This is a genomic window from Burkholderia latens (genome assembly GCF_902499045.1).
GTDB classification, from domain to species: Bacteria; Pseudomonadota; Gammaproteobacteria; order Burkholderiales; family Burkholderiaceae; genus Burkholderia; species Burkholderia latens.
Map to the genome: position 1 here is coordinate 173015 of NZ_CABVPL010000005.1, position 57671 is coordinate 230685.

The window sequence follows — 57671 nt, forward strand, 5'->3', positions numbered from 1 at the left end:
CGACCGTGCTCGTCACGCTCGGGCCGTGTCCGGGGTTCGATCTCTGGGAGAAAGTCTCGAGCATTGTCGACGACGTCGCATCGCTCGCCCATCTCGTGCAGGTCAATCCGGCGCGGCACGCGCCGGGCGGAGCACCGAACGCACCGGGCGAGTTGGCGGCGGCCGGCCCAGTCGGCGCGGCAATGCGGGCGGGCGACGGCCGGCCGCGCATCGCGCTTCACGACTTCGACACGGCGATCGCGCGCGAGCCGGGCACGGCGCTCGAGCGGCCCCGTCGGTTCGCGCCAGGCGACATGTCGTCGTTCTTCTGTACCGGCGGCACGACGGGGCTGCCGAAGATCGCAATGCGCAGTCACGGCAACGAAGTGGCGAACGCGTGGAGCGCCGCGCGATTTCTCGGCAACAGCATCGGCCCCGGCAAAACCATTTTCTGCGGGCTGCCGCTCTTTCACGTGAATGCGGCGATGGTAACGGGGCTGCTGCCGTTCTCGCGCGGCGCGCACGTCGTGCTGGGTACGCCGCAAGGCTACCGCGGGGAAGGCGTCGTCGGCCGTTTCTGGGAGATCGTCGCGCATCATCACATCAATTTCTTCAGTGCCGTGCCCACGTTGTACGCGGCGCTGCTCGACGTGCCCGTCGGCGATCATGCGATCGACTCGCTCGAATACGGCTTGTGCGGCGCGGCGCCAATGCCGGTCGAAGTATTGCGCGCGTTTCAGGAAAAGACCGGCATCCGCATTCTCGAAGGCTACGGCCTCACCGAGGCCACCTGCGTAAGCAGCGTCAATCCGCCACTCGGCGAGCGCCGCGCCGGATCGATCGGGCTGAGTTTGCCGCTGCAGGCAATGAAGGCCGTCGTGCTGGACGCCGCAGGCCGCTATCTGCGCGACTGCACCGCCGACGAGGAAGGCTTGATCGTCGTCGCCGGGCCAAACGTATTCGCCGGTTATACCGATGCGACGCTGAACCAGCACCTGTGGATCGATCTCGGCGACGGCAGACGCTGGCTCGACACCGGCGACCTCGGCCGCCAGGATGCCGACGGCTACTTCTGGCTGACGGGCCGCAGGAAGGACCTGATCATCCGAGGCGGCCACAACATCGATCCGGCGACCATCGAGCAGCCGCTGCATCGGCATCCGGCGGTGCAGCTCGCCGCAGCGATCGGCCGCCCCGACGCACACGCGGGTGAACTGCCGGTGGCCTACGTCCAGCTCAAGCACGGTGCACGGGCCTCCGAGCAGGAGCTGGAGGCGTTCGCGCGGCAACACATCGCCGAGCGCGCCGCGCAGCCAAGGCAGATTCGCATCGTCGATACGATTCCGCTCACCGGCGTCGGCAAGATCTTCAAGCCCGAACTCAAGCGCCGCGAAACCGGCGACGCATTGAGCGCCGCGCTCGCGGAAGGCGGCGTTGCCGGCGCATCGGTCGACGTCAGGACCGGCGGCTCGGGCGGCATGACGGTGGCGGTGACGCTGCGCGACGCGCAATTCGAGGCCGCGGCGCACGCCGTACTCGGGCGTTATCCGTTCACTTTCACGGTCGACGTCGAGCCGCGGGCGGACTGACGCGCACGGGGCATGCCGGCCCTGCAGGCCGGCAGCCGCCGGATCGCCCTTGTCCGTGCGCGCGAAAAATACATCGTTGTACGAATTATTCAGATGAAACACGAGTCGATGTGCCGGCCATCCGCGCCTCGGTATGGGCGCGGCCCGGCTGTCGATCGCGAAACCTGTCCATCGGACAAACAGGAGGAGACATGTGGAACGGCAAACGTACGACCCGCGCACTCGGGATGGCGGTCGGTATCGGCATCGGAATCGCGTCGTTCGTCGACGACGCACACGCGCAGGCGGCGGGCAGCGTGTCGCTCGGCGTCGGATGGCTGCACATCATGCCGCAAAGCAGCTCCGGCGAGCTGTTCGTACAGAGCGTGGCCGGCGCGCCCGTGAATCGCGCACTGCCCGACACGGGCGGCCACGTGGGGACGTCCGATGCGCTCAGCCTCATGGCGGAATACCAGTTCACCGATCACGTGGGGATAGCGTTCCTGGCCGGCACGCCGTTCACCAGCGACATGATCGGCGACCGGTCGATGGCCCGCTTCGGCGTGATCGGTCAGGCGAAGCCGCTCGCACCGGTGCTCGCGCTGCGGTATCACTTTCTCGCCGCCGACGCCCGGTTCCGGCCGTTCGTCGGCCTGGGCGTGAATTACACGTGGTACACCGACACGCACATCACCAACAAGCAGTTTCTCGACGGCTCGTGCGGCCCGGGCTGCACGACCCGATCGTCGCTGAGTGCGTCATGGAATCCGGCGTTCGAAGCCGGCTTCAATTTCGCGGTGAGCAAGCATCTCGGCGTCAACGTGTCGGCGATGTACATCCCGATGTCGACCACCCTGACCACCGACGCGAGAAGTGCGGCGGGAACACATGACGTGACGACACTGCGCCTGCATACGAATCCGCTCGTCACGCATCTGGATCTCGTCTATTCGTTCTAGCCAGCGCGGTTCACCGGCTGTTTCGCGCGGCGCGACGGTGCGCCGCGCCAGTCACGACCACCGCATGGACGACACACACGGCATGAAGCCCGCCCGCCTTACCCGGCCCCCAACGCCGGCTCGACACGCGCGAGCGTCTCATCGCCGCCGCGCGCGACTGCTTCATCGCGCGAGGCTTCACCGATACGACCGTCGAGCATATCGTCCAGCGTGCAGGCTACACGCGCGGCGTGTTCTATGCGAACTTCGGGCACAAGCGCGAACTGCTGATCGAAATCCTGCACCGCGACCGCCCGCAACTGCTGGCCACGATGCGGCCGGGCGCGCACGAGCTGTGGAGTTGCCGCGCCGCCCACGACGCGGACATTGCAGCCAAATGGAAAAGTTTCCCGCTGTGGGTCGAAGTGCACCTGCACCCGCTGCGCGATGCCGCGTTACGCGAGATCGTCGACGGGCTGCACGCGCAGCCGGTGCCGCGGGCAACGGCAAGCGGCGCGCCGGACGCCCCGCAGCAGCACATGCCGTCGTCGGGCGAATGGGCGGCACGGCTCGGCATCGCGCTGCTGGCTGCCGGTGCGCAGCACCGCGACGAGCCGGCGCAGGACACGGCGCTCGCCGCGCCGTCAACGCGGGCACCTGGGCTGTGAATCCAGCCGTGCCCGGTTCATTCTGCCCGGTGTTGACGTCGTCGCTCGAGCGCACGTGCGTGATGGTGCCGGCCTGAAAACCGTACAGCTTCACGGAAGCGCCGCCCTCGAATTGCGCGGCAGCCCAGCATCACTCCGTTTCGCCGTGCATCGTCGCGGCGACGGCATTGCGCAGCACGTCCGCGAGCTTCTGGTTCTCGTCGATGCGGGCCTGCTCGATTGCAACGTCCTTGTCGTTGCCGGTGCGCCGCGCCCATTCCTGGCGCTCCCGCGCGAAGATCATGCGTTCGTGAACGGCCCGGATCGCCGCCCATATCGCGTCTTCCGCTTTCCGGGCTTCCGCGTCGTCCAGCGAAAGCGACGAAAACGCGTGGCCGGTGTGGCACCGATATCGCAAAGGATGATCGTCGCGCATCCGCCACAGCACGCCGTTGCAACTCGGGCACGTGAGCGCGGTACGTTCGCCGACCGCATCGAGAAGCTGGGGCATCGCGAGGCCGCGCTCGGCAATCCGGGCCTCGCCGTCCAGGTCACGCAACTCCGCCATTTTCGCCTTCTCCTTCACTCGAGCGCCGTGGACCGCTGCATGAACGATCCGCGGCAGTTCGTCGGCCCGCGCGATTGCATCGGCCCCCGCCGCGGCAAGCGCGCTGCGCGGCATCGACGGCGCCTCGCACTCGTCCGGGTCCTGAACGATCCCGTAGCCGTTGCGCGCGCGGATCGCGGCCAGCCCGGCCGAGCCGTCATCGAGATCGCCGCTGAGCACCACGCCGACCGCCCCTGAGCCGTATTCCCGTGCCACCGACCGGAATAGCGGATCGGCAGCCGGGCGCGTGTAATTTTCGGCGGCGGTGTCGAGCAGGCCGAACCGGCCGGCACGCAAGACAAGGTGCCGATCCGGCGGCGCAACGTAAATCTGCCCGGCTTCCGGCAGTTCGCCATGGACGGCCTCGCTTGCATTCAGCGTGCCCCATTGTGTCAGCAGCTCCGGCAGCATCGTCCGATGCCGACCAATGTGCTGAACGATGCAAATCGGCACCGGCAGGTCCGCGCCCAACCCTGCCACCAATGTCCGGAGTACCGGCAGGCCGCCGCGGGACGACGCGATGACGACGATATCTCGATGGTCCATGGCACCTCCTTTACGAACAAGGTCGCAAGGTTGGTGCCCGCCGCTCCGTTCAGGCCCCCGCCTCCGTCACCGCGCGCCGCCCAATGCCGCAAGCAGCAAACCGAAATCGAGCGGCTTCGCGAGATGCGTGTCGAAGCCGGCGTCGGCAGCGGCCTGCACGTCGTCGTGGCGATTACGGCCGGTCAGCGCAACCGACTTGACGCCGGCCCAGCGCGGTTCGGCCTTGATCCGCCGAATCAGCTCGTAACCGTCCATGTCGGGAAGCCCGATGTCGGACACGACGGCGTCCACCGGCGCATCCGGCAGCAACTTCAACGCCGCGGCGCCGCTTTCCGCGGCCACGACTTCCGCCCCCGCCAGCTCCAGCAGCATTCGCAGCGACAGCGCCGTCTCCGAATCGTCCTCGACGAGCAGCACGCGCAGGCCGGCGATACTCCCGTCCGCGACGTCGCCGCCGCCCGACACCGCCCGCTCGTCGGCCACGGCGGGCAGCCATACGGTCATCGTCGTGCCGCGGCCCGGACCGTCCGACGCCGCCTCGATCCGGCCGCCGTGCATGTCGACGAGTTGCCGCACCAGCGCGAGCCCGATCCCGAGACCGCCGCGGGTCCGGTCGCGCGGCGACTGCCGGAACATGTCGAACACGTGCGGGAGCGTGTCGCCGTCGATGCCCTGGCCGTCGTCAATCACGTCGACGCGCAGCATCCGCCCTTCATGCGCGAGCCGCACGACGATCTGCCCGTGCGCCTGCGTGAACTTAAGCGCGTTGGACATCAGGTTCCAGAAAATCTGCTCGCAGCGCACCGGATCGGCGAGCGCGATGGCCGGTTCGGCCGGCAGCTCCGTTTTCAGCGTCAGTCCGCGCGCATGCGCGTCGGCCTCGCACGTATCGGCAATCGTACGCAACACGGCCGTCAGGTCGACGCGCGACACGTCGAGCGCAAGCTTGCCGGTCTGGATCCGCGACAGGTCGAGCAGGTCGTCGATGATCTGCGCCTGCGCGCGCACGGCCTGCCGAATCGAATCGGCGGCTTCGCGCACGGCCGGGATGTCGCGCGTCTCGGGCAGGCGCGGCAGCATTTCGGATTTGACGCCGATCAGGTTCAACGGATGCCGCAACTCGTGCGACAGCACCGCGATGAACTCGTCCTTCAACTGGCTCGAGCTCAGCGCCTGCTCGCGTGCGGCCTGCTCGCGCGCGAGCGCTTCGCGGTTCGCATCCTCGGCCTGCTTGCGTTGCGTCAGGTCGCGCACGATTTTCGCGAACCCGTTGAACGACGTATCCGAAATCGGCGTGACCACGCCGCTGCAGAAGATGCGGCGCCCGTCCTTGGTGCGGTGCCAGCGTTCGTCGTCCGCGCGCCCTTCGCGGGTCGCGACGTCGCGCTCGCGCGCCGGCACGAGCGCCTGCCGGTCGTTCGGCTCGTAGATCAGCTCCACGTCCTGGCCGATCATCTCTTCTTCCGTATAGCCGAAGATGCGCTCCGCACCGGCGTTCCAGCTGACGATCGAGCCGCGACTGTCCTGGATGATGATCGCGTAGTCCTTGGTCGACTGCGCGACGAGCCGCAGCCGCTGCTCGCCGGCGCGCGCCGCCTCTTCCGCGTGATGCCGGTCCGTGATGTCGATCAGCGTGATCACGGCGCCGTCGATGTGGTCGTCCGCGGTGCGATAAGGCAGCAGGCGCATCAGATACCACCGGCCGGCCTCGCTTTCGATCTCGCGTTCGATCAGGCGCAACGACTGGAACGACTGCCGGACATCGTCCGCGAGCGTCGGATAGCGCAGCGCGTGCGTGATGTGGAACAGCGAGCGTCCGAGGTCCGTATCGATCAGGTTGAAGATTGCCGTCGCATTCGGCGTGAACCGCTTGACGCGGATTTCCTTGTCGACGAACACGGTCGCGATTTCGCTCGACGCGATGATGTTGTGCAGGTCGTCGTTCGCCTTCGCCGTGTCCTCGATCCGCGCCTGCATTTCGGCGTTGGCTGTGGTCAGCTCCTCGTTGACCGACTGCAGCTCTTCCTTGCTGCTCTCCAGTTCCTCGCTCGTGGAGCGCAGTTCCTCGTTGATCGCCTGCAGTTCCTCGTTCGACGCCTTCAGCTCCTCGACCGACGTCTCGTACTGCTCGATGATCGTCGCCAGCTGCTCGCGGCTGTGCTGCAGCTCCTGTTCGAGCTGCGCGAGAACCGGATCCTGTCCGGTCGCCTCCGCCTGATCCTCCTCGGTCATGCGGCCGGCCACCTCGTCGAACACGATCAGCAGGAATTCCGCGTTTGCGACCTTGTCGTGAAACGGCCTGACCGTCATGTTGATCCACGACACGCGTTCCTCGTGCGTCCACTTGACGCGACGCGCCTCGACGCTCGTTCCCGTCTGCAGCGCGCGGAAAATGGCCGTGCGCAGATCCAGCCGCAGGTCGGGCAGCACCAGCGTCATGATGTTGCTCGACAGCTCGCCGCCGACATGTCGCAGGAATCGGCCTGCGTTGTCCGACAAATGAACGACGTTCGATTCCTTGTCGATGATGACGCTCGGCGGCGAATACGTTTCCAGCGCGCGCTGGTGAAGCTCCGAATAGGAGAAGTTGCGCTGCGCGGGGCTGGCCGGTATCCGCATCGGCGGTTGCGGCGCGGCGCGCTCGTCCGTGCCGCCGGTTTCGACCTGGAACAGCGGCGGGAAACCCGTGGCCGGCTTCACGCGGTGCGTGACGACGCGCGCCTGGTAGACCCGGCGCTTCTTGTCGACGACCGTAAACAGATCGTCAGCCGCGTCGGCCGATTCCGCGGTGCCGAGGAACAGGTAGCCGTTCGGGCGCAGCGCGAAATGGAACAGTTCGAGGATTTGCCGCTGCACCGCGCGCTCCAGATAAATCAGCACGTTGCGGCATGAAATCAGGTCGAGATGCGAGAACGGCGGGTCGCGCAGCAAGCTGTGCGCGGCGAACAGAATGCGCTCGCGCACGGCCTTCGTGATCACGTAGTGCGCGCCCTCGCGCGTGAAGTAGCGTTGCAGCAGCGGCGCGGGAACGTCGCTTGCGATCGACAACGGGTACGAGCCCGTGCGCGCCCGGACGATCGCCGCTTCGTCGATATCGGTCGCGAATACCTGGATCGCCTGGCTCGACATCGCCGCCTCGCGCGCCCGCGCCAGCAACAGCGAAATCGAGTACGCCTCTTCGCCGGTCGCGCATCCGGCCACCCACACACGCACCTGCTCCTCCGCGGATTCCGGCGCGAACAACCGGGCGATCACTTCGCGTTCGAGGAAGTCGAAGGCCTCGCGATCGCGGAAGAACTGCGTGACGCCGATCAGCATGTCGGCCAGCAACGCGTTCGCTTCGTCCGGCGCGGTGCGCAGGAAATCGCGGTACGACAGCAGGTCGCGCTGGCCGTTCACCTGCATGCGCCGCTCGATGCGACGCAGTACCGTCGCGCGCTTGTAGAGCCGGAAGTCGTGACCGGTGCGGACCCGCAGATGCATCAGGATGTCCGACAGCGCTCGTTCGGGATCGTTGGCGCCCGGCCGGTCCATGTTCTGATGCATGTGCGCCAGTTCGAGGCTCTGCTGTTCGATACGCCGCGCGTTCGCCCACAGGTCCAGCAGCTTCTGCGGCATGTCGGCGGCCGGCAGCACGATATCGACGTGAGCGGTCGAGATCGCGTGCTGCGGCATCTCCGCGTATTCGGCGTCGTCCGGCGTCTGCGCGAGCGTGATGCCGCCTGCCTCCTTGATGCGGCTCAGGCCGGCCGCGCCGTCCGAACCGGTGCCGGACAACACGACGCCGATCGCCCGCACATCATGGGCGTCTGCCAGCGTCCGGAAAAAGTGGTCGATCGCGACCGGCGCACCCGCGTGCGATTCTTGCGCGCTGCAGCGCAGGCAGCTGTCGGACATCTCGAGCTGCATGCCGGGCGCGATCACGTAGATATGGTTTTTCTCGATCGGCACCGTGCCCATCACCTGCTGTACCGGCATGCCGGTTACACGCTGCAGGACGGCGTCCATGTGGCTGACCTGCTCCGGCGCGAGATGCACAATGACGACGAACGCCATGTCCATGTCGGTCGGCGCGCTCTCGAAGAAGGTCTGCAAGGCCGTCGTGCCGCCCGCGGATGCGCCGATGCCCACGACCGGAAACTGCAGATCGCTCTTCAACGTGGTGGACGAGGGAGGCCGCTCCTGCTGCGTAGGCTCTTGCCGTGCCATTGATTTTCTCCTGAGTGTCTGGCGGGACGTCGTCTGTCGGGCGCCGGGCGGTGGCGCGTCGCAGCGGCCGGCGGCGCGTCCGTCGCGAGCCGGGCCGGTTCTTGGTCGTGCACTGTATCAAGGGTGACGGCCGTTCGGCGTGGCCGGTCGCATCCGTCATTTCGCGGGCATCTCGCGAACGGCGCCACGTCGGCACCGTCGCTGAAGCCGCGGTGGCTCGATCGTCCCTCCCTGGATACAGCCGGCTCGAGATCCCGCTCGCGATACCGTTCCTGTGCGCTGGTGCGCATTGTACGCGGTGGCAGGCAGCAATCCGAGCGATGCACGCCGTTCTTCTGTTGTACTCCGGCGCGCGCCCGGATGCATACCGGAAACACGTGGGGACATACCGGGCGCCCGCCATCTTCGCGCCCTTCCCGACTCGCCAACCATCACGATTCCATCGAAGCAATCGATGACCGGCGACAGATAGACTTTACCGGCCGAAATCTGGAACTCGGTGATGTCTGTGAGCCACTTTTCATTCGGCGCTGCAGCCCGGAAGTCCCGGTTGACAAGGTTCTCTGGAGCCGGACCTATTTCTCCGGCGTAGGGCCGTATCGACGTCGCCTCGTTGTAGCTGCGCTTAGCTGTTCCTGCTTCATCGCATGCAGCGTCTGCGCGTCGTCCCCGAGGATCCAGCGGAACACGTCGAAGTCGTGGATCAGCATGTCCTTGAAGATACCGCCCGAACTGCGGATATAGTCGACGGGCGGTGCGCCGGGGTCGCGGCTCGTGACGATCAGCATTTCCGGCGTCCCGATGTCGCCGCGCTCGACGCGCGCCTTCAGCTCGGCGAAGGTCGGATCGAAGCGGCGCTGGAAGCCGATCATGCAGGTCACGCCGCGGCGGCGCACGACCTCCGCGCATTCGCGTGAGCGCTCGACGGTCAGGTCGACCGGCTTCTCGCAGAACACGGCCTTGCCCGCGTTCGCCGCCGCGACGATCAGGTCCGCGTGCGTATCGGTGCTCGAAGCGATCACGACCGCCTTGACGGCCGCGTCGCCGAGCGCGCGCTCGATATCGGCGACTTGCGCACCGTGCACGTTCGCGAGCGCGTCGGCAGACGGCGCATGGCGGTCAATCACGTACTTGAGTTTCGCGCCGGGGTGCCGCGCGAGATTCGCCGCGTGGATCTTCCCGATTCTTCCCGCACCAAACAAAGCAAATTCGATCATGCCGTTCTCCTTGATTCCGTGGTGTTCCGACTGCGGGGCACGCACCTTTCGCACCGACAATCCGTGCCGCCGCGACGACGCTCAGCGACCCGCCAGTTCCCCGCGCACGTAGTCGATGCTCGCGCGCAACCGGTCCTCGATGTCGCCGGCTTCGGCGATTTCGCTCGCGAACGGCTCGAACGACAACGCGCCGCGGTAGCCGCGCGCGAGCAGTTCGCGCAGTTGCCGGACGTTGCCGAGCCGGTCCGCGCCGCCGACCAGCACGCGGTGGCCGTCGCGCATCCGCTCGATTGGCAGGTCGGCTTCCTCGACGCCCGAGAGGTGCACGAGGCCCGTCAGGTTCGGGAAGAAGATGTCCTCGCCGGCGAGGTGATGATGGAACGTGTCGTGCACGAGCCGGAACACCGGCTCGCCTGCGGCCGCGTAGATGCCCTTCACCGCGTCCGACTTGCGGCGCAGCGCGCACTCTTCGAAGCCGAGCGGCTCGATGAAGCCGAGCAGGCCGCGGGCTTCGAGGATCGGCTTCAGCGCCTTCAGTGCGGTCACGAGATCCGCATGGCGGGCGTCCGCGCTGCGCGTGTCGCCGCGGCTGTTGGTCGGGCACAGCACCAGCGCGCGTGCGCCGCATTGCGACGCGTAGTCGGCCAGCACGGTCGCCTCGTCCGCGCGCTCGGCGTTCCACTGCTCGAAGCGCTGCAGCGCGTTGATCGTCAGGATCGTCACGCCGCCGGCTTCGGCCGTCGCGCGGACGGCGGCGGCCGGCGTGCCGTCGGCGATCTCGACGCCGTCGAGATCGTTGCGGATCTCGATCGTACCGACGCCGAGACGCCGGCACAGCGCGACGTAGCGGTCGAGCGGCAAGCGCGGCGCGCTCATCCGGTTCAGCGAAAAGTGGAAGGCTTGCGTCATCGTTCTGTCCTTGGGGCTTGGGTGGGGCGGGTCCGAATCAGGTGCCGGCGCGCGCGGCGAGTGCTTGCCACGTGTCGCGCAGCCAGTGCGCGCACGCGACGTTGTTGTCGAAGATCGAGTAGCGTGCGCCGCCGCCGTAGTCGGGAAACGGGATGAACTCGCAACTGATCTGCTCGAGTCGTGCCGGGTGCGCATGAGCGGGAGCGCGAACCTGCGTCTGCGCTAGCAGCAACTGGCGCAGTGCGGCTTTCCACGTGTCGAGCGCATCCGCGCGCCATTGGCCGTGATAGGCGCCCGGTGCGGGTGCGACGAACGGGTACTGGATGCCGCGGCCGGGCCGGCCGTCCGCGCGGCGCAGCCAGCGGTTGACGGGGTTGTCCGGGCTCACGCTGCGCGCATGCGCATGCCGGACCCAGCCGCGCGCGATCCAGTCGGCGTAGATCGCGGCGGGTGAAGCGGGGTCGAGCATCGCGCGGCCACCGTCGGCCGATTCGCGCAGGCCCGACGCGTCGAGTTCGGCGCGGTTGCCGATCTTGAACAGCAGGTGCGCATGATCGAGCGTGATCCGGAACGGCGCGCCGGCCTGCTCGACATGCCGCGCGACCCGCGCCACGCGCGCGAAATCCTCGCTCCACATGTCGACGTGCACTTCGAGGCTCGGCAGGCAGCCGACCGGATCGCCGCATTCATAGGCGCGCAGGTAGAAATCGGCGACCTCGCGATCGGACAGCGGATGGCCGTCCGCGTGATGCGCGAACAGCTGGCAGTTGAGCACCGTGCTGCCGAAGCGTGCGCCTGCCGCGACGATCTCGGCGACATGCGCTTCGTCGCGGCCCGCGCGCCAGATGCCGCCGATCACGCGAATCGGCAGCGCGTGGCGCTCGACCAGCGCGAAATACGGCGACAGGTCCTCGCCGCGCGCCGGGTTCTTTTCGATGTAATCGAACACGCCGGCGGCGGCGACCCGCCGGAAGCGCTCGGCGGGCGTGGGCGGCGGCAGCCCGTCGTGTTCGAGCACGCCGTCGAGGTTCACGCCGATGAGGATCGGTTCGGCCATCGTCTCCTGTCCGTTGTCGTTCGTGGATGGCTGATCAATGTACGGATGCGCGGCACGCGCCGCATGACAAACGTTGGCGAAAAATCGCCAACGCGACGGTCGATTTTTTCGCCGCGAGCACGCGGCCCGCCGCGCGGCGCGATTCACGGCCGCAGGTACGCGCTCGTCCTCACGTTCGCCGGACAGAACACGCGGAATTCGACCGGGTCGTCCGGCGGCGGCTGTTCGACGATGCCGCACGCATGCAGCACGTGCTGCAGCGCGGAAATCGCCTGCCCGTCCGGATCCTGATCGATCGCGAGATCCATCGCGCCGGCTTCGATGAAGGTACGGTGCTGGTCGATCATCTCGTGGCCGATCCACACCACGCGCCCGATCGCGCCGGCCTTGCGCAGCGCCGCTTCGATGCCGGCCGAACCGGCGCCGCTGTTGTAGATCGCGACCACGTCGTCGTGCGCCTGCAGCGCCTTCGACACCGCGCGGTAGCAGCGGTCGTCCTGGTCGAGCGTCTCGATCGGTTCATCGTCGCAGCGCACGGCGGCGAACGCGTCGGCGAGCTGGTCGCGGCAGCCGGCCATCCGGTCGGCGTGCGCGCGGTAGCCCATCCGCCCGCCAAGCAGCAGCACGCGGCCGGCGCGCGCGGCGAGGCGGCCGATGTAGTAGCCGGCCGTGCGCCCCGCGCGATAGTTGTCGATGCCGGCGAAGTGCGCGCGGTCGATGCCGCCGATGTCGGTGACCATCGTGACGACGGTCTCGCCCCGCGCGATCGCGCCGGCCAGCGCGTCGCGTATGCGGGCCGTGTCGTGCGCGGTGACGATCAGCGCCGCGCGCCGGTAAGCGGGCCGCTCGATCAGCGCGGCGGCGCGCGCGTCGTCTGCGGCGGGCAGGATCGTCCGGTGCACGACCACGCGCCGGTCGAGCATCTGCAGCGAGCGCTGCAGCGCCTGCTGCAATCGTCGGAAGAACGGCGCGTCGGTGTCCGGCAGCAGTACGTCGACATGGATCAGCCCGTGCCGCGTGTCGGGCAGCTGGCGCGGCACGCCGAGTTGCCGCGCGGCCGCCACCACGCGTTCGCGTGCCTGCGCCGAGACGCTGCCGCGCTCGTTCAGCACGCGGTCGACGGTCGTCGTGCTGACGCCGGCGAGCGCGGCGATTTCGTCGAAGCGCGCGGTGCGCTTGCGCCAGCGCGGCCCGGATTCACCTGCCATGGTCGTCTCCATCGTGAGGGTCGCCATCGATCGCGTGGCGTTGTCGCAAACGCTAAAGCGATGGCGAAATTTCGTCAACGTTTCGATTGAGGCGGGGCGGCCGCTCGCCTAATTTCGCTCTTGTGGCAAAGCGCGTCCCGCGCACAAGGCACTCCAGGAGACAGACGTGACCCATATCGACGACCCGGCACGCGAGCACACGGCGGCGCGCCGTCAGGCATACCGAATGATTGGCGGCGCCGGCGAGCGCGCGCACGCGGCCGGGCTCGTCAACGCCGCGTGGTACCGCTGCGCGGTGCCGCGGCCGCTGATGAAGCAGCTGATGCAGCGCGACGATGCGCGTGCGATTCGCGACACGCTGATCTGGTATGCGGCGATTGCGATCAGCGGCGCGCTCGCGTGGCTGGCGTGGCGCGCGCACTCGGCGTGGGCGGTCCCCGCATTCTTCGTGTACGGCACGCTGTACTGCAGTCCGGCCGATTCGCGCTGGCACGAATGCGGGCACGGCACCGCGTTCCGCACGCGCTGGATGAACGACGTGCTGTACCAGGTCGCGTCGTTCCAGGTGTTCCGCCGCGCGACCGCATGGCGCTGGAGCCATGCGCGCCATCACACCGATACGCTGGTCGTCGGGCGAGATCCTGAAATCGCCGCGCCGAAGCCGACCGACTGGCTGTCGCTCGCGCTGAACGTCGTCGCGCTGAAGCACGTGGCCGGCGAGCTGCGCAAGATGATCGCGGTGTTGTTCACCGGCCGGCTCGATGACGAGGAGCGCACCTATGTGCCCGAATCGGAATGGCCGAAGGTCGTGCGCGAGTCGCGCCTCCATCTCGCGATCTACGCGCTCGTGACGGGAACGGCGCTCTACTGGCACACGCTCCTGCCGCTGCTCTACATCGGGCTGCCGAGCGTCTACGGCGCGTGGCTGTACCTGTATTTCGGCCTCACGCAGCACGCGGGCATGCCAGAGAACGTGCTCGATCACCGGCGCAATTGCCGGACCGTGATGATGAATCCGGTGTTCCGCTTCCTGTACTGGAACATGAACTATCACGTCGAGCACCACATGTTCCCGATGGTGCCGTTCCATGCGTTGCCGAAGCTGCACGAAGCCGTGAAGGCCGACATGCCGCCGCCGTACCGCAGCACGCTGGCGGCCTATGCGGAGATCGTACCGGCGCTGGTCCGGCAGACGCGCGACCCGTCCGATTACGTCGTGCGGCCGGTGCCGGACGCCGCGCGCGCCTAGCATATATCGAATATCTCAACGAAGGAGACCTACCCCATGACGCAATGGATCGACACCGGCGCGCTCGACGACATCGACGACGAAGACGTCGCGCGCTTCGATCACGCCGGCCGCACGTATGCGATTTATCGGATCGACGGCGAGGTCTACGCGAGCGACGGCCTGTGCACGCACGAGCAGGTGCATCTCGCGGACGGGCTCGTGATGGATCACGTGATCGAGTGCCCGAAGCACAACGGCCGCTTCGACGTGCGCGACGGCCGGCCGCTGTCGGCGCCCGCGTGCGAGAAGCTGCGCACGTACCGCGCGAAGATCGAGGACGGCCGCATCCTGATCGAGGTATGACGCGATGACCAGCGACCGGGTGATGGCGATCGTCGGCGCGGGCCATGCCGGCGGCCGCGCGGCGCAGGTGCTGCGCGCGTCCGGCTGGCGCGGGCGCATCGTGCTGATCGGCGCGGAGCCGCATCCGCCGTACGAGCGGCCGCCGTTGTCGAAGGGCGTGCTGACGGGCGAGCGCAGCGCGGTGCAATGCCGGTTGCGCGACGCCGACGCATGGACGGTCGACCGCATCGAGCGCATCGTTGCGACCGTCGAGCGTATCGATCCGCACGCACGCGAAGTGCGCATGTCCGGCGGACACGTGTTCGGCTACGACGCGCTGCTGCTGGCCACCGGCGGCCGTGCGCGCCGTCTGGCCATTCCGGGCGCGGCGCTCGACGGCGTAGTCGCGTTGCGCACGCTCGACGATGCGGCGGTACTCGGCGCGCGGCTCGTGCCCGACGCGCGGATCGTGCTGATCGGCGGCGGTTTCATCGGCCTCGAAGTCGCGGCGTCGGCGCGTCGGCGCGGCTGCCGCGTGACCGTGCTCGACGCGGCACCGCGACTGCTGGGCCGCGCTGTGCCGGAAGCCATCGCGACGCGCGTGCATGCGCTGCACGATGCGCAGGGCGTGGCGATTCGCCTGAACCGAAAGCCGATGGCGATCGAGCGGACCTGGGGTGGTGCGCTGGCCGTCGTGCTCGACGACGGCGACACGCTGCTCGCCGACACGGTCGTGGCCGGCATCGGCATCGAACCGGCCGATGAACTGGCGCGCGATGCGGGCCTCGCGGTCGAGCGCGGCATCGTCGTGAATGCGCAGCTCGAGACGTCGGCGCGCGGCATCTACGCGGCCGGCGACGTCGCGGTGTTTCCGAGCGCGTTATCGGGTCAGCCGGTTCGACAGGAGACCTGGCACGGCGCCGAGACGCAAGCGCACGTCGCCGCCCGGAACATGCTCGGTGCGGGCGAAGCGTATCGCGACACGCCGTGGTTCTGGTCGGATCAATACGATGCGCAGTTGCAGGTGGCCGGGGAGCCGGCGCTCGGTACGCAGTCGGTCGCACGCAGCCTTGGCGACGATGCGGAAATCCATTTCCATTTCGATGCGCTCGCGCGGCTCGTCGCGGCGAGCGGCTTCGGGCGGGCGGCGGGATTCGTGAAGGAAATGCGCGTGGCGAGGATGCTGGTCGAACGCGGGATCGACGTGACGCCGACGGCGGTCGCGAACATCGACGTGAAGCTGAAATCGCTCGTAGCCACAGCAGGTAATCGGTAGCGGCGCCCAGGAGAAGATGGGCCGGTCATGCGCTGCGGCCGTTGCCTCGGATGAAGGCCATCGTGTACGGGCGCGGTACCGCCCGGCATCGAGCCGAGCAACTGCATCTCTGCGTAGCATTAATCGCTGTCGCGCTTGCCCGGGATCCGAAGACAATGAAAGTTGTCACCGTTTTGGAAGTAAAGGTATCACTTCGCCGGTTCGCAGCCATCCAAGAGCAGCGAACTCTTGTGAATCAGCGAACTCTTGTGAATTCGAGATTTGATAGCCGCGCATTAAGGTTGTCACCGAGCGCGGCGCCGCGAGGACCGGTGTCAACTCCCCTTGCGGTGCCGGCACTAGCGGCCAAGCGTTGTGCAGAATCTGAGTTTCAGCGGGCTACCGCAGCATAGTGATAAAGGTTCTTTGCTTTACGACTCGATAACAGACGGCCACCATCCTGCACGAAGCGGGATGATCGGCTCCTCAACTGATCGGCAGCCCGCGTCGTACTCAAAATGCGGTCACCCGAGCACTGTCATCCCGCCGTGTATCGCGGTGCGCGGCGCTCAACGATCGGGGCATGGCCGAACTCCTTCCGATACGCCTTGCTGAAAGTACACGCCGACGGAAATCCGCACCGCACCGACACATCGCCAACGGAATCGTTGCCGCGGCGCAGCAGGGCCCGTGCATGCCGAAGGCGAATGCTTCGGTAGTAGTCGCGCGGCGACATACTCAAATATTCCTTGAACACGCGCTGAAACTGCCGCTCTGACAGCCCGACCAGCCGCGCGATCTCGGGAAACGAAAGCGGCTCCTCGACGTTGGCTTCCATCAGCTTCACCGCTTCGACCAGGTCGTCGCGCGTCGACTCGAGACGCGCACACACCGGCATCGGCTGCGATTCGTTCACGCCGCGCAGCCGGCTGACGACGAGATGCTTCGACACGTCGACGACGAGACGCGGACCGAAGTCGCTCGACATCAGCGTGAGCATCATGTCCATCGGCGCGATGCCGCCCGTACACGTGATCCGGTCCCGATCGATCACGAACAGCTCGTCCGTGATCTCGACATCGGGAAACTCGGCACGCAGCGCGTACAGGTCGGCCCAGTGAGCTGCGCACCGGTACCGGTCGAGCAGGCCAGCGGTCAGCAGCGCGTATGCGCCGCTGCACAGCGCGCCCATCACGATCCGGCGCGTCGCAAGCGCGCTCAGCGCGTGCCGCGTGCGCGCGTCGACCATCTCGCGGATCCGCGTACCGCCGCACACGATCATCACGTCGGGCAGCGGACCCGACACGTCGAGCGCGTGCGTGGGCCGCATCGCGATGCCGTTGCTGGCTTCGACAGGGTTGCCGTCGATGGAGAACACCGTCCAGCGATAGTGTTCGGTACGGTCGACGTAGTTCGCGACGCGCAGCGCTTCGATCGCGTGCGTCAACGCGATCATCGAATACGACGGCAGCGTCAGAAAGCCGAAATGGCGCGCACGCGAAGCGAGGAAAGCCGGGGCATCGAACACGGTGGCAATACCGGAAGGACGACGGGTCGACCGATGTCGGGCTGGGCGCGCCGATCCGGATCGGGAGCGGCGCGTGTCGGGACGACGGACCGCTACAGATCGAGCACGAGATCCGACGTGGGACGGCTGCAGCACATCAGGCGCAGCCCCTTGTCGATTTCTCGCTGACGGATACCGCCGTTGTGCTGCATGTCGACCGTGCCGTCGAGCACTGCCGTCTTGCAGGTGCCGCAAATGCCCTGGCTGCACGACGACGGCAGCGCGACGCCGGCCTTGCGCGCGGCCGACAGCACCGTCTCCGCACCGCTCATCGAAAAGATCTTGCCCGACTTCGCAAGGCGCACCGTATACGTACGGACGCCCGCCTCCGCCGCCTGTTGCGGCGCGTCGGCCGCATCCGCGGCAGGCTCGACCGTCTCGGCGAAGTTGAAGCTTTCCTGGTGATAGCGGACGGGATCATGACCGCCCTGCGCGAGCAGTGCCTGCGCGGCATTCATGTAGCCAGCCGGGCCGCACGTGAAGACTTCGCGGTCGCGATAGTCGGGAACGTGCCGTTGCAGCAGCTCGAGGCTGAGCCGGCCGGTCGGCCCGCGCCAGTCCGGCTCGGATCCCGTCGTTTCGCAGATGTGGATCACCTTGAGACGATCGGCTTCCGCGCTCAAACGCTCGAGTTCGTCGCGAAACACGATGTCGGCGGGCGTTCTCGCGCTGTGCACGAAGACGATGTCGCGATTCAGCCCGAGGTCGATCGCCGCTCTCGTCATCGACATCAGCGGCGTCACGCCCGAGCCGGCGGACAGGTAAAGCACCTTCGCGGCCCGCCCGGAGGACGGCGTGAAAATGCCGGACGGCCCGAATGCACTCAGCTCGACACCGGGCTTCATGTTCGCATGCAGCCAGCTCGACATCACGCCGCCGGGCGTGCGCTTGACCGTGATCGACAATGTGTATGGCCGCGTCGGCGGCGACGATACCGTATAGCAGCGGCTGACCGGCACGCCGTCGACGTCGGCCGACACCGTGATGAACTGGCCGGGCTCGAAGCTAAAGGGATGCCCGTCCTTCGCGCTGAACACGAAGGTACGGACGTCGTGCGTCTCGTCACGCACCCGACAGCACACCAGTGTCTTTTGGTCGCTGCTGTCCCACCGGACGTCCGCTCGTTCCCAGGTAGCGGGGTCCGAGAAACGATCGGATGCCGCGGTGGCCGGATCGGCCACGCGAAAGTTCTCTCTGACTTTCATGACGATACTCAGATGCCGTGAGCCTTCAGGCGCGCGTCGTACCAACGTGCGAACTGTTCGAGCGCGCCTTCCGTATACGTAGAGTACGGGCCCGGCACATAGGCGGGGTCCTGCGTCCCGCTATGCGTGATCCCGACGAGGTCGGCGTCCTGCCGGGTCGTGGCGACCCACACTTCGGTCAACGTCTTGACGTCGTAGTCGACGCCTTCGACCGCATCCGCATGCACGAGCCACACCGTGCGTACGACCGTCTTGTCCGGCGCGATCGGCAGGATGTACGCGACGACCGCGTGGTCGCTCATTACGTGCGTCCACGAGTGATGGGTCCACATATGCACGTCGCCGAGATCGCGGCGCGGCAAATCGCCGAGTAGCTTCGTGCACGCGACCCTGGTATCCATCGTCTGCGATTCGCAGGCGCCGGCGATGACAAGCCGCTGGGTGCGGAAATTGGTCTGGACGCTCTCGTCGACCGATTCGAACGCCTCGCAGATATAGCCGTCGTCTTCCCATTCCTTCTTGCGCGCGGCATTGTGGGCGAGATACGCGTCGTAGTCGCGTAGCGATTCCTCGCTCTGGCCGTCCGGGCAGAAGCCGAAGTCGTGCGCAAGGAACGATTGCGTGAGCTCCGGGTGCGTACCCCCGCAGTGATAGCACTCGCGATTGTTCTCCATCACGAGCTTCCAGTTACCGTTCTCGACGATGGTCATCTCGTGCGCGATCTTCGTGCGCTGCATCTCGTGCGGCGCGAATCGCGGCGCCATCACCGTCTCGAGCTTCGAGAAATCCTCCGGCGCTTCGTCGGCAAGGCAGACGAAAACGTGCGCGCCGACCACCTTCACGTGCACCGGGATCAGGCTGCGGCACTTTGTGTCGAAATCCTTGCCCATGTGTGTCGCGTGCTTCAGGCTGCCGTCCAGGTCGTATGTCCACTGGTGATACGGGCAAACCAGCATGCCGACGGTGGCCTTCGTCGCGCTCTTCATCAGGCGCGCGCCGCGGTGGCGGCACACGTTGCGATACGCGCGGATGTTCTCGTCGTCGTCGCGCACGATCAGGATGGACGACTTGCCGATATCGACCGCGTAGACGTCGCCCGGCTCCGGCACGTCGGCCGTCACCGCGACGAAGATCCAGAGCTTCTCGAAGAACACTTCGACGTCCGTCTCGAACACATCCTGCCGGCCGAGAAGCCCGGCCGGCAGCCCGTGCCCGGGCTTGCGGCTGTCAAGCAGTTCACGGTGGGTCTTGAGCGGAACGGCAGACATCGTATACCTCCAATGGGGTTGATTTTCGCTATGCTTTTTTCAAGCTTTGAGCGAAGTATTGGAGGGGCGATTTCACCCGTCAACGCGCTATATTTTCTCGTTCGCATTACTTTATGTTATGCAAGAACGCGCACGCCGCCGGCCCCTTGGTTAACCCGAATCCACGCGGTGGAAACGTGCGATTCAGTACGAGCCCGCATCGCAACATCGGCCCCTTGACCAGTACAATTTGGAGACACACGATTCGCCTCGGCCGCACGAAGAACAGACTCAAATGACGAAAGGAACAAAAGGATACCGGCGGATCGTGCCGTCGCTGACTGCACTGGTCGAATTCGAAGCGGTCGCCCGCCTCGGCAGCTTCACCCACGCGGCGGCCGAACTCGGCGTGACCCAGGCGGCGGTCAGCCGGCAAGTGCGCTTCCTCGAGGAAACGCTCGATGTACGCCTCTTCCATCGTCTACACCGCTCGATCTCGCTGACGAACGAAGGCGAAATGCTCTATCTCGCCGTCGCCGAATCGATGCAGCGAATCGCCGGCGCATTCGACCGTCTGTCGACGGGCGCCGACCAGCAGGAGCTCGTGCTCGCGTCGACCGCATCGTTCGCGCAGTTCCGCCTGCTTCCGAGGCTGCCCAAGCTCAAGCACCTGAACCCGTCACTGAAGCTGCGGCTGACGACCCAGATGTTTACCGCGGATCTCCGCCAAGTGGAAGTCGACGTCGCGGTGCGCTATGGCGACGGAAAGTGGGCGGACGGAACCTCCATCCTGCTGTTCGACGAGGAAGTGTTTCCGGTGTGCTCGGCCGCCTTCATCGAGGAAAACGGCATGCCGGCATCCGTCGAGGCGCTCGGCGCGCTTCCGCTGATCGAATCCGACTCGACGTCTGAAGGCTGGATGGGCTGGGAAGCGTGGTTCCGCTCGGTCGGCCACCGTCCGGCCAAGCTGAACTACGCGCTGCGCTGCAGCCTCTACACGGATGCGGTACAGGCAGCCCGATACGGGCAGGGTGTCGCGCTTGGCTGGAGCCGACTCGTGCACGACCTGCTGGCGACCGGTGAACTGGTCCGGATGCCGGTCGGATCGTGCAAGACGAGCGATGCCTATTTCGTCATCGTGCCTCACGGCCGTTCGTTGACGCCCACGGTCACGCAGTTGATCGACTGGTTACGCGAGGAACTTCCGGTTCAGTGACGCGACGCGCCGGTTCGATCGCTGTCCCGATTCGAACGGTATCGGCATGATGCCGCCTGGTTCTCCTTTTCCCTTTCTCCTGTCGAACGCGACGACGTCGCGGCCATCGTCAAGCGCCGTCCTTCGCATGACCTAAAGTAATGCGATCGTGAAAATATAGCGCGTTGACCGGCCTTGTCGGCGTTTCGATACTGACGTCAAAGGACCCCGCTGGCGCCCGGAGTGGCAAACGCGGCGGTGCCACGAGTCCGGACGGATCCATAACGACGAACTGGAGGAGCAATGTCAGCGGTGAGCACGCTTCATGTGGCGACAACGATGCAAACGAGCGGTATCGCCGGCGTTCCGGACGATCTGATCGAGCGCGTGCGCGCGTACCGCATCGAGCGGGTCCGGAATGAGCTCGTTCGGCGGAATTGCCCGGCCATCGTTCTTTACGACCCGGTCAACATCCGCTATGCGACGGATACGTCCAACATGCAGGTCTGGACCGGGCGCAACCCGACGCGCTACGTGATCGTGTTTGCACACGGGCCGGTCATCGGTTTCGAGTTCCACAACTGCGATCACGTGTGGAACGACAGCACAATCGACGTCGAGCTGCGCAGTGCCACCTGCTGGAACTACTTCAGCTCGGGCCCGGAATCAACGCGCAAGGCCCGGCAATGGGCGCGCGAAGTCGCCGACCTGCTGCGTCAGCACGCGCCGTCGGAGATGCGCATCGCAGTCGACAGGCTCGACCCTGAAGGCGTTTGTGCGCTTCAGGAGGAAGGCGTCCGCGTGGCGGACGGACAAGCGTTGATGGAACACGCGCGCGCCGTGAAATCCGCGGACGAACTGCAATTGATCAAGACCGCCGTCGACGTGTGCGAGCAAGGCATCCGGCGCATGCACAACGTGTTGACGCCGGGAATGAGCGAACAGGATCTCTGGGCCCACCTGCACTACGAGAATATCCGGCTCGGCGGGGAATGGATCGAAACGCGACTGCTCGCGTCGGGGCCGCGCACCAATCCGTGGATGCAGGAATGCAGCGCGCGGACCATGAAGCAGGGCGAGCTGATCGCGTTCGATACCGATCTCGTCGGCCCGTTCGGCTATTGCGCGGACATTTCCCGAACCTGGACGGTCGGCCACGTTCGCCCGACCGATGCCCAACGCCGGCTCTATGCCGCCGCGTACGCCCAGTTGACGACCAACATGGACCTGCTGCGCCCGGGCATGGCGTTCAGCGAGTTCGCCGAGCGTAGCTGGAAAATGCCGCACGCGTATCAAAAGAACCGCTACAGCTGCGTCGCGCACGGGATCGGCATGGTGGACGAGTATCCGTCCGTCGCGCACTGCATGGATTGGGACAGCGCCGGCTACGACGGCACGTTCGAGAGCGGGATGACGTTGTGCATCGAAAGCTATATCGGCGCGGAAGGCGGCGACGAAGGCGTCAAGCTCGAGCAGCAGGTGCTGCTCACGGAAACCGGGTGTGTGCCATTGTCGACGTTCCCGTTCGAAACGGACTGGCTTTAAGCAACGGCTTCCGAGCCGCGCGACCGCGTCGAATTCGACGAGCGCGATCACGTACGGAGTCAGACGACGACAGCATTCGTACAGGTCGATGGAGCGGCCCGGACTGCGTGTTATCGACCGATCTCGACGCCGGCATCGAGCCAGCCGCGCATCATGATGGCGACCTCGTCGCGCAGCCACTGGCGGAACAGCCGGTACTCCGGGCGCGAGTGCACGTTCCGGTGCGTGATCAGGTAATGATGGCGATCACGAAACACCAGGACATCCTGAACCGGCCGCACTAGCACGCCCGCTTCGATCTGCCGGTGCACGAGATGGTGCCAGCCCAGCAGCGTGCCCTCGCCGGCCTCGGCCTGCGCGACCAGCAGTCGGTAGTCGTTGCTTTCCAGATACTTGTTCGCGGCCAGTGTATCGGTGCCGTCGCTCTGCTGGAACCAATTGCGCCACACGCGCCAGTCGACGTGCTCGCACACCTGCGCACGGCCGAGCATCGACAGGTTCAGCGTCGGGCTCGACAGCAGGTCCAGCGGCTTCAGCGACCGACCATGAAAATGCCGCTCCTGAAACGACGGGCTGCACACCGGATAGACGATGTCGTGGAACAGCGGCTCGGCTTCGAACTCGGGCTCGCGCGGCGGGTTCTTCGTGATGATCACGTCGGGCTCGATAAGTCCGTCGAGCTCCATGAAATGCTCGGTGACGATCACGTGCAGCTGGATATCCGGAAACCGCTCGCGAAACGCGGGCAGCCGCGACGACAGCCACAGCGCGGAAAACGTGTGCGACACGCAGACCATCAGCGCGTGCTTGTCGGTCCGACGCACGGCCTCCGCCGCCTCGGCGATATTCATGATCGACAGATACGACGCGTTGTACAGGATACGCCCGGCATCCGTCAGTGCGATATGCCGGCCGGTGCGCTCGAACAGCGCGACGTCGAGCGAATCCTCGAGCTCCTTGATTTGCCGGCTGATCGCGGCCTGCGTCACGCACAGAACCTCGGCTGCCTGAGTGAAGCTCTCGTAGCGCGCCGCCGTCACGAAGCATCGCAGCGCGCGAAGCGACGGCATCTGCGCGAGGAGTCGGTCGGCAAACAACTGCTTCTTCAACATGGCTTCCACTCTCAAAACGGAGGTCGGACGCTGCGCCGGCGAACCGGTCGACGGCAGTCCCTCCGGCTGCCCGCCGGCAGTCTCGTCGCAAACCTTGCGATTATCTGATCTTGCAGCTTGCGAGTCGGTCGGGCGGCTGGCAAGAGCGGCTCAGCCGCCGCAACGGCGCCCCGCTGACGCCATTTTCGATCGATTGTGCACCGCATCGCTATTATCGAAAGCGATGATGAGCAGTGCAAGGCGGACGTCGGCGCCGCCCCCAACCCCGCGTCGGGCCGCGCACGCCCGAGCGCTGCGTGCGTGTACCCGCCACTTAGTCGAGCTTGAGCCAGGTCGTTTTCAGTTCGCAGTATTGGTCGTGCGCGTAGACTGATTTGTCGCGGCCGCCGAACCCCGACTGCTTGAAGCCGCCGAACGGCGTCGACAGGTCGCCTTCGCCGAAGCAGTTCACCGTGACCGTCCCCGCGCGAATCCGCGCGGCGACCTTGTGCGCGCTGTTCACGTTGTCGGTCCACAGCGACGCGGCGAGCCCGTAGCACGTATCGTTCGCGATCCGCACCGCGTCGTCGACGTCATCGTACTCGATGAAGCACACGACCGGCCCGAACACCTCGTCGCGCGCGATGCTCATCTCGGGCGTCACCTGGTCGAAGATCGTCGGTTCGACGAACCAGCCGCCGGTTTCCGCGAGAATTGCGTTCCCGCCGCACACCACGTGCGCGCCTTCCGCCTTCGCCTTCTCGATATGGCCGAGAACCTTCTCGTAATGCTTCTGCTCGATCAGCGCCCCGAGCTTCACGTCTGGGTCGAGCGGATCGCCGGTCTTCCAGCCGGCGAGCACGCCCTGAACCTTGTCCAGCAGTTCCGCCTTGCGGCTCGACGGCACCAGAATCCGCGAGCCGGCGCTGCAGTTCTCGCCCATGTTCCAGAACGCGGCCGCGACCGCCTGTTCCGCCACCGCGTCGAGGTTCGCGACGTCCGGCAGGATCACCTGCGGATTCTTGCCGCCGCATTCGAGCACGACGCGCTTCAGGTTCGTATCGGCCGAGTAGTGCAGGAAGCGCTTGCCGGTTGCGGTCGAGCCGGTGAACGCGACGAGATCGACGTCAGGATGGCGGCCGATCGCCTCGCCGGCCTCGCCGCCGAACCCGGTGACGACGCTGAACACGCCCGGCGGCACGCCGGCTTCCAGCGCGAGATCGGCGATGCGCAGCGTCGACAGCGACGTCTGCTCGGCCGGCTTCACGACCACGCTATTGCCCACCGACAGCGCGGGGCCGATTTTCCATGCGAGCATCAGTGCCGGGAAATTCCACGGCAGCACGGCGCCGACGACGCCGATCGGCTCGCGCGTGATCATGCTGACGACACCGGCGCCGGACGGCGACAACGCGTCGTAGCGCTTGTCCGTCACTTCCGCATGCCAGCGGATGCACGCGGCCGACTCGGGAATGTCGAGCCCCAGGCATTCGCCGATCGGCTTGCCGGCTTCCAGCGCCTCGAGCAGTGCGAGTTCCTCCGCGTGCTCGTCGATCAGTTGCGCGACGCGCAGCAGCACCGCCTTGCGATGCGCGGGTGCGGCCTTCGACCAGACGCCCGACTCGAACGCTTCGCGCGCGGCCGCGACCGCGCGATCGACGTCGCGTTCGCTACAGCGCGCCACTTCGGCGAGCACCTTGCCCGACGCCGGGTTGAGCGTCGCGAACGTCTCGCCCGACGCCGCCGCACTGCGCTCGCCCGCGATGAACGCGCGGCCGTCGAGCGGCAACGCATTCGCCTTCTGCTTCCAATCCTGATGGGTCGTCATGTCGTTTCCTCAATAGTCAAAGCTCGGCACCGGCCGAGAATTCCTTCGCCCAGATCGTCGCCGACACGGCCAGGTCGACAAGCGGCCGAACCGGCAGCGGACGCGGATGCGGCTGCTTCAGCAACTGCTGCACGAGGCTGTTCGATTCGCCGAGCGCGTACTCGGCGATCAGCTTGCCGGACGACGAGCCGCGGCTCAGCCCGAGGCCGTTGCAGCCGATCGCCTCGTAGAGACCGTCGTCCCGCTTGCCGAACAGCGCGCCGTTGTTCGCGGACAGGCACAGCGGCCCGCCCCACGTATATTCGAGCTCGACGCCGCCGAGCATCGGGAAGCGGCGCTCGAACGAGCGCTGATGCAGATGTCGCGCCTTCGCGAGGTCAGCAGGCGACACCTTCACGTCCGGCCGGAACGCGAAATGGTTGCGCACGCAAATGCGATCGGTGATCAGGCGCCGCACCGTCGTGCCCATCGGATCGGCCGGAATCACCGCCCACGACCGCGTACCGCCGAGCTTCGCGACTTCGTCGGGATTCATCGGGCGCGTGAGCGACGCGAACGTATAGACCGGCAGCAATCCGTTCGAATGCGTGCCGAAGGTCGCCGCGTACGCGTTCGTGCACAGGATCACCTGCTTTGCGACGATCGTGCCGCCGGCGAAGTACAGGGCGCGTGCGTCGCCGCGCGGCTCGATCCGCGTGACCGGGCTGAGCTCGAACACCGTCACGTTGTCCGGCTGCGTTGCCGCGAGGCCGCGCATCAGCGCAGCCGGCTGCACCGTGCTGCAACCCGGCGTGAACAGTGCGCCCGTGTAGAAGTCGGTGCCGGTCACGGCCTGAATGGCCGGCTGGTCGAGCCATTCGAACGGTTCGCCGATGCGCGTCAGACCGTCCGCAAAATGTGCGAGTGCGGCGGCACCTTTCCTGTTGACCGATGCGTGGAATTTGCCGTCGTCGCGCCAGTCGCAATCGATGCCGAAGCGCCGCACGATGTCACGCACATAGTCGATGCCGTGCCGCTGGAACCGCACGTCGGCGCGGTCCTCGTCGATGCTGCGCGAGTAGCTTTCGCTGCTGATGTCGTGCGGCAGGTCGACGAAGAATCCGGAATTGCGCCCGGCCGTCGTGCGGCCGATCCGGTCGGCCTCCACGAGCGCGATCGACGCGCCGGGCGCGAGCTCCGCGAGCCGGCGCGCCGCGCACAGCCCGGTGATGCCGCCGCCGACGACGACCCAGTCGAACCGGCCGTCGGACGTGACGGTTTGGGCTTCCTGCGCCGGCGGCAGGCTCTCCCACCAGCCGTTCATTCCGTCCGGCGCAGGAAACCGCGCGAATTCCAGATTCGAACGCATGATGGCTTACCGGCTGTCGCGCAGCAGCGGCTTCACGAGCTTCGCGAACGCGTCACGCTCGTCGCCGGACAGCGCGCCGAGCGGTGCGCGTGCGACGCCGACCGGAAGGCCGGCCAGCTCGCAGCCGTAACGCACGTACTGAATGAACTTGCCGCTGCGCTCGAGCAGTTCGAGCACCGGCAGCAGTTGCGCCATGAGCTTGCGGCCGGTCGCGAAATCGCCGCGCGTCACGCAGGCGTCGAACAGGTCGGTGTGCGCTTCCGGCAGGAAGTTGGATGCGCCGCCGACCCAGCTGCGCGCGCCCCACGCGAAGAACTCGAGCGCCTGGTCGTCCATCCCGCAGCTCACCACGAGCCGGCCGCTGAAATGCGTCGACAGGTGATGCAGATGCGCGATGTCGCCGGTGCTCTCCTTCATCGCGACGAAATTCTTCCGCTCGAGCAGCGTCTCGAGAATCCCGTCGCCGATTTCGGTGCCGGTGCGGGCCGGGAAGTTGTACAGCATGATCGGCATGTCGAGCGCGTCGTCGATCGTGAGCAGGTGCGCGAGCAGTTCCTGCTGCGTCGGCTGCGCGTAATACGGCGCCGCCACCAGCAGCGCGTCCAGCCCCGCGCGTTTCGCTTCACGGCCGAGACGCAGCACTTCCTTCGTCGTCGTCGCGTTGATGCCCGCGGTCAGGAACGTCTTGCCGCCAGCCGCGGCCGCGACCGTATCGAACGTGCGCACGCGCTCGTCGAGGCTCAATGCATAGTATTCCCCCGTCGTGCCGCCGATGCCGAGGCCGGACACGCGGCCGGCGAGATCGGCCGCATGCCGGCCCAGCAGTGCGTGATCGATTTCGCCGTCCGCGTCGAACGGGGTGACCAGCGGTGTGTGTACGCCCTCGAAGCTCATTTTGATTCCTCATTCAAGTGGGTGCGCCAGGTTCCCGCCGTGTGGCAGGAAACCGGCCATTCGATAAAACATCGGCGCGCGCCGCGCGGGTTCCGCGCAGCCACGCCGTTCGATTCGTCATGCGGTTCGAACCGCGTGTCCGTCCGATCCGGTGCCGGCGATCAGGCAAACGCCTCCGCATGCGCGTAGATGGGAAACTGGTTGCATAGGTCGCGCACGCGGGTCCGGACCGCGCGCTCGACCGCCTCATCACCGTCCGGATTGCGCTCGAGCGCCGCCAGGACCGCGAGGATCATGTCGCCGATCTGCTCGAACTCCGCGGGGCCGAAGCCGCGCGTCGTGCCGGCCGGCGTGCCGAGCCGGATTCCGGACGTGACGGTCGGGTTTTCCGTATCGAACGGAATCCCGTTCTTGTTGCAGGTGATGCCGGCACGCTCCAGCGCCTTCTCGGCCTGCATGCCGGTGATGCGCCGCGCACGCAGGTCGACCAGCAGCAGGTGGTTGTCGGTGCCGCCGGTGACGAGCGTCAGGCCGCCGGCCGTCAGCACCTGCGCGAGCGTCTGCGCGTTGCGCAGCATCTGGTCGATATAGCGGGTGAACTCCGGGCGCAGTGCTTCCGCGAAGGCCACCGCCTTCCCGGCGACGACATGCATCAGCGGGCCGCCCTGCAGCCCGGGAAAGACCGCCGAATTGATCTGCTTCGCGATGTCGGCGTGGTTCGTCAGGATGAAGCCGCCGCGCGGACCGCGCAGCGTCTTGTGCGTGGTCGACGTCACGACGTCGGCGAACGGCACCGGGTTCTGATGCCGGCCTGCCGCGACGATGCCGGCGATGTGCGCCATGTCGACCATCAGCTTCGCATCGACGCTATCCGCGATCTCGCGGAACGCGGCGAAGTCCAGCGCGCGCGGATACGCGGAGTAGCCGGCGATGATCAGTTTCGGGCGATGGCGCTGCGCGAGCCGGCGCACGTCGTCGTAGTCGATGCGCAGCGTGTGCGGGCTCACGCCGTATTGCACCGCGTTGAACCACTTTCCCGACAGCGCGGGGCGCGCGCCGTGCGTCAGGTGGCCGCCCGCATCGAGCGACATCCCCATCACCGTGTCGCCCGGCTTGACGAGCGCGAGCATCACCGCGCCGTTGGCCTGCGCGCCCGAATGCGGCTGCACGTTCGCGTGGCTCGCGTCGAACAGTGCGCACGCGCGATCGATCGCGAGCGCCTCGATCCGGTCGACATGGTCGCAACCGCCGTAGTACCGGCGCGACGGATAACCTTCCGCGTACTTGTTCGTCAACACGGTGCCCTGTGCTTCCAGCACCGCCGCGGATGCGATGTTTTCGGACGCGATCAATTCGATCTGCGTCTGCTGGCGACGCAACTCCAATGCGATTTCCGATGCGATCACCGGATCCCGGCTCTGGAGCGTTTCGGCAAAAAATCGGGCGTTCTCGTTCACTTGTGACTCCGCGACGCGATTCGTTACGTGCTGCGTGGATTGCCTGTACCGCACATTGCAAGGCCGGCGCCGTCGTGACGGCCCCGGCCGCCGGCATCGGCCGGCACACGCGCCCGGCTGGCGCGGACGACGCGGATCGCGTCGTCCGCATGACCGGCGCGTGGCTTTACTGCTGCAGCCAGGCCTTCAGCTTGTCCGGATGGGCGTCGACAAACTTCTTCGCGGCGGTCGCGTAGTCGTTCGTGCTGTTGCCTTCCAATTCGATCGCCTCGACGTCGGCCAGCGTCAGCTTCAGGTGCTTGAAGAACACGTCGGCGCGCGGAAATTTGCCCGCGAACTTCTTCGACGCGAACGCGTGGATCTGCTCTTCACCGCCCAGCGTGCCCTTCGGGTCCTTCAGGTAACGCATCTGCCACTTCTGGAACAGCCAGTGCGGGCTCCAGACCGTCGCGACGATCCACTGCTTCGACTGGTATGCACGCGACACGCTGGCCAGCATCCCGGCCTCGCTCGATGCCTGGAGGTTGTAGCCGTCCAGGTTGTAGGCCTTGATCGTCTTCTCCGACGCCTGCATCAGGCCGCCACCCGGTTCGATGCCCTGGATCGTGCCGTTCAGCTTGCTCTTGACTTCCGGCTTGTTCAGATCGGCGACCGACGACAGCTCCGATTCCGGAACGTAGGCCGGCACGGCCCAGCCGTTCTTTCCGCCGGTGTAGATGACGCCGACGTCATCCAGGTCATTCTTGTACTTCGCGTAGTACGTGCCGTGGGTGACCGGCAGCCAGCCGCCGACCATGATGTCGAGATCGCCGCGCGCGACGCCCTGGTACTGGATGCCGATGTCGGCCTGCACGAACTGCACCGGCTGCTTGAGCTGCGTCTCGAGCACGTACTTCGCGACGTTGGCCACCGCGAGCACGTCCGCCCAGTTGGTGACCGCGATCTTGACCGGCTCGGCAGCCGACACCGCGCCCACACCTGCGCTGCAGGCAACCACCGTCGATACCGCGAGTTTCGCCAGAAGCGACTTGAACGTATGGGTATTCATCTAGTACTCCTTTTTAATCACGCGAGTCTTTCAAGGATGAGGAACGCCTTCGATCGGCGTTTCTGGTCTCCACGCACTGCTACACCGTTTCCGCCACGGCCCCGTGGCCGCGGCGCTTCATCGTCCTTCAGTCACCTCCGACCGCCGTATCCGTCACGTCCGTGCCGCGCCACTTGGGCCGGCCTTGCCGGCACGCGCGATCGGCTTCTTCACCTTCTTCTTCGCCTTCACGCCGAAGCTCTCGGTCAGGCGGTCCAGCACGATCGCGAGCAGCACGACGCCGAGCCCGCCTTCGAAGCCGATCCCGATGTCGAGACGCTGGATCCCGCTCAGCACGTATTCGCCGAGGCCGCCCGCGCCGATCATCGATGCGACCACCACCATCGACAGCGCCATCATGATCGTCTGGTTCACGCCGGCCATGATCGACGGCAACGCGTTCGGCAGCTGGATCTTCCACAGCAGCTGCCAGTCGGTGCTGCCGAACGAGCGGCCGGCTTCGATCAGTTCTTCGCGCACCTGCCGGATGCCGAGCGTCGTCAGCCGCACGACGGGCGGCATCGCGAACACGATCGTCGCGATCACCGCCGGCACGCGTCCGAGCCCGAACAGGATCACGGCCGGGATCAGGTACACGAACGCGGGCATGGTCTGCATGAAGTCGAGCAGCGAGCGCAGGATCATGCCGATCCGGTTGTTGCGCGCGCCCCAGATCCCGAGCGGCACACCGATCACGAGGCTGAAGAACGTCGCCGCGGTGACGAGCGCGAGGGTCGATACCGTCTGCGCCCACAGGCCCATGTAGTGGATGACGAGCAGCGCGCAGCCGACGAAGATCGAGAACACGACGCCGCGACGCCACAGTGCGAGGCCCACCAGGATCACGACCATCGCGATGAACGGCATGGCGGCGAGTCCGTCCTCGAGCAGCTTCACGACCGCGCCGAGCCCGGCCGAGAACGTGTCGAAGCCGCCACGGAAATGCAGAAACAGAAAGTTGACGAAATTCTCCGCGAACTTCCCGATCACCGACGAATTCATGCTGCCCTCCGTTGCATCATCTGCTTGAGTATCGTCCGGCAGGACACGACTCCCGCCAGTTGTCCCTCCGCGTCCGTCACCGGCACGTCGTGCTGCTGCGTCAGCGCGATCGACGCGAGCCGATGCAGGTCCGTATCGATCGACGCCGCGTTGAAGTCGTTCAGGAATGCGTCGCGGATCGGCTTCGTGCCGGACCGGTGCAGCGTGGCGGGCGTGACGCAGCCGAGGTAACGGCCGGATTCGTCGCACACGTAGCCGCATTCCGCACCGCTGTCGATCAGCTGGTTCAGGTAGCGGTCGGACGGCGTGCCCGCATCGCAGCGAAGCAGCCCGCGCTCGACTTGCGTCATCATGCTCGACGCCTTCAGGAAGCGCGACACGTCGACGTTGCGGAAGAAGTCCTGCACGTACGCGTCGGCCGGTGTCTGAATCAGTTCGGCCGGCGTGCCGACCTGGATCAGGCAGCCGTCCTTCATGATGCCGATGCGGCCGCCGATCTTCACGGCTTCCTCGATATCGTGGGAGATAAACACGATCGTGCGCTGCTCTTCCTTCTGCAGGCGCAGCAGCTCGTTCTGCATTTCGAAGCGGATCAGCGGATCGAGCGCGGAGAATGCCTCGTCCATCAGCAGCACCGACGGATTCACCGCCAGTGCGCGCGCGAGCCCCACGCGTTGCTGCATCCCGCCGGACAGTTCGCTCGGCAGCAGCTTCTCGTACGATCCGAGACCGACGCGCTCCAGCGCCGCCCGCGCGACCTCGTAGCGCTGCGCCTTCTTGATGCCCGCCACTTCGAGACCGTACGCGATGTTGTCCAGCACCGTGCGGTTCGGCAGCAGCGCGAACGACTGGAACACCATCGCCATCTTCTGGCGCCGGACGTCGCGCAGTTCCGGCGTCGACATCGGTGCAATGTCGCGGCCTTCAAGCACGACTTGCCCGGACGTCGGCTCGATCAGGCGGTTCAGCAGCCGGACGAGCGTCGATTTCCCGGAGCCCGACAGCCCCATGATCACGAAGATCTCGCCGGCGCGCACGCTCAGGCTCACGTCGTTGACCGCCACCATATTGCCGGTTTCCGCGAAGATCTCGTTGCGGCCGACGCCGCGCTTCATCATCTCGATCGCACGCCCGGGCTTCGGACCGAAGATCTTCGACAGGTGCTTGACGGTCAGGATGTCGGTTCCGGTCGCGATACTCGACCGGACGACCGACGGCGCACCGGCGGTGTGGATTGCTCCGGGGGGAAGTACGTCGCCCGGCGCAAACGTCAAATTTGGAGCCATTCTGTCATCCCGACTAACTGGTAAGGGAAGCCGCGAACTTCGTCTGAATCGTCATCGATCGCCCGTTTGTCTCGTGGGCTCGATGCCGCTCGTGCGTGGTTGACGGCGCTGATGCAGTGATTGCAGCGTATCAATCCAATTTCGTCGCTCCAGATACATTTTCTGTGCGCTTTTCCATACCTTTGGTAATACATCGAATACGGGCGAAAACGCGTGGTTGCGCCGAAATCGTGCGAATCACGTGAAAGGCAATGCCGGCGCGGCTGTGCGGGATTGTGCAGGGACGGCGGCCCAGCGGCGCGTGCAACGCGCGAAGCGTCCGCTAGGGGAAAATCCCGACGCGGGTACTTAAGGGAAACTACCGAGAAATCAGGTCGGCGACCGTGTGAACGGCCTTTGAGCCGGGCCGGGATCGAGCAGCAGCGGGCAAGCGCTACTTCGTGTCGCCGAAGCCTGGAAACCGACTCAATACTCACGGATCGATCACGGTCGCACACGCGTCCGTCGGCGCAGCAGCCATGTGCCCCACGACCGGCACGATCTTGATCCCGGCAGACGCGATACGACACGGTGCTGCAGCGAGGCCGCATCCGTCAAGGGCGATACAACCGGCAACGCAAACGGCTCGAACGAACCAGTTCATAGAAACTTCCAGGTAGCGATCCCGCACATCTTCCGGACAGGCCTCATTTGTAGACCTATGCCCGGAACATCATGCTAGCATACAAACCGTCTAGACGGTTTGTATGCTAGCATGATGTTCATGTCGAATCCGTACTCGTGACGACATGCACTGCCTTATCGATCTCTCAATGCGTAACCAACGCTCAAATGACCGTGCCGAGCGCGCAGCAGCCCGTACTCCCTTCTGTCACTTATCGAACCGCGACCATGCGCCACTCGACCACACCCACCGCAAATCCAAGATTTTCAATCGGCCCGTTACTTGTGATTGCAGCCCCGCTTGTTGCATCGCTCGTGAGCGTCCTCATCATCGTGACGGTATTTTCAACCGACGTTCCTTACCTGACGAACGGCTTCTAGCATGGGCCACAAATGAGAAATTCATACGCTATCCTGATCGTGTCATGCATGGCAATGACCGGTTGTGTTTCGACGACACATGCTCAGCTTCGCGGCCTCGACGATCTGAATCGATTCGGCGAGAAGCGCACCCTCTGCCGTCAAGCGCTATCGTCATCAGGCATGGAAGACGATATGGACCAGCGTATCCGCGACCTCGTCGGAAAATCGTACGAGTCCGCCAATCGCAAGCGCTGGCCAAAAGGATCGTCGGACGCCAGCACCTATCGCGAGATGGTGGAAGACACCGTCAATGATCTCAGGGATCCGGTACTCAAGCAGTTGACGGATAGCTGCGCAAGGAATTTCTCGATAGACGAACTCCGTAGCGTCAACGATTTCTATACGAGTCCGGCTGGACAGGCGTGGCTTAGCAAAGGTCGAACTACAATCATGCCGGAGATGGCCAGAGCCGTTTCCCGAATTCAACCCCGGATAGATGAAAACTGACGAAGCGTGGTCGCATGACGCGCATGTTACGGGCGGAGTCCATGCCCGCCGGACGGCACGCCGAAACGGCCCCGCAGGTCGCCGTGCCGGTGTCCAGTCCCGGTGAGGGCACGTGTCTTCGCCGACGCTCTGTTCCGCGCGGCGACGGGGCGATCAATGCGACGCGGGCAGGTGAACTCCATCGCCTGCAGTCGCATGCGCGTTCATTCAAAGAGGTTCTGGATGCCCGTCTGGAAGCCCAGCACGAGCGTCAGATAGAACAGCGACGCGAAGACACCGGCCATCGTACCGAAAATGTCCCGCGCAAGCGCGCCACGGATCATGTGAGCAGGAATCCCGATCGCCACATAGGCAACCAGGAACACGATCGAAACCATGAGCGGTGGTGGCGTCGTAAGAACGAGATAGGCGATTTCGCGCATACTCCCGGCTCCTTGTCGATGTCGGTCAGGTCATCCGCGATGTCTCGACATCGACCGGCGGCGTTGCGGCGAGCGTGACATCTTCGCCATCACCGGAGCTCGGTGACGAGCGCATCCGCGCCCTTGTCGATACCGGTCCGGGCCGCACTCAGCGAACCAAACGCGGCCGGCAGGTTCATGGCGTTCGGATACTGTTTTGTCACGTACGCAAGCAGCAGTTCGCCGCTCGTGCTGTCGTAGACTTCGACGGCGTATGACACCGAACCGCTGAACGCGCCCTTGCCGCTCCGAATTGCCTGCACGCCGTTATACAGATTGCCGGCGATATCGAAATGCATGGCTTGTCCGACAACCGCCGTGGTCTTCTCCGCGCCCGTGAGCGTGAGCCGCACGCGCAGCGTCGCAGGGGACGGCTTGGCAGCGGCCTGGAAGCGCTTCGAGAGTTTGTCGGCAAACACCTTCCCCATGTAAGTGGCAAGCGCCGCCTTGTCCTCGGCCTTCAAGTCGCCGAACTGATTGTCCTGACCGGCATACACGACGACCGGATCCACCATCACCTGCCGGTAGCGCGACCAGTCGACGCTTGGCGCATATCGGTACGGCACCTTTGCGGGGTCGCCGCCGCGGTTCGGTGCCAACTGAGATGAGGATGCAATGCCCGAATAGGCAGCGGGCTGCACACCGGCGCATGCGGCCAACGTCAACACCGTGACGCCTGCAAAAATAAGAGAGCTGAATTTGGTAGTGAGCATGTCGGATTCCGTGGGAGATGCCCCCGGCCGGCGCCGGAGGTGAAAGTGAGCTGATGCGGCAGTAGCGTAGCATCGCGCCCCGCGGATGTAAACCGTCTATCCGGTTTGTTTTATGAAAGAAGGTCGGGAAGGTACAATGTCACGCTTGGCAGCGGGATAGCTCGGTCGAGCTCATCTCGCCCTACCGCACCCTCACCGCGCACCAGCGCGACGCCATCGTGACAACTCAATGGACAATCAGACCCGCTCGGAAATTTCCCGCAAGAAGGCAATCGATGCAGCACTCAGCATCCTCACACGTGATGGTGTCGGTGGATTGACGTTCGACGCGCTCTCGCGTGAAAGCGGGATCAGCAAAGGAGGATTACTGCATCAGTTCCGTACCAAGCAGGGCGTGCTCTCGGCGCTTCTCGAATTCCAGCAGCAGCAATTCGAACAGTTTCACCGCGATTATCTTGTGAACGAAGGTGTGTCGAAGGCGGAACCGACCCTCGCTGCCCAGATCGCGATTTTCCGGGAAGCCATCAATCAACCGAATTCGGTCGCGCGCGCCGTACTGGCAGCAATCATCGAAAGCCCCGAATTGCTCGAGGGCCGGGAGAGCAGCGATGCCGACAAGTTGACGACAATGGAGAAGGAGTCAAGCGACTTCGAGCTCTCATTGCTTCGCTACTTCGCGGCGAGCGGCATAGCGTTCAACGTGCTGCTTGGTCTGATGCCTCTGACCGGCGCCATGCGAAACCGGCTTTTCGCCCGCCTGCTGGACGAGGAAAGCTGGCAAGCCAAGGCGGTCAAGCCGAAACGGAAGTGATCGGTCGTTCTCTCGACTTCGTGGTCTGAATCAGTACGTGAGGCAAAGCAGCGTGCGACCCGTCGGCGCACCGCGCCGACGGCGCATTGCGCTGGAGGATCCCGCTCGGGCCGATGCCGTCCGCGATTCGCGGGCTGCAGAATCCCGTCTGGGCACAGTCTGCTTCATGCGCGTCGTCCGGACCGGACGACGCGGCGACGTTGTATTGATTCTTCGATAGATCTGTGAGCTGGATCACCCCTCACTGCTTCATCAGCATAACGAAGCTCGATGCGCGAGCCCGTTGCGAAGAACGGCAAATCCCATCCAGTTCGTTTATCGATTGGCCGCGTCAGCCTTATGCAGGCTCCATCCCGTGTTCGCGCTTGATGTGCGCGACTTGCGGCGACGCCAGATACGCGAGGAACCGCGCCGCGGTGACGCGATCGTGCGCGACAGCGCAGACCGCGGCGGCGAACACCGTCACCGCCTGCACGGCCCCAGGCAGCGCACCGACGATTGAGACGCCCGGCACGTGCATCAGCTCGCTCATCTGCTGAAAGCCGAGCTCGACGTCGCCGGATGCGATCAACGCGCCGACCGGCACGCCCGGTGGGGCCTGCACGACACGCGGTGCGATCGCGTCGATGATGCCCCAGCGGGCGAACAGGCGCGTCAGGTGCGTGCCGCTCGGCCCGGTCGAATAGCCAATCCGGCCTGCGCCCAGGATCGCATCGCGCAACGCGGCTTCGGTACCGATGTCCGGCCGCCGCGCGCCGCTCGCGACCGCCACCGCGATGCCCGAGCGCGCAACGTCCACGCGACTGCCCGGCTCGACGTGACCGTCCGCCGCAAGCCGCTCGATCGCATCGGACGCGAGCACGACGACATCGAACGGCTCGCCGTCGCGCACGCGCCGCGCGGCGTCGACGCCGCCGACTGACGTGATCGCGACGCGCGCGCCTGTGTCGCGCTCGTAAGCGGCGGCAAGCCGCGCGAGCACCGGCCGCGTCGCCATCGACGAGATGCCCGTGACGGCCAGCGCCGCTTGCGGTGTCTGCATCATCGCGTCCCCCTGAATCAGTCGATGTAGCGCAGGCCGGCCTGACGCAGCGGCTCGCGCATGTCGTACATGTCGAGGCCGAGCACGCCGGACGCGAGCTTCGCGCGCTTCGCCGCTTCGTTGGCTTCGCGGGCCGCCGCCTTCTCGAGCACCTGCGCGGCGCGCGCGGCCGGCACCACGGCCACGCCATCGTCGTCCGCGACGATCACGTCGCCGGGGTAGACGAGCGCCCCTGCACATACGACGGGCACGTTCACCGAGCCGAGCGTCGCCTTGATCGTGCCTTTCGCCGAAATCGCCTTGCTCCAGACCGGGAACTGCATCGCGTCGAGCACCGCGACGTCGCGCACGCCGGCATCGATGATCAGCGCGTGCGCGCCGCGTGCCTTGAAGCTCGTCGCGAGCAAGTCGCCGAAATAGCCGTCCGTGCAATCCGCGGTGATGGCCGCGACGACCACATCGCCCGGCCGGATCTGTTCGGCCGCGACGTGCATCATCCAGTTGTCGCCCGGATGCAGCAGCACCGTGACGGCCGTGCCGGACGCCTGCGCACGCGGATAGATCGGCCGCATGTAGGGCTTCAGCAGCCCCGTGCGGCCCATCGCCTCGTGCACCGTCGCCGAGCCGAGCGCGCCGAGCCGCGCCGCCACATCCTGGTCCGCACGCTGGATCGTGCGGTACACCACACCGAGTTCAGTCATGATCAAAGCCCCTTCGCCTTCAGTTGCGCATCCAGGCGCGGATACACGCGCCGCGCATTGCCCTCGTAGATCTTGTGACGCGCTTGCTCATCGAGCGACGATGCGTCGATGTAGCGCTTCGTGTCGTCGTAGTAGTGACCGGTTTCCGGATCGATGCCGCGCACCGCGCCGATCATCTCGCTCGCGAACAGGAGGTTGTCGACCGGAATCACGCCGGTCAGCAGGTCGATGCCGGGTTGGTGATACACGCACGTATCGAAGAACACGTTGTTCAGCAGATGACCCTTCAGCGGCGGCTTCTTCAGTTCCTGCGCGAGCCCGCGGAACCGTCCCCAGTGATACGGCACCGCACCGCCGCCGTGCGGGATCACGAAGCGCAGTGTCGGGAAATCGCGGAACAGGTCGGAGGTCAGGCACTGCATGAACGCCGTGGTGTCGGCGTTCAGGTAGTGCGCGCCCGTCGTATGGAAGCATGCGTTGCAGCTCGTGCTCACGTGGATCATCGCGGGAATGTCGTACTCGACCATCTTCTCGTAGATCGGGTACCAGTAGCGGTCCGACAGCGGCGGGCTCGTCCAGTGGCCGCCGGACGGATCCGGATTCAGGTTGATCGCGACGTTGCCGTATTCCTCGACGCAGCGCACGAGTTCCGGAATGCAGGTCGCGACATCGACGCCCGGGCTTTGCGGCAGCATCGCGGCCGGCACGAAGTGATCGGGAAACAGTCGATGGACGCGATGGCACAGCTCGTTGCACACGGCAGCCCACGTGCTCGACACCGCGAAGTCGCCGATGTGATGCGCCATGAAGCTCGCGCGCGGGCTGAAGATCGTCAGGTCGAGGCCGCGTTCGCGCATCAGCCGCAACTGGTTATGTTCGATCGATTCGCGAAGTTCGTCGTCGCTGATGTTCAGCTCGGCCACCTTCGGTTGCTCCGACGGACTGCCGAGCGCCGCGATCTGGCGATCGCGCCACGCTTCGAGCGCCTTCGGCGCGGTTGTGTAGTGACCGTGGATATCGATGATCATTGATGCTCCTGCATTGGATGAAGTGTCCGGCACCCTGCCGACCGCCGCGCCGGACGGCGGTGTGCGACGTGCGTCAGTGCGCCGGGTTTTCGAGTTCCTGCGGTTCGGGCACGGCCGGACGCTGCGTCGTCATGATCGCGATGGCCGCCAGCGTGGCCGGCACCGCGAGCATCGACAGGATCGCGTCGAACTTCCAGCCGACGCCGAGCAGCGCACCACCGATGGCCGAGCCGAAGATGCTGCCGAAGCGGCCCATCCCGAGCATCCAGCTCACGCCTGTTGCGCGTGCCACGGTCGGATAGCGGCCCGGCGCATACGCATTCAGCCCGGTCTGCGCGCCGCTCATGCAGAAGCCGGCCGCGAACACCAGCAGCGCGAGCGACGACGACAACGCACCGGCCCAGGCGAGCACCGCAACGCACAGCCCGCCGCCGAGATACGCGGCGCCGATCACCGGCGCCGGCCGCACGCGATCCATCAGCCAGCCCACGCCGATCGCACCGATCGTGCCGCCGATCTGGAACATCGCGGTCACGTTCGCGGCCGTGCTGACGGATAACCCGGCATCCTTGATTAGCGTCGGCAGCCAGCCGGTCAACAGGTAGATCACGAGCAGCCCCATGAAGTACGTGATCCACAGCGACAGCGTCACGCGGCCATAGCCTTGCGAGAACAGCACGCCGATCGGCTTGCGTGTCGGCAGCGGCGGCTCGTTCGACACGAACGTCTCGTTGCCGGTGAACCGGGCGCCGCACACGCGGTTCAGCAGCGCGCCGATGCGTTGCGACGGCGCGCCGCGCACGGCGAGGAGCCGCGCCGATTCGGGCAGCAGCCACAACTGCAGTGGAATCAGCAGCAGCGGCAGCGCACCGCCGAACAGCAGCACCGTACGCCAGCCGTGCAGTGGAATCAGCCAGCCGGCGACGAAGCCGATCAGCGCCGAGCCGAGGTTGAAGCCCGTAAACATCACGGTGATCATCAGCGCCCGCATCCGCTGCGGCGCGTATTCGGACAGCAGCGTCGTCGTGTTGGGCATCGCCGCGCCCAGCCCGATGCCGGTCAGCAGCCGCAGCACCGCCATCTCGAACGGCGCCTGCGCGTGCGCGGTCACGATCGTGAACACGCCGAACAGGAACACCGACGCGATCAGCACGCGCTTGCGGCCGAACCGGTCGGCGCTCGGGCCGGCCAGCAGCGCGCCGATCACGAGCCCGATCGGTGCCGCGCTCATCACCAGCCCGAACTCGGGACGCGAGATCGCCCAGTCGCGAATCACCGACGGCGCGACGAATCCCATGATCGCGACGTCCATTCCGTCGGCGATCACGACGAGGCAGCACAGCACGACCAGCAACCACTGGTAGCGCGACACGGGCCGCTCGTCGATGAACGACTTGATGTCGATTGTCTTTCCACCTGCCATCATGAATCTCCTGTCTCCTTGGCGACGATCGGCCAATCGATTCGTCATCCTATTTATATGAGCCGTTTCGCTTCCGGCGTTCCGGTCGCGCAGGCGCGGCGATTCCGCGCGCGCCCTCGTCTTCGTTACGTGTTGCCCGGCTGGTCCGCGCCGTCCCAGCCGAGCGGCCCCGCGCTCTTGCCGGCCACCGAGTACAGCGCGCCCGGCGCGTTGCGCGTGCGCTGGAAGTCCTCCAGCGATTCGCCGCGCATCGCCGCATAGATATGCAGGTTCGATACGCCCGTCACCGCGCCGAGCTTCTCCAGCAGGAAGAAGATCACGCCGTAGCGCAGCAGGCCGAGCCAGTCGCGCCGGCGGAGCAGGTCGCGCTCCTCCGTGCTGAGGTCCGCGGCCGCGAAGCTCGCTTCGGGATCGCTCAGGAACCGCGCGCGATGGGCGGCCTCGATCATCCGGTGCAGATAGTCGTTGATCCGGTACGCGCGCACGGCCCGCTCGATCGTGAACGGATAGGTGCCGGGCAGTTGCTCGACGCCGGCGAGTTCGGCCGCGATCCGTTGCCGGTGGCGCTCTGTCGCCGCCTCGTCGACTTCAGTGTCCGCCGGCTCGTAGACGGCCGTCGCGATCCCCGTCATCGACGGCAGGTAGTAGCTGCGGTGGCGGCACACGACGCCCGCCGGCAAAGCGCCGCGCATCGTGAGCCACATCACGACCTCGGCGCCCTCGAAGCCGCCGAGCGTCGCGTATTCGCCGAGCGGCATGCCGGCCAGGCGCTCGGGGTCGCGCTCGAGCAGATCGAGGAAACGTGCGTCCCATTCGGGATTGTTGAAGCCCGAGCGCTCGCCGTGCACCTGGTGCGACAACCCGCCGGTCGCGACGATCGCGACGCGCAGGTCTTCCGGATAGCTTTCGATCGCGCGGCGCAGCGCCTGGCCGAGCCGGTAGAAGCGGCGTGCGGACGGCACTGGCAGCTGCAGCACGCCCATCTGCAGCGGCACCAGTTGCACCGGCCAGTCGGGGCGGTGCGGACACAGCACCGACAGCGGCGAGAAGCAGCCATGGTCGAGCGGCTTGTTCTGGAAGAACGACATGTCGAACTCGTCCGCCATCAGCGACTGGCCGATATGCGCGGCGAGCGCCGGATGGCCGGCGACCGGCGGGAGGTCGCGCGCGCCGCCGCCTTCGTCCGCCGGATGCCACTGCGGCCCGACGCCGAGCGAGAACGCCGAATAGTGATCGAAGAAGAACGACGTCACGTGATCGTTGTAGATGAACAGCAGCACGTCGGGACGCTTGTCGGCGAGCCACGCGGCCAGCGGCGCGAAGTTTTCGAAGATCGGCGCCCAAACCGGATCGTCGTGCTTGTTCTTGTCGAACGCGAACCCGATCGTGGGCGTGTGGGAGGCCGCGATGCCTCCGATAATCCGTGCCATGCCAATGCTCCTTCGTGATGCTCTGATGCGGTCCGGCCGCGCCGTCCGTTGCTGATTGAATGCGTGCTCGTTCGTTCGCTACGCGCGCCCGTGCCGCTGCGGCGCAAGGCTGCGCTTGACGACCAGGGCGAGCGGAACGGCGAATACGAAATGCGACATGAACCCGCCGATGATCACGTTCGGGTCGAAATAGTTCGGATGATTGCTCGACGCGATCATGATCAGCGCGTGCATCACGATCCACGCGACGATCGCGAAGAACAGCGCGACGAACGTCGCCTCGAAGCCGCGCAGGCGGAACCACGGCCAGATCGCCGCGAACACGATGCCCCACGACAGCGCGAACGCGAAATGGATCGCGGTGCCGATGAAGTATGCGCCCATGCCGAGCGCGTCCTGTGCGGCCCTGCCGAACACGAGCCCCGTCGCGTTGCGCGGGATGCCGGCAAGCGGCATCAGATGCTGCGCGCCGACCCACACGAGCGCCTCGTAGACCCAGATCAGCACCGCGCCCGCGAAGCCGCCGCGAATGCCCGCGCGTACCGTGGCGGAAAGCGGCGTGCCGTCTGCCGATGCGCCCGCCGATCCGCCTGCTCCGATGATGTGCTGTCGTCCCATTGCGCTGCCTCGCTCGTAGTTGCAGGTGCCGCGCCGCGCGCCAGCCCCCTTTCGTGATCGGGCGAACAATGAATCAGATGGGGGCCCGATGCGCCGGCAACCGCGTGCTTGCGGCTCCCGGGATTGAAATTACTCAGTCGCGGCCGGAGCAACACAGTCAGGGTAAACCCTTGCAATCCGATGAAACCGCATATCCGGCAAGCTCTTAACCGGCATGCGCACCGCGTCGCCGCTGGCCCGGAAGCCCGCCGGATATGGCGCTCGCGCGGCCGCGTCCGGCGGCGAGCGAGCCGCGGCCAGTCGCTCGTCGATTCACATCCGATAAATAAAACAGATGGACCGATAAGCAGGACGCAAGCTCCGCGGCCACCGTTCCGGTAAAGTCGTTCAACCCGCTGCGCCGCCGGCGCAGGCCGCACGGATGCACGCATGTCGTATGCTCGGCCGCCGCGACGCACACCGCCCGAACACCCATGGACAACACCGACCTTCCGAATCTCGCCTGCCTGTACGCGGTGCAGCGCGTTGCCGAAACGGGCAGCGTGAGCCGTGCCGCCGCGACGCTGTTTCGCGCGCAGTCGGCCGTCACGCGTGCGGTGCAGGAACTCGAAACGGCCGTCGGCGAAGCGCTGTTCGACCGCAAGCCGTCCGGCATGCTGGCGACGCCGGTCGGCCGTGCGGTGCTCAAGCGCGGAGAGCGCGTGATCGCCGAACTCGGCGCGCTCGCGAACTGGTGCGCGCTGCGCCAGTCGCGCCGCCGCGCATCGGCCGACGGGGGCCTGCCGGCTTACCTGCTCAACACGCGGCGGCTCCTGCTGTTCTCGACGCTCGCGCGGCACCGTCACATGCCGAGCGCCGCGCGTGCGCTCGGCGTCACGCAGCCGGCCGTCAGCAGCGCGATCCGGATTCTCGAGAGCGGCGCGGGTTTCGCGCTGTTCCATCGGCATCCGCGCGGCCTGCTGCTGACAGCCGACGGCGAGACGTTCCTGCTGCACGTGCGGCGCGCGCTGAACGAACTGCGGCACGTCGCCGACGACGTCGCGGCGCTGCACGGCAGCATCCAGGGTGTCGTGACCGTCGGCGCGCTGCCGCTCGGCCGCACGCTGATGCTGCCCGAAGCGATCGCGCGCGTCGTCACGCGGTTTCCGAAGGTGCACGTGATCACCGACGAAAGCGCGTACGAGGCGCTCGTCGCCGGCGTACGCGCGGGTGACATCGACTTCATCCTCGGCGCGCTGCGCGCGAGCGATCCGGCGAACGACCTCGAGAACGAACGGTTGATGTCCGAGAACCTCGTCGTGCTCGCGCGCCACAATCACCCGCTCGCCGGCGTGCGCAACCTCACGCTCGCGAGCCTCGTCGGTGCGCAATGGATCCTGCCGCGCAGCCACTCGCCCGCGCTCGGGCTGTTCGAATCGCTGTTCCGGCGCATGAAACTCAAGCCGCCGATGCCGACGGTCGAGAGCGCCGACCTTGCGATAATACGCGGCCTGCTGCTGCACACGGACATGCTCGCGGTGCTGTCCGCGCAGCAGTTGCACTACGAATGCGAAGCGGGGCTGCTGGTCGTGCTCGATGTGCCGCTGCGCGAAACGACTCGGGACATCGGGCTGATGACGCGCGCCGGCAGCCCGCCGTCGCCGGCCGCGCGCGCGTTGATCGACGCGATTCGTGTGGTGGCGACCGAGGTCGCACGCACGCCGCACGCTAAACGTGGACGGTGAACGTGTCTCCGCGCTCGCCGTAAAACACGCCGGCATCGCGCATGAATGGTTTCAGGAACGGGAGATCACAGGCAAATTGTTGGACGGTGGAGGTATCTCTACTGAGGTGGTTCGCTTCGCCGACGTGCCTGCCTTCGTCATTCTGAAAGCCTCGGCGCTAGACCTGCGGCGCGCTCGATCGATAGCTCTGTCACAGAAGATGCCGCGCCACTGCTCGTCCCACCAGGTCGGATCCGGTATTGCGCCGCGGGCGGGACCGGGCCCTGTGAGTCGCACTTGCCCCGTCCGCAGCGGCCGCCCCCGCTGGAGTACTACAAAATCAGTTAGAACGAGTCGCGAGTTCCATGGCGCGGGCAGACCTGTCCCGAAATGAAGGGGAACATGGCCCTTACCATGAGCGCATTGCGCCCCTCTTTCACTGCACAACCGCGCACGTCCTAACTCGCCCCCTGAAGTTGCTACGAAACAACTGTCAAACTTCGCGTCCAAACGCGCACCACACGTCGGTCGCGCTAGCTTGCAAACTCATCCGTCTATCAACGCGCATCACGCGCTCGGCGTGATGCACGACCGCCGTCAAACAACGCTCGTGTCCCTGTCCGATTCGACCGGCAAGCCAAACTCCGGATTCGCCGCGCCTCTCGACGAACCCTAAAAAGACACTAAAAATCACGGCGCGAACGAGTGCTCGGTAAACATGGGCGGCTCCCCCGCTCGAAGGCCCTTGCCAGCTGGAGCTTCGACGGATTCCGGCGCACCTCGACGCAACATCCCAAACTTCACGATTCATTTAACTTTCCGTGAGGACTTCGACACCGCCCGCTGCCTACTCTGTGCGCATGTTTTCAGGACCTGCTTCCAGGAGCCGACCATGCCAACCCGCAGACATCTGCTGTTCGCCGGCGCCACCGGCGTTGCCGCGCTCGCGGCGCTGTCGTCCACCGGCCGCCGCGCGTTCGTCGGCCGTGTATTCGCCGCGCCGCCCGCCACGCCCGGCCACGCTGACGCAGCGACGGCCGCCCCGTTCGAAATCACCCGCAGCGACGCCGAATGGCGCCGCCGCCTCACGCCCGCGCAGTACACCGTGCTGCGCAACGCCGGGACCGAGCCGCCGTACAGCAGCCCGCTGAACGGCGAGCACCGCCGCGGCACCTTCGCGTGCGCCGGCTGCGACCTCGCGCTGTTCTCGTCGGCCGCCAAGTTCGACAGCCACACCGGCTGGCCGAGCTTCTGGAAGCCGCTCGACCATGCGGTCGCGACCGCGGCCGATGCGTCGTACGGGATGATGCGCACCGAAGTGCACTGCCGCCGCTGCGGCGGCCACCTCGGCCACGTGTTCGACGACGGCCCGCCGCCCACCGGCCTGCGCTACTGCATGAACGGGCTCGCGCTCGCCTTCCACCCGGCCGCTGCCTGACGGGCGGCCGCTACCCTGAACGACCGGAGACTGCCCCATGCTGCTCATCGTCCTCGCCTATCTCGGCGGCGTGCTCACGATCCTGAGCCCGTGCATCTTGCCCGTGCTGCCGTTCGTGTTCGCGCGCGCCGACCAGCCGTTCATGCGTACCGGCCTGCCGCTGCTGATCGGCATGGCGCTCACGTTCGCCGTCGTCGCGACGCTCGCTGCCGTCGGCGGCGGCTGGGTCGCGCAGGCCAACCAGGCCGGCCGCTGGCTCGCCATCGTGCTGCTCGCGGTGTTCGGACTGACGCTGCTGCTGCCGCGCGTCGCCGAACACCTGACGCGCCCGCTCGTCGCCGCCGGCAACCGGCTCACCGGCTTCGCGCAGCGCGACGGCCGCGCGGCCGGCCCCGTGTCGTCGCTGCTGCTCGGTGTCGCCACGGGCCTGCTGTGGGCGCCGTGCGCGGGCCCGATCCTGGGGCTCGTGCTGACCGGTGCCGCGCTGCGCGGCGCGAGCGTCGGCACGACGCTGCTGCTCATTGCATATGCGGCCGGCGCGGCGACGTCGCTCGGCGTCGCACTGGTGATCGGCGGCAAGGTGTTCGCCGCGATGAAGCGCTCGCTCGGCGCCGGCGAATGGATCCGGCGCGCGATCGGCGCGGCGCTGCTGGCCGGCGTCGGCGCGATCGCGCTCGGCCTCGATACGGGCGCGCTCGCCCAACTGTCGACCGTCACGACAGGCGGCCTCGAGACGAAGCTCGTCGACCGGCTCGGCGGACGCGCGCACGGCACGCCGGCGGCCATGACCGCGACGAACGATGCGGCGACCGGCAACGGCGGTGCAGCGGCCGGCGTGGCGAACGGCGCGATGATGGCCGCGACGTCCGACGGCGCCCCGGCCGCCGGCAGCGCGATGATGCGCGCCGCCGACACGTCGCCGGCAATGCGCGCGCCGGGCGCGCTGCCCGTCGAAGGCACGCTGCCGTCGCTCGACGGCGCGGTGCAGTGGCTGAACTCGCCGCCGCTGACGGCGGCCGGCCTGCGCGGCAAGGTCGTGCTCGTCGATTTCTGGACGTATTCGTGCATCAACTGCCTGCGCACACTGCCGTACACCACCGCGTGGGCGCGCAAGTACGCGCCGTACGGGCTCGTCGTGATCGGCGTGCACGCGCCGGAGTTCGCGTTCGAGCGCGACATCGGCAACGTGAAGAAGGCCGTGCACGACCTCGGCATCGACTATCCGGTCGCGATCGACAACGGCTATGCGATCTGGCGCGCGTTCGGCAACGAATACTGGCCCGCGCACTACTTCGTCGACGCGCAAGGCCGGATCCGCCATCACCACTTCGGCGAAGGCGAATACGCGCAGTCGGAACGCGCGATCCAGTCGCTGCTCGCCGAAGCCGGCCATCCGGAAGCGCTGAACGTGCCGCTTGGCCTCTCAGGCACACCGCCGAAGGGCGCGCTCGCCGCAGCCGACAGCGCCGACGTGCGCTCGCCCGAAACCTATGTCGGCTATGCGCGCGCCGAAGACTTCGCATCGCCGGGCGGCGTCGTGCGCGACACCGCGCACCGGTACGACGCGCCCGCGCACCCCGACCTGAACGATTGGGGCCTCGCCGGCACGTGGCAAGTCGGCGCCGAGCGCGCGACGCTCGCGGCGCCGGCCGGCAGCATCGTCTATCGCTTCCATGCGCGCGACCTGCACCTCGTGCTCGGCCCCGGCGCGAACGGCAAGCCGGTGCGCTTTCGCGTGACGCTCGACGGCGCGGCGCCCGGTGCGGCACACGGAGCCGACGTCGACGCGCAAGGCTACGGCACCGTCACCGGCCAACGCCTGTATCAGCTGGTGCGGCAGCCGGGCGCGATCGCGGACCGCACGTTCTCGATCGAGTTTCTCGACCCCGGCGTCGATGCGTATGCGTTCACGTTCGGTTGAGCGTGTGTGACGCGCATGAGCACCGTATTCTGTCCCGCATTTAGAAGGAGCAATTCATGATCCCGACTTCCACTCGCGATTCCGCCCCGCGGCGACGGTCCGCGATGCTGCGCCGCATCGGCGCGATCGCCGTCGCGGCCGCCGCCTTGTTCGGCTACCAGCGCATCGTCAGCTCCGCGGAGCCGATGCGCACCGTGCCCGCGCCGGCGCTCGACGAAACACCGGGCTCGTCCCACGACGAAACCGCCGTGTTCGCCGGCGGCTGCTTCTGGGGCGTGCAGGGCGTGTTCGAACACGTGAAGGGCGTGAAGCAGGTCACGGCCGGCTATGCGGGCGGCGCGTCCGAAACCGCGCACTACGCGCTCGTCGGCACCGGGCTGACCGGCCACGCGGAATCGGTGCGCATCGTCTACGATCCGACGCAGATCACGTATGGCCGGCTGCTGCAGGTGTTCTTCTCGGTCGCGCACGATCCGACCGAGCTGAATCGCCAGGGTCCCGACGAAGGCTCGCAATACCGGTCCGCGATCTTCCCGACCACCGCGCAGCAGCGGGCCGTCGCGACCGCGTACATCGCGCAGCTCGGCGCCGCGCACACGTTCCCGGCGCCGGTCGTCACGCGCGTCGAGCCGTACAAGGGCTTCTATGCGGCCGAGGCGTATCACCAGAACTACCTCGAGCTGCATCCGGACGCGCCGTACATCGTATACAACGACCTGCCGAAGGTCGCCGGGCTGAAGCAGCGCTTCCCGGCGCTGTACCGCGCCGACGCGGTGCTGTGGCGCGACGCGCGGCTGTGACCGAACGGCCGGCGACGCGCGGCGGCCGGCGCGCGGCATGAGCGCGGCGCGTCACCCCGCGCCGCCGCCCGCGTTTGCGCTGCATCAACGAAACGCACGCCGCCGCGACCGGGCAAACCCGCATCGGCTCAGCTTCACGGGTCAACTTCGCGTAGACTTCTCCAGATCAGTCCCCGCCGCGCGTCGCGCGGCGCCTGGAACTCTTCAGCCAGCAGGAGGCGTCACGCATGCGCGCAGTGCCTTTGTCTGACAGCAGCACCCTCGAACAACCGTCCACCGGCGTGGTCGTGCGCGACCTGCGCCGCGTGCCCATTCATCCCGACCACTGGTATCCGCTCGCGTGGTCGCGCGAACTCAAGCGCGGCAAGACGCTCGGCGTGCGTTTCGCCGGCGATCCGATCGTGCTCGTGCGCACCGAATCCGGCGCCGTGTATGCGCTCGAAGATCGTTGCGCGCACCGCCAGGTGCCGCTGCATGCGGGTGTCGTGAGCGGCGAAACGCTGCGCTGCTGCTACCACGGCTGGACCTACGCGTGCGACAGCGGCCGCTGCGTCGACGTGCCGTATCTCGGCCGCGAGCGTCTGCCCAACGGCGTGCGCGCGTATCCGTGCCGCGAGGCGCACGGGCTGATCTTCGTGTTCCCCGGCGACGCGACGCTCGCGGACGAACGCCCGTTCCCGGCGCTCGCGTCGGCCGACGACCCCGCATTCAAGACGCGCCGCTTCGGCCGCGAGGTCAAGTGCCACTACTCGTTCATGCACGAAAACCTGATGGACATGAACCATCAGTTCCTGCACCGCAAGCAGATGGGACAGATGCGCGCGCGCTCGATCGGCCGCCGGCGCGGCGACGACTGGGTCGAGGTCGACTACACGTTCGCACGGATGGAAGGCAAGCAGCCGGTCGGCGAGGCGCTCGTGTTCGGTTCGAGCAAGAAGCCGGGCGACCAGGCCAACAAGAGCGTGATGACGGTACGCACCCAGTATCCGTATCAGACTTTGCAGATCCGCTCGAGCGAAGGCACGCTCGTGATGGATCTGTGGATCGTCTACGTGCCGCTCGACGCGCAGCAGCGCACCAACCGCACGTTCGGGCTGCTGTCGATCCACAAGCCGGGCATCCCGTTCGCGCTCGATCTCGCATGGCCGCTGCTCGTGTGGTTCACCGAGCGGATCTTCCGCGAGGATCGCTGGATCGTCGAACGCGAACAGGAAGCGCACGACCGGCAGGGCGCCGACTGGAACCACGAGGTGTTCCCGGTCATCAACGAACTGCGCGACCTGCTGCGCCAGTGCGGCGCGCGCACGGTGATCCCGATCCGCGAAGCGCACGCGAACGACGCGTGCTGAACGCCGCCGCGAGCGTGCCGCGGCGCGCCCGCCAGGCCGCCGGCCGCTGCGCTCAGCCGCTGCGCTCGACCGGATGCGGCTCGCGCAGCCGGTTCGCGATGCGCGCGGCCTCGTAGTAGCCGGCCGCTGGCGGCCGCTTCAGATAGCGGCCCGCGCCGCGCACCGCACGCAGCTCGCCGTCGGCCCACGCGAGCGCACCGCGCGTGAGCGTGTGCGTCGCGACGCCCTGCACCGTCATCCCTTCGAACACGTTGAAGTCGACCTGCTGGTGATGCGTCTTCACCGAGATCGTCTTCGTCGCGGCCGGGTCCCACACGACCAGGTCGGCATCGGCGCCGACCTGCACCGCGCCCTTGCGCGGATACAGGTTGAAGATCTGCGCGGCGTTCGTCGACGTGATCCGCACGAACTCGTTCGGCGTGATGCGGCCGTGATTGACGCCGTGATGCCACAGCACCGACATGCGGTCTTCCACACCGCCGCAGCCGTTCGGGATCTTCGTGAAGTCCTCGCGGCCCATCGCCTTCTGCGACGCGCAGAACACGCAGTGATCGGTCGCCGTCGTATGCAGCTGCCCGGCCTGCAGCCCGCGCCACAGCGCCTCGCGATGCTCGGCCGAGCGGAACGGCGGGCTCATCACGTGCGCGGCCGCACGCGTCCAGTCCGGGTCGCGATACACGGCCTCGTCGATCACCAGATGGCCGGGCAGCACCTCGCCGAACACGCGCAGCCCTTCGCTGCGCGCGCGCGTGATCGCATCGACCGCGTCCTTCGCCGACACGTGGACGATATACACCGGCACGCCGAGCACCTGCGCGATCCGGATCGCGCGGTTCGCGGCCTCGCCCTCGACTTCCGGCGGACGCGACAGCGGATGCGCCTCCGGCCCCGTCATCCCGCGCGCGAGCAGTGCCTTCTGCAGCTGGAACACGAGTTCGCCGTTCTCCGCGTGCACGGTCGGCAGCGCGCCGAGTTCGAGCGAGCGCGAGAAGCTGTTCACGAGCACCTCGTCGTCGGCCATGATCGCGTTCTTGTACGCCATGAAGTGCTTGAAGCTCGACACGCCGTGCTCGCGCACCAGCGTGCCCATGTCGCGATGCACGGATTCGTCCCACCACGTGACCGCCACGTGGAAGCCGTAGTCGGCTGCGGCCTTCTCCGCCCAGCCGCGCCATTGGTGGAACGCGTCCATCAGCGGCTGCCTGGGGCTCGGGATCACGAAGTCGATGATGCTCGTCGTGCCGCCCGACAGCCCGGCGGCCGTCCCCGAATAGAAATCGTCGCTCGCCGTCGTGCCCATGAACGGCAGTTCCATGTGCGTATGCGGATCGATGCCGCCCGGCATCACGTACTGGTCGTGCGCGTCGACCACCGTCGCGCCGGCCGGCGCGTCGATCGTCTCGGCGATCTGCAGGATCGTGCCGCCATCCTGCGGGTCCGCGCACAGCACGTCCGCGCGATAGGTGCGGTCCGCATCGACCACGGTGCCGCCGCGAATCAGGATTGCCATTGGGTTGCCTCCTCGTTGACTGTCGGGTGCCGCATCACGCGCATCACGCGCATCACGCGCGTTACGAGCGCATCTTCCATCACGCGCTCGCGATCTGCGCGCGCTGCGCGGCGCGCCACTTCATCCACGTGCCGTACACGCACGACGCCAGCACGAGGCCGACGAACCACGCGTACGTGTAAAGCGTGTTGAAGAACGCCGGCACGTTCGGAAAGGACGCCGGGAATGCGGTGTGCAGAAAGCCGGGCAGGTTCGGCAGCACGCCGATCGCGAGCGCGGCCAGCGCGGCCGGATTCCAGCCGCGCGCATAGCTGAAGCCGCCGCGCACGTCGAACAGCGCACGCGTATCGAGCCGCGTGCCGCGAATCAGGAAGTAGTCGACCATCATGATGCCCGCGACCGGCCCGAGCAGCGCCGAGTAGCCGACGAGCCACGTGAAGATGTAGCCGTCCGTCGTCGCGAGGATCTTCCACGGCATCATCACGATCGCGATCGTCGCGGTGATCAGCCCGCCCGTGCGATACGAGATCGCCTTCGGCCACAGGCTCGAAAAATCGTACGCGGGGCCGACGAGATTCGCCGCGAGGTTGCAGCACATCGTGTCGAGCGTGAGGATAACCAGCGCGATGCCGACGCCGATCCCGGTCATCCGGCTCGTCAGGTCGATCGGATCCCAGATCGCGTTGCCGTAGATCACGACGGTCGCCGACGTCACGACCACCGACACCACCGACAGCAGCGCCATCGGCACCGGCAGCCCGATCGACTGCCCGATCATCTGGTCGCGCTGCGAGTGCGCGAAGCGCGTGAAGTCGGGAATGTTCAGCGCGAGCGTCGCCCAGAAGCCGACCATCGCGGTCAGGCCCGGCCAGAACGTCGCCCAGAAGAGTCCGGCCTTCTTGCCGCCCGCGACGAACTGCGACGGCGCCGACAGCATCGACCCGACACCGCCCGCCTGCGACGTCGCCCACCACACGAGCGCGACGCACATCACGACCTTGATCGGCGCGGACCAGCTCTCGAGCCAGCGGATCGAATCGGTGCCGTGCAGGATGAAGTACAGCTGCAGCGCCCAGAACACGAGGAAACAGGCGAGCTGCCCGAACGAGATGCCGACGACGGGCAGCGCCGCGCCGTGCAGCGCGTTGCCGGTCAGGATGTTCAGCAGCGTGTAGATCGCGCTTCCGCCGAGCCAGGTCTGGATGCCGTACCAGCCGCACGCGACGATCGCGCGCAACAGCGCGGGCAGCTTCGCGCCTTGCGTACCGAACGACGCGCGCACGAGCACCGCGTACGGAATCCCGTGCTTCGCGCCCGCATGGCCGATCAGCAGCATCGGCACGAGCACGATCACGTTGCCGAGCAGCACCGTCATCACCGCCTGCCACGGCGACATGCCTTCCTGGATCAGTCCGGCCGCGAGCATGTACGACGCGATGTTCATCACCATCCCGACCCACAGCGCCGCGAAGTGATACCAGCGCCATGTGCGCTGCGCGGCCGTCGTCGGCGCGAGGTCGTCGTTGTACAGACTGCCGGCGGGCGCCGCGGCGGCGTCGGGATCGGCGGAAATCGCTGCGGGTTTCATCGAACGCTGCTCCTTGTAAACGTCGGCGCCGGCATCGCGCGACGCCGGCAGAACAGGGCACCGGCGGCGGCGCGGGCGACCCCGCGCCGCCGGCCGCCGGTCAGGCCGCCTTCGCGTGCTTCGCGGGTTGCGCGGGGCTGGCGCCCGCATCGGCACGCGCCGGGTTGTTCGGATGCGTGGTCCAGTTCGCGTAGTCGCCTGCATCGACCCGCTCCATCGTGATGCATTGCTCGACCGGACACACATGCATGCAAAGATTGCACCCGACGCATTCCGAATCGATCACTTCGAAATGCCGCACGCCGTCCTTCATCGCGGTGATCGCCTGGTGCGACGTGTCCTCGCACGCGATATGGCACAGCCCGCACTGAATGCAGCGGTCCTGGTCGATGCGCGCCTTGATGTCGTACTTGAGGTTCAGGTATTTCCAGTCGGTGACGTTCGGCACCGCGCGGCCGCGAATGTCGTCGAGCGTCGCGTAGCCCTTCTCGTCCATCCAGTTCGACAGCCCGTCGACGAGATCCGACACGATCCGGAATCCATAATGCATCGCGGCGGTGCATACCTGCACGCTGCCGGCGCCGAGCACCATGAATTCGGCCGCGTCGCGCCACGATGAAATTCCGCCGATCCCCGAGATCGGCAGGTTCGGCGTCTCCGGATCGCGCGCGATTTCCGCGACCATGTTCAGCGCGATCGGCTTCACCGCGGGGCCGCAATAGCCGCCGTGCGTGCCCTTGCCGTCGACGGTCGGCATCGGCGCCATCTGGTCGAGATCCACCGCGACGATCGAGTTGATCGTGTTGATCAGCGACACGCCGTCCGCGCCGCCGTTGTAGGCGGCACGCGAACCCATCCGGATGTCGCTGATGTTCGGCGTGAGCTTCACGAGGCACGGCAGCTTCGTCCCTTCCTTGACCCAGCGCGTGACCATCTCGACGTATTCCGGCACCTGGCCGACCGCCGCGCCCATCCCGCGCTCGCTCATTCCGTGCGGACAGCCGAAGTTCAGCTCGACCGCGTCGGCGCCCGTATCCTCGACGAGCGGCAGGATCCACTTCCAGTCACGCTCGTTGCACGGCACCATCAGCGATACGATCAGCGCGCGGTCGGGCCAGTCGCGCTTCACCTGCGCGATCTCTTTCAGGTTCACGTCGAGCGGGCGATCGGTGATCAGCTCGATGTTGTTCAGCCCCGCGATGCGCTGGCCGTTCCACTGCACCGCGCCATAGCGCGAACTCACGTTGACGACGTGCGGATCGAGCCCGAGCGTCTTCCACACGACGCCGCCCCAGCCGGCCTCGAATGCGCGGTTGACGTTGTACGCCTTGTCCGTCGGCGGCGCGGAGGCAAGCCAGAACGGATTCGGCGAAGTGATGCCTGCGATGGTGCAACGAAGGTCGGCCATGTTCGGCTCCGTAAGAATGGGGCGTTTATCGTGATGGCTGTGATCCGTGTGATCCGTGTGATCCGCGTGGCACGCGCGGCGCGTGCGTTGCGCGCGGTGCCTTCGCGTATCCCGCGTTCATGCGGCCTTGGCGTCGCGCTGCGCGAGTGCCGCGTCGATCGCGGCCGCCGCACGCTTGCCGTCCTGCACCGCCTGCACCGTCAGGTCGATACCGTCCGTCGCCGCACAATCGCCGCCGGCCCATACATCGGGCAACGCGGTGCGTCCGTCCGCATCGACCGCGATGCGCGTCCCGTCCACGGTCAGCAGCGAGGCGTCGATGCCGTCCGGCACCAGCGTCTGGCCGATCGCCTTCAGCACCATGTCCGCGTCGACGGTGAAGCGCTCGCCCGTCGCGGCCTCGAATTCGACGCCCGTCACGTGCCCGTCCGCGCCCACGATGCGCACCGGCTTCGCGTGCGTGAGCAGCGTGACACCGCTTTTTTGCGCGAACTCGCGTTCGGCCCAGGTCGCGCTCATCGCGTCGATGCCGCGCCGGTACACCATCGTCACGCGCTCCGCACCGAGCTTGCGGCTCTGCACGGACGCGTCGATCGCCGTATTGCCGCCGCCGATCACGACCACGCGCCGCCCGACCGGCACGTTCTCGAGCGCGTCGGCCTGGCGCACCTGTTCGATGAAGTCGACCGCGTTCATCACGCCGGCCAGCCGTTCGCCGTCGATCGCGAGCGTGCGCACGCCGGTCAGGCCCATCGCGAGAAACACTGCGTCGTGCCGCTCGCGCAGCGCGTCGAGCGTCACGTCGCGGCCGAGCGCGACGCCGGTTTCCACCGCGATACCGCCGACCGACAGCAGCCACTCGACTTCGCGCTGCGCGAAATCGTCGACCGTCTTGTACGCGGCGATCCCGTATTCGTTCAGGCCGCCCGCTTTCGCGCGCGCATCGAACAGCGTGACGCGATGCCCGGCCAGCGCGAGCCGGTGCGCGCATGCAAGGCCGGCCGGCCCGGCGCCCACCACGGCGACGTGCCGCCCCGTGTCGGGCGCGCGCGTGAAGCGCACCGCGCCGCTCGCCATCGCCCAGTCGGTCGCGTGCCGCTGCAACGCGCCGATCGCGACCGGCTGCGCGTCCTGGTGATTGCGCACGCACGCGCCTTCGCACAGGATTTCGGTCGGGCACACGCGCGCGCACATCCCGCCGAGCGGATTCGCGGACAAGATGTCGGTCGCCGCGCCCTTCAGGTTGCCGTTGCCGATCTTGCGGATGAAGCTCGGGATGTCGATCCGCGTCGGGCAGGCCTGCACGCACGGCGCGTCGTAGCAGTAGTGGCAGCGGCTCGCGGCGGCCGCGGCGGCCGTCGGATCGAGCAGCGGTGCGATATCGGCGAATTCGCACGACAGTTGCGTGGACGACAGGCGATGCGCGGCGATATCGCCGGTTGGCTGGGTAGTCATACGCGTTCCTTCGACGGGTGGAGACAAAGCCGTCCCCGCCGGCTGCTTTCGCACAGTCGGGGCGGTCGTGCTTAGGAATGCTGCGATCGGGCGACGCGGAGTCCGGTCGCCGCGCTATCGTCGTTGCGTCATGGAGCCGGTTCGCATGCGCGCGACAGCATCGCGTGCAGCAGCACGTTCGCGCCGGCCTCGATCCACGCAGGCGTCGCGTCCTCGATCTCGTTGTGGCTGATCCCGTCGACGCACGGTACGAACACCATCGACGTCGGCGCGACCTGCGCGAGATAGCACGCGTCGTGTCCCGCACCGGACACGATGTCGCGATGCGAGTAGCCGAAGCGATCGGCCGCGGAGCGCACGGCGGCGACGCAGGCCGGATCGAACGCAACGGGCTTGTAGTAGAAAATCTGCTCGAGCGCGGTCTCGAGCCCGATCTCGCCGGCGATGCGCGCAACGCCGTCGCGCAGCGCCGCGTCCATCTTCGCGAGCACGGCGTCGTCCGGATGGCGGAAATCGACGGTGAAGAACACACGGCCCGGAATTACGTTGCGCGAGTTCGGATGGACCTGCATCATCCCGACCGTCGCGCAACCGAACGGCGCGTGATCGAGGCCGATCCGGTTCACGAGATCGACGACGCGCGACGCGCCGAGCAGCGCGTCGCGGCGACGCGGCATCGGTGTCGGTCCTGCGTGCGCTTCCTGGCCGGTAAACGTGATCTCGTACCAGCGTTGCCCTTGCGCGTCGGTCACGACACCGATCGTCTTGCACTCCGCCTCGAGTATCGGCCCCTGCTCGATATGCAACTCGAACGCCGCATGCAGCTTGCGGCCGCCGCACGGCACGTCGCCCGCATATCCGATGCGCGCGAGCTCCTCGCCGATCGTCTTGCCGTCGACATCCTTGCGCGACAGTCCGTACTCGAGCGAAAACACGCCCGCGAACACGCCCGACGCGACCATCGCCGGCGCGAAGCGCGAGCCTTCCTCGTTGGTCCAGATCACGACTTCGACCGGATGCTCGGTCTCGATGCCTTGGTCGTTCAGAGTCCGAATCACTTCGAGGCCGCCGAGCACGCCATAGATGCCGTCGAAACGGCCGCCCGTCGGCTGCGAATCCGCATGCGAGCCGGTGACGACCGGCGCCGCATCGGCCACTCGGCCTTCGCGGCGCATGAACACGTTACCCATCGTATCGACCGTCACCGTGCAGCCGGCGGCCTTCGCCCAGCTGACGATCAGGTCTCGGCCGGCCTTGTCGAGATCGGTCAGCGCAAGACGGCATACGCCGCCCTTCGGCGTCGCGCCGATCTTCGCGACCTCCATCAGGCTGTCCCACAACCGCCGGCCGTCGACCTTGATCGACGTGTCGAATTCCGCCCGCTTCACTGTTTCCGATACCGCGTCCATACGTATCGCTCCTGTGGGGTCCGTCATGTCGTCATCCCGGTCGACGGCGGTGCGCGCGTAGCTGCCGTCGGGGCAAACTCGCACCTGCGCGGTGCGGACGTGCATCGTTCGCGTGATTCGTCCGATCGATCGGCGGAGCACTGGCGGTGCGTTCCGCCGCTCGCCGAATCCTGTCCGATTGGACAGGTTTTAGACGATCAAAATGCGCAGCGCAATGTCTTTCTTGCGCGAGCGGAGCGAGCGAGAAACGTGCCACCGCATCGCAGCATCGCGCACGCGTAGATGGATCCACGCGCGTGCGCTTGCTGCGAACCAGCGGCTAGAATGAAGCGCAACGCGGCATGCACGCCGCGCAAGGATAACGATGAGACATGACGAAGCGGCCGCCGAAACCACCGGCCACGACGAAGCGGGCACGCCTTTGCGGCGACGCAAGGCGCACATCCGCGCGTCCAACGAGGCGCATTTGCTCGCGTGCGCGGAAGCCGTATTCGCGGAACGCGGGCTCGACGGCGCAAGCACGGCCATGATCGCGGAACGTGCGGGCGTGCCGAAGGCGAACGTGCATTACTACTTCCCGACGAAGCTCGCGCTGTACCGCCGCGTGCTCGAGGACCTGTTCGAGGACTGGCATCGCGCGGCCGGCTCGTTCGAGTCAGGCGACGATCCGGTCGACGCGATCGGCAGCTACGTGCGCGCGAAGATGGATCTGTCGCGACGGCGCCCGCTCGGCTCGAAGGTGTGGGCCAACGAGATCATCCACGGTGCCGCCCACATGCACGACATCCTGTCCGAACGCGTAAAGCCGTGGTTCGATACGCGCGTGAAGGTGATCGAAGAGTGGATCGCGCGCGGGCTGCTCGCG

General features: G+C 66.7%; 46 protein-coding genes and 3 pseudogenes (2 of these 49 running past the window's edge). 17 read left to right on the forward strand and 32 right to left on the reverse strand.

The features are described 5' to 3' along the window. From BSE24067_RS05860 to BSE24067_RS05870, 4 genes and pseudogenes are all read left to right on the forward strand, one after another. Nucleotides 1-1568 carry the 3' portion of an acyl-CoA synthetase gene (locus BSE24067_RS05860; protein WP_151062876.1) on the forward strand. Its footprint begins 385 nt before the window's first position, so the window shows 1568 of its 1953 coding nt (coding positions 386-1953); its start codon lies off the left edge, out of view; its stop codon occupies nucleotides 1566-1568. A gap of 191 nt (nucleotides 1569-1759) precedes the next feature. Then, nucleotides 1760-2506 (forward strand): OmpW/AlkL family protein, encoded by a 747-nt coding sequence (locus BSE24067_RS05865; protein WP_151062875.1) that lies wholly within the window; start codon nucleotides 1760-1762, stop codon nucleotides 2504-2506. Between the two features lie 164 nt (nucleotides 2507-2670). After that, nucleotides 2671-2724 (forward strand): annotated as a pseudogene (locus tag BSE24067_RS32395) (TetR/AcrR family transcriptional regulator); the annotation flags it as partial. 12 nt (nucleotides 2725-2736) lie between these two features. Beyond that, nucleotides 2737-3153 carry a TetR/AcrR family transcriptional regulator gene (locus tag BSE24067_RS05870; RefSeq protein WP_244130536.1) on the forward strand — a complete coding sequence of 139 codons (417 nt, stop codon included), beginning with the start codon at nucleotides 2737-2739 and terminating at the stop codon, nucleotides 3151-3153. A gap of 130 nt (nucleotides 3154-3283) precedes the next feature. Here BSE24067_RS05870 and BSE24067_RS05875 read toward each other — a convergent pair whose 3' ends face one another. The 7 genes and pseudogenes from BSE24067_RS05875 to BSE24067_RS05905 form a co-directional block, all read right to left on the reverse strand. Then, nucleotides 3284-4285, reverse strand: a complete 1002-nt coding sequence (locus tag BSE24067_RS05875) for a chemotaxis protein CheB (RefSeq protein ID WP_151062874.1) — start codon at nucleotides 4283-4285, stop codon at nucleotides 3284-3286. A 66-nt stretch (nucleotides 4286-4351) separates the two neighbouring features. After that, a complete protein-coding gene (locus BSE24067_RS05880; protein ID WP_151062873.1) occupies nucleotides 4352-8494 on the reverse strand; it encodes a CheR family methyltransferase in 4143 nt (1380 codons plus the stop codon). A gap of 429 nt (nucleotides 8495-8923) precedes the next feature. Beyond that, nucleotides 8924-9138, reverse strand: a pseudogene (locus BSE24067_RS05885) (IS3 family transposase); the annotation flags it as partial. Next, a pseudogene (locus tag BSE24067_RS05890) lies at nucleotides 9139-9711 on the reverse strand (Gfo/Idh/MocA family oxidoreductase); the annotation flags it as partial. Between the two features lie 81 nt (nucleotides 9712-9792). After that, nucleotides 9793-10620 carry a TIM barrel protein gene (locus BSE24067_RS05895; protein ID WP_151062872.1) on the reverse strand — a complete coding sequence of 276 codons (828 nt, stop codon included), beginning with the start codon at nucleotides 10618-10620 and terminating at the stop codon, nucleotides 9793-9795. A gap of 37 nt (nucleotides 10621-10657) precedes the next feature. Beyond that, complete coding sequence (locus BSE24067_RS05900) at nucleotides 10658-11677, reverse strand: xylose isomerase (protein WP_151062871.1); 1020 nt, start codon at nucleotides 11675-11677, stop codon at nucleotides 10658-10660. 143 nt (nucleotides 11678-11820) lie between these two features. After that, a complete protein-coding gene (locus BSE24067_RS05905) occupies nucleotides 11821-12885 on the reverse strand; it encodes a LacI family DNA-binding transcriptional regulator (RefSeq protein ID WP_151062870.1) in 1065 nt (354 codons plus the stop codon). Between the two features lie 166 nt (nucleotides 12886-13051). Here BSE24067_RS05905 and BSE24067_RS05910 point away from each other — a divergent pair, with 166 nt between their 5' ends. Genes BSE24067_RS05910 through BSE24067_RS05920 form a run of 3 tightly spaced genes read left to right on the forward strand, consistent with a single transcriptional unit; the run spans nucleotide 13052 to nucleotide 15734 of the window. Beyond that, complete coding sequence (locus BSE24067_RS05910) at nucleotides 13052-14134, forward strand: fatty acid desaturase family protein (RefSeq protein ID WP_151062869.1); 1083 nt, start codon at nucleotides 13052-13054, stop codon at nucleotides 14132-14134. 36 nt (nucleotides 14135-14170) lie between these two features. Then, nucleotides 14171-14479 carry a non-heme iron oxygenase ferredoxin subunit gene (locus tag BSE24067_RS05915; protein ID WP_011546150.1) on the forward strand — a complete coding sequence of 103 codons (309 nt, stop codon included), beginning with the start codon at nucleotides 14171-14173 and terminating at the stop codon, nucleotides 14477-14479. A 4-nt stretch (nucleotides 14480-14483) separates the two neighbouring features. Then, nucleotides 14484-15734 (forward strand): NAD(P)/FAD-dependent oxidoreductase, encoded by a 1251-nt coding sequence (locus tag BSE24067_RS05920; RefSeq protein WP_151062868.1) that lies wholly within the window; start codon nucleotides 14484-14486, stop codon nucleotides 15732-15734. Between the two features lie 517 nt (nucleotides 15735-16251). Here the strand turns inward: BSE24067_RS05920 and BSE24067_RS05925 are convergent. From BSE24067_RS05925 to BSE24067_RS05935, 3 genes are all read right to left on the reverse strand, one after another. Further along, nucleotides 16252-17241, reverse strand: coding sequence for a GlxA family transcriptional regulator (locus BSE24067_RS05925; RefSeq protein ID WP_151062867.1), 990 nt, complete (start codon nucleotides 17239-17241; stop codon nucleotides 16252-16254). Between the two features lie 92 nt (nucleotides 17242-17333). Then, nucleotides 17334-18485, reverse strand: a complete 1152-nt coding sequence (locus tag BSE24067_RS05930) for an FAD-binding oxidoreductase (RefSeq protein ID WP_170297416.1) — start codon at nucleotides 18483-18485, stop codon at nucleotides 17334-17336. 8 nt (nucleotides 18486-18493) lie between these two features. Next, nucleotides 18494-19753: an aromatic ring-hydroxylating oxygenase subunit alpha gene (locus BSE24067_RS05935; protein WP_151062866.1), complete on the reverse strand. Its 1260-nt coding sequence runs from the start codon at nucleotides 19751-19753 to the stop codon at nucleotides 18494-18496. A gap of 274 nt (nucleotides 19754-20027) precedes the next feature. Here BSE24067_RS05935 and BSE24067_RS05940 point away from each other — a divergent pair, with 274 nt between their 5' ends. Beyond that, nucleotides 20028-20948 (forward strand): LysR substrate-binding domain-containing protein, encoded by a 921-nt coding sequence (locus BSE24067_RS05940; protein ID WP_151062865.1) that lies wholly within the window; start codon nucleotides 20028-20030, stop codon nucleotides 20946-20948. Nucleotides 20949-21230: 282 nt separating this feature from the next. After that, complete coding sequence (locus BSE24067_RS05945; protein WP_151062864.1) at nucleotides 21231-22472, forward strand: M24 family metallopeptidase; 1242 nt, start codon at nucleotides 21231-21233, stop codon at nucleotides 22470-22472. 110 nt (nucleotides 22473-22582) lie between these two features. Here the strand turns inward: BSE24067_RS05945 and BSE24067_RS05950 are convergent, their stop codons facing one another. From BSE24067_RS05950 to BSE24067_RS32935, 9 genes are all read right to left on the reverse strand, one after another. Then, entirely contained in the window at nucleotides 22583-23584 is a 1002-nt protein-coding gene (locus tag BSE24067_RS05950; RefSeq protein WP_151062863.1) for a LysR substrate-binding domain-containing protein, read from the reverse strand. Between the two features lie 313 nt (nucleotides 23585-23897). After that, nucleotides 23898-25391 carry an aldehyde dehydrogenase gene (locus BSE24067_RS05955; protein ID WP_151062862.1) on the reverse strand — a complete coding sequence of 498 codons (1494 nt, stop codon included), beginning with the start codon at nucleotides 25389-25391 and terminating at the stop codon, nucleotides 23898-23900. A gap of 16 nt (nucleotides 25392-25407) precedes the next feature. Then, complete coding sequence (locus BSE24067_RS05960) at nucleotides 25408-26739, reverse strand: NAD(P)/FAD-dependent oxidoreductase (protein WP_151062861.1); 1332 nt, start codon at nucleotides 26737-26739, stop codon at nucleotides 25408-25410. Between the two features lie 6 nt (nucleotides 26740-26745). Then, entirely contained in the window at nucleotides 26746-27633 is an 888-nt protein-coding gene (locus BSE24067_RS05965) for a dihydrodipicolinate synthase family protein (RefSeq protein WP_151062860.1), read from the reverse strand. A 161-nt stretch (nucleotides 27634-27794) separates the two neighbouring features. Further along, nucleotides 27795-29090: a serine hydroxymethyltransferase gene (gene glyA, locus BSE24067_RS05970; RefSeq protein ID WP_151062858.1), complete on the reverse strand. Its 1296-nt coding sequence runs from the start codon at nucleotides 29088-29090 to the stop codon at nucleotides 27795-27797. Between the two features lie 166 nt (nucleotides 29091-29256). Next, complete coding sequence (locus BSE24067_RS05975; RefSeq protein ID WP_151062857.1) at nucleotides 29257-30138, reverse strand: glycine betaine ABC transporter substrate-binding protein; 882 nt, start codon at nucleotides 30136-30138, stop codon at nucleotides 29257-29259. A gap of 153 nt (nucleotides 30139-30291) precedes the next feature. Further along, nucleotides 30292-31179, reverse strand: coding sequence for an ABC transporter permease (locus BSE24067_RS05980; RefSeq protein ID WP_151062856.1), 888 nt, complete (start codon nucleotides 31177-31179; stop codon nucleotides 30292-30294). Beyond that, nucleotides 31176-32465, reverse strand: coding sequence for a quaternary amine ABC transporter ATP-binding protein (locus BSE24067_RS05985; RefSeq protein ID WP_151062855.1), 1290 nt, complete (start codon nucleotides 32463-32465; stop codon nucleotides 31176-31178). The genes BSE24067_RS05980 and BSE24067_RS05985 overlap by 4 nt, the downstream gene beginning before the upstream one ends. Nucleotides 32466-32937: 472 nt before the next feature. Beyond that, nucleotides 32938-33108, reverse strand: a complete 171-nt coding sequence (locus BSE24067_RS32935; RefSeq protein WP_341772568.1) for a DUF6726 family protein — start codon at nucleotides 33106-33108, stop codon at nucleotides 32938-32940. Nucleotides 33109-33557: 449 nt separating this feature from the next. Between BSE24067_RS32935 and BSE24067_RS05990 the strand changes: the two genes are divergently transcribed. Next, nucleotides 33558-33998, forward strand: a complete 441-nt coding sequence (locus BSE24067_RS05990; protein ID WP_170297415.1) for a DUF2059 domain-containing protein — start codon at nucleotides 33558-33560, stop codon at nucleotides 33996-33998. 203 nt (nucleotides 33999-34201) lie between these two features. Here the strand turns inward: BSE24067_RS05990 and BSE24067_RS05995 are convergent, their stop codons facing one another. Together BSE24067_RS05995 and BSE24067_RS06000 are read right to left on the reverse strand one after the other, a co-directional pair. After that, on the reverse strand, nucleotides 34202-34420 hold the full coding sequence (locus BSE24067_RS05995) for a hypothetical protein (RefSeq protein WP_151062853.1): 219 nt from the start codon (nucleotides 34418-34420) through the stop codon (nucleotides 34202-34204). Nucleotides 34421-34509: 89 nt separating this feature from the next. Then, the gene (locus BSE24067_RS06000; protein WP_151062852.1) at nucleotides 34510-35172 is read right to left on the reverse strand and encodes a DUF3313 domain-containing protein; all 663 of its coding nucleotides are present in this window, start codon (nucleotides 35170-35172) and stop codon (nucleotides 34510-34512) included. A 229-nt stretch (nucleotides 35173-35401) separates the two neighbouring features. On the opposite strand from BSE24067_RS06000, the gene BSE24067_RS06005 reads away from it, so the two are divergent. Further along, entirely contained in the window at nucleotides 35402-35983 is a 582-nt protein-coding gene (locus tag BSE24067_RS06005) for a TetR/AcrR family transcriptional regulator (RefSeq protein ID WP_151062851.1), read from the forward strand. A gap of 337 nt (nucleotides 35984-36320) precedes the next feature. On the opposite strand, the gene BSE24067_RS06010 is transcribed toward BSE24067_RS06005, so the two are convergent. The 6 genes from BSE24067_RS06010 to BSE24067_RS06035 all read right to left on the reverse strand — a co-directional run bounded on the left by BSE24067_RS06010 (nucleotide 36321) and on the right by BSE24067_RS06035 (nucleotide 42225). Next, nucleotides 36321-37028: a substrate-binding domain-containing protein gene (locus BSE24067_RS06010; protein WP_151062850.1), complete on the reverse strand. Its 708-nt coding sequence runs from the start codon at nucleotides 37026-37028 to the stop codon at nucleotides 36321-36323. Between the two features lie 14 nt (nucleotides 37029-37042). Next, complete coding sequence (ligK, locus tag BSE24067_RS06015; protein WP_151062849.1) at nucleotides 37043-37726, reverse strand: 4-carboxy-4-hydroxy-2-oxoadipate aldolase/oxaloacetate decarboxylase; 684 nt, start codon at nucleotides 37724-37726, stop codon at nucleotides 37043-37045. A gap of 2 nt (nucleotides 37727-37728) precedes the next feature. Next, nucleotides 37729-38754 carry an amidohydrolase family protein gene (locus tag BSE24067_RS06020; RefSeq protein ID WP_151062848.1) on the reverse strand — a complete coding sequence of 342 codons (1026 nt, stop codon included), beginning with the start codon at nucleotides 38752-38754 and terminating at the stop codon, nucleotides 37729-37731. A gap of 73 nt (nucleotides 38755-38827) precedes the next feature. Further along, nucleotides 38828-40177 carry an MFS transporter gene (locus BSE24067_RS06025; protein ID WP_151062920.1) on the reverse strand — a complete coding sequence of 450 codons (1350 nt, stop codon included), beginning with the start codon at nucleotides 40175-40177 and terminating at the stop codon, nucleotides 38828-38830. A gap of 125 nt (nucleotides 40178-40302) precedes the next feature. Beyond that, complete coding sequence (locus BSE24067_RS06030; RefSeq protein WP_151062847.1) at nucleotides 40303-41607, reverse strand: gallate dioxygenase; 1305 nt, start codon at nucleotides 41605-41607, stop codon at nucleotides 40303-40305. A gap of 78 nt (nucleotides 41608-41685) precedes the next feature. Beyond that, nucleotides 41686-42225, reverse strand: a complete 540-nt coding sequence (locus BSE24067_RS06035) for a DUF1440 domain-containing protein (protein ID WP_151062846.1) — start codon at nucleotides 42223-42225, stop codon at nucleotides 41686-41688. A gap of 473 nt (nucleotides 42226-42698) precedes the next feature. Between BSE24067_RS06035 and BSE24067_RS06040 the strand changes: the two genes are divergently transcribed. The 5 genes from BSE24067_RS06040 to BSE24067_RS06060 all read left to right on the forward strand — a co-directional run bounded on the left by BSE24067_RS06040 (nucleotide 42699) and on the right by BSE24067_RS06060 (nucleotide 49436). Next, nucleotides 42699-43949, forward strand: coding sequence for a LysR family transcriptional regulator (locus BSE24067_RS06040; protein WP_151062845.1), 1251 nt, complete (start codon nucleotides 42699-42701; stop codon nucleotides 43947-43949). An 871-nt stretch (nucleotides 43950-44820) separates the two neighbouring features. Then, entirely contained in the window at nucleotides 44821-45366 is a 546-nt protein-coding gene (msrB, locus tag BSE24067_RS06045) for a peptide-methionine (R)-S-oxide reductase MsrB (protein WP_151062844.1), read from the forward strand. Between the two features lie 37 nt (nucleotides 45367-45403). Beyond that, nucleotides 45404-47287 (forward strand): cytochrome c biogenesis protein DipZ, encoded by a 1884-nt coding sequence (locus BSE24067_RS06050; RefSeq protein ID WP_151062843.1) that lies wholly within the window; start codon nucleotides 45404-45406, stop codon nucleotides 47285-47287. A 56-nt stretch (nucleotides 47288-47343) separates the two neighbouring features. Beyond that, the gene (gene msrA / locus BSE24067_RS06055; protein WP_151062842.1) at nucleotides 47344-48087 is read left to right on the forward strand and encodes a peptide-methionine (S)-S-oxide reductase MsrA; all 744 of its coding nucleotides are present in this window, start codon (nucleotides 47344-47346) and stop codon (nucleotides 48085-48087) included. Between the two features lie 227 nt (nucleotides 48088-48314). Continuing rightward, on the forward strand, nucleotides 48315-49436 hold the full coding sequence (locus tag BSE24067_RS06060; protein WP_151062841.1) for an aromatic ring-hydroxylating oxygenase subunit alpha: 1122 nt from the start codon (nucleotides 48315-48317) through the stop codon (nucleotides 49434-49436). A gap of 52 nt (nucleotides 49437-49488) precedes the next feature. Here the strand turns inward: BSE24067_RS06060 and hydA are convergent, their stop codons facing one another. The 5 genes from hydA to BSE24067_RS06085 form a co-directional block, all read right to left on the reverse strand. Further along, nucleotides 49489-50946, reverse strand: a complete 1458-nt coding sequence (gene hydA, locus BSE24067_RS06065; RefSeq protein ID WP_151062840.1) for a dihydropyrimidinase — start codon at nucleotides 50944-50946, stop codon at nucleotides 49489-49491. Between the two features lie 79 nt (nucleotides 50947-51025). Then, entirely contained in the window at nucleotides 51026-52534 is a 1509-nt protein-coding gene (locus BSE24067_RS06070) for an NCS1 family nucleobase:cation symporter-1 (RefSeq protein ID WP_151062839.1), read from the reverse strand. Between the two features lie 100 nt (nucleotides 52535-52634). Continuing rightward, the gene (gene preA, locus BSE24067_RS06075) at nucleotides 52635-53942 is read right to left on the reverse strand and encodes an NAD-dependent dihydropyrimidine dehydrogenase subunit PreA (RefSeq protein WP_151062838.1); all 1308 of its coding nucleotides are present in this window, start codon (nucleotides 53940-53942) and stop codon (nucleotides 52635-52637) included. A 117-nt stretch (nucleotides 53943-54059) separates the two neighbouring features. After that, on the reverse strand, nucleotides 54060-55397 hold the full coding sequence (locus BSE24067_RS06080) for an NAD(P)-dependent oxidoreductase (RefSeq protein ID WP_151062837.1): 1338 nt from the start codon (nucleotides 55395-55397) through the stop codon (nucleotides 54060-54062). A 128-nt stretch (nucleotides 55398-55525) separates the two neighbouring features. Then, entirely contained in the window at nucleotides 55526-56806 is a 1281-nt protein-coding gene (locus BSE24067_RS06085; RefSeq protein ID WP_151062836.1) for a Zn-dependent hydrolase, read from the reverse strand. A 364-nt stretch (nucleotides 56807-57170) separates the two neighbouring features. Here BSE24067_RS06085 and BSE24067_RS06090 point away from each other — a divergent pair, with 364 nt between their 5' ends. Beyond that, on the forward strand, nucleotides 57171-57671 hold the 5' portion of the coding sequence (locus BSE24067_RS06090; RefSeq protein WP_151062835.1) for a TetR/AcrR family transcriptional regulator. Its footprint extends 192 nt past the window's final position; the window shows 501 of its 693 coding nt (coding positions 1-501); its start codon is at nucleotides 57171-57173; the stop codon falls past the right edge of the window.

Coding starts and splice junctions, on each gene's coding strand:
- BSE24067_RS05865 (WP_151062875.1), top strand. CDS start 1,760: ATGTGGAACGGCAAACGTACGACCCGCGCACTCGGGATGGCGGTCGGT.
- BSE24067_RS05875 (WP_151062874.1), bottom strand. CDS start 4,285: ATGGACCATCGAGATATCGTCGTCATCGCGTCGTCCCGCGGCGGCCTG.
- BSE24067_RS05880 (WP_151062873.1), bottom strand. CDS start 8,494: ATGGCACGGCAAGAGCCTACGCAGCAGGAGCGGCCTCCCTCGTCCACC.
- BSE24067_RS05895 (WP_151062872.1), bottom strand. CDS start 10,620: ATGACGCAAGCCTTCCACTTTTCGCTGAACCGGATGAGCGCGCCGCGC.
- BSE24067_RS05900 (WP_151062871.1), bottom strand. CDS start 11,677: ATGGCCGAACCGATCCTCATCGGCGTGAACCTCGACGGCGTGCTCGAA.
- BSE24067_RS05905 (WP_151062870.1), bottom strand. CDS start 12,885: ATGGCAGGTGAATCCGGGCCGCGCTGGCGCAAGCGCACCGCGCGCTTC.
- BSE24067_RS05915 (WP_011546150.1), top strand. CDS start 14,171: ATGACGCAATGGATCGACACCGGCGCGCTCGACGACATCGACGACGAA.
- BSE24067_RS05920 (WP_151062868.1), top strand. CDS start 14,484: ATGACCAGCGACCGGGTGATGGCGATCGTCGGCGCGGGCCATGCCGGC.
- BSE24067_RS05930 (WP_170297416.1), bottom strand. CDS start 18,485: ATGAAAGTCAGAGAGAACTTTCGCGTGGCCGATCCGGCCACCGCGGCA.
- BSE24067_RS05935 (WP_151062866.1), bottom strand. CDS start 19,753: ATGTCTGCCGTTCCGCTCAAGACCCACCGTGAACTGCTTGACAGCCGC.
- BSE24067_RS05940 (WP_151062865.1), top strand. CDS start 20,028: ATGACGAAAGGAACAAAAGGATACCGGCGGATCGTGCCGTCGCTGACT.
- BSE24067_RS05945 (WP_151062864.1), top strand. CDS start 21,231: ATGTCAGCGGTGAGCACGCTTCATGTGGCGACAACGATGCAAACGAGC.
- BSE24067_RS05950 (WP_151062863.1), bottom strand. CDS start 23,584: ATGTTGAAGAAGCAGTTGTTTGCCGACCGACTCCTCGCGCAGATGCCG.
- BSE24067_RS05955 (WP_151062862.1), bottom strand. CDS start 25,391: ATGACGACCCATCAGGATTGGAAGCAGAAGGCGAATGCGTTGCCGCTC.
- BSE24067_RS05960 (WP_151062861.1), bottom strand. CDS start 26,739: ATGCGTTCGAATCTGGAATTCGCGCGGTTTCCTGCGCCGGACGGAATG.
- BSE24067_RS05965 (WP_151062860.1), bottom strand. CDS start 27,633: ATGAGCTTCGAGGGCGTACACACACCGCTGGTCACCCCGTTCGACGCG.
- BSE24067_RS05975 (WP_151062857.1), bottom strand. CDS start 30,138: ATGAATACCCATACGTTCAAGTCGCTTCTGGCGAAACTCGCGGTATCG.
- BSE24067_RS05980 (WP_151062856.1), bottom strand. CDS start 31,179: ATGAATTCGTCGGTGATCGGGAAGTTCGCGGAGAATTTCGTCAACTTT.
- BSE24067_RS05985 (WP_151062855.1), bottom strand. CDS start 32,465: ATGGCTCCAAATTTGACGTTTGCGCCGGGCGACGTACTTCCCCCCGGA.
- BSE24067_RS32935 (WP_341772568.1), bottom strand. CDS start 33,108: ATGAACTGGTTCGTTCGAGCCGTTTGCGTTGCCGGTTGTATCGCCCTT.
- BSE24067_RS05990 (WP_170297415.1), top strand. CDS start 33,558: ATGGCAATGACCGGTTGTGTTTCGACGACACATGCTCAGCTTCGCGGC.
- BSE24067_RS05995 (WP_151062853.1), bottom strand. CDS start 34,420: ATGCGCGAAATCGCCTATCTCGTTCTTACGACGCCACCACCGCTCATG.
- BSE24067_RS06000 (WP_151062852.1), bottom strand. CDS start 35,172: ATGCTCACTACCAAATTCAGCTCTCTTATTTTTGCAGGCGTCACGGTG.
- BSE24067_RS06005 (WP_151062851.1), top strand. CDS start 35,402: ATGGACAATCAGACCCGCTCGGAAATTTCCCGCAAGAAGGCAATCGAT.
- BSE24067_RS06010 (WP_151062850.1), bottom strand. CDS start 37,028: ATGATGCAGACACCGCAAGCGGCGCTGGCCGTCACGGGCATCTCGTCG.
- ligK (WP_151062849.1), bottom strand. CDS start 37,726: ATGACTGAACTCGGTGTGGTGTACCGCACGATCCAGCGTGCGGACCAG.
- BSE24067_RS06020 (WP_151062848.1), bottom strand. CDS start 38,754: ATGATCATCGATATCCACGGTCACTACACAACCGCGCCGAAGGCGCTC.
- BSE24067_RS06025 (WP_151062920.1), bottom strand. CDS start 40,177: ATGGCAGGTGGAAAGACAATCGACATCAAGTCGTTCATCGACGAGCGG.
- BSE24067_RS06030 (WP_151062847.1), bottom strand. CDS start 41,607: ATGGCACGGATTATCGGAGGCATCGCGGCCTCCCACACGCCCACGATC.
- BSE24067_RS06035 (WP_151062846.1), bottom strand. CDS start 42,225: ATGGGACGACAGCACATCATCGGAGCAGGCGGATCGGCGGGCGCATCG.
- BSE24067_RS06040 (WP_151062845.1), top strand. CDS start 42,699: ATGGACAACACCGACCTTCCGAATCTCGCCTGCCTGTACGCGGTGCAG.
- msrB (WP_151062844.1), top strand. CDS start 44,821: ATGCCAACCCGCAGACATCTGCTGTTCGCCGGCGCCACCGGCGTTGCC.
- BSE24067_RS06050 (WP_151062843.1), top strand. CDS start 45,404: ATGCTGCTCATCGTCCTCGCCTATCTCGGCGGCGTGCTCACGATCCTG.
- msrA (WP_151062842.1), top strand. CDS start 47,344: ATGATCCCGACTTCCACTCGCGATTCCGCCCCGCGGCGACGGTCCGCG.
- BSE24067_RS06060 (WP_151062841.1), top strand. CDS start 48,315: ATGCGCGCAGTGCCTTTGTCTGACAGCAGCACCCTCGAACAACCGTCC.
- hydA (WP_151062840.1), bottom strand. CDS start 50,946: ATGGCAATCCTGATTCGCGGCGGCACCGTGGTCGATGCGGACCGCACC.
- BSE24067_RS06070 (WP_151062839.1), bottom strand. CDS start 52,534: ATGAAACCCGCAGCGATTTCCGCCGATCCCGACGCCGCCGCGGCGCCC.
- preA (WP_151062838.1), bottom strand. CDS start 53,942: ATGGCCGACCTTCGTTGCACCATCGCAGGCATCACTTCGCCGAATCCG.
- BSE24067_RS06080 (WP_151062837.1), bottom strand. CDS start 55,397: ATGACTACCCAGCCAACCGGCGATATCGCCGCGCATCGCCTGTCGTCC.
- BSE24067_RS06085 (WP_151062836.1), bottom strand. CDS start 56,806: ATGGACGCGGTATCGGAAACAGTGAAGCGGGCGGAATTCGACACGTCG.